Annotated in this window: 55 protein-coding genes (1 of these 55 cut by a window edge); 18 read left to right on the forward strand and 37 right to left on the reverse strand. The window is 64.5% G+C overall.

The features are described from left to right. Positions 1-698: 698 nt before the first annotated feature. The 7 genes from Pla108_RS17280 to Pla108_RS17310 form a co-directional block, all read right to left on the reverse strand. Positions 699-1,253: a hypothetical protein gene (locus Pla108_RS17280; protein ID WP_146446214.1), complete on the reverse strand. Its 555-nt coding sequence runs from the start codon at positions 1,251-1,253 to the stop codon at positions 699-701. A gap of 46 nt (positions 1,254-1,299) precedes the next feature. Then, complete coding sequence (locus Pla108_RS17285) at positions 1,300-2,841, reverse strand: relaxase/mobilization nuclease domain-containing protein (protein WP_146446215.1); 1,542 nt, start codon at positions 2,839-2,841, stop codon at positions 1,300-1,302. Continuing rightward, positions 2,831-3,361, reverse strand: coding sequence for a plasmid mobilization protein (locus Pla108_RS17290; protein WP_146446216.1), 531 nt, complete (start codon positions 3,359-3,361; stop codon positions 2,831-2,833). Before Pla108_RS17290 ends, Pla108_RS17285 begins: the two co-directional genes overlap by 11 nt. Before the next feature lie 703 nt (positions 3,362-4,064). Then, positions 4,065-4,751 carry a hypothetical protein gene (locus Pla108_RS17295; RefSeq protein WP_146446217.1) on the reverse strand — a complete coding sequence of 229 codons (687 nt, stop codon included), beginning with the start codon at positions 4,749-4,751 and terminating at the stop codon, positions 4,065-4,067. After that, entirely contained in the window at positions 4,748-5,029 is a 282-nt protein-coding gene (locus tag Pla108_RS17300; RefSeq protein ID WP_197526660.1) for a hypothetical protein, read from the reverse strand. The genes Pla108_RS17295 and Pla108_RS17300 overlap by 4 nt, the downstream gene beginning before the upstream one ends. Further along, complete coding sequence (locus tag Pla108_RS17305; protein WP_146446218.1) at positions 5,026-5,301, reverse strand: hypothetical protein; 276 nt, start codon at positions 5,299-5,301, stop codon at positions 5,026-5,028. The genes Pla108_RS17300 and Pla108_RS17305 overlap by 4 nt, the downstream gene beginning before the upstream one ends. A gap of 404 nt (positions 5,302-5,705) precedes the next feature. After that, on the reverse strand, positions 5,706-6,629 hold the full coding sequence (locus Pla108_RS17310) for a hypothetical protein (protein WP_197526661.1): 924 nt from the start codon (positions 6,627-6,629) through the stop codon (positions 5,706-5,708). A 358-nt stretch (positions 6,630-6,987) separates the two neighbouring features. Between Pla108_RS17310 and Pla108_RS17315 the strand changes: the two genes are divergently transcribed. The 8 genes from Pla108_RS17315 to Pla108_RS17350 all read left to right on the forward strand — a co-directional run bounded on the left by Pla108_RS17315 (position 6,988) and on the right by Pla108_RS17350 (position 14,491). Further along, the gene (locus Pla108_RS17315) at positions 6,988-9,060 is read left to right on the forward strand and encodes a type IV secretory system conjugative DNA transfer family protein (protein ID WP_146446220.1); all 2,073 of its coding nucleotides are present in this window, start codon (positions 6,988-6,990) and stop codon (positions 9,058-9,060) included. A gap of 336 nt (positions 9,061-9,396) precedes the next feature. Continuing rightward, positions 9,397-9,945 (forward strand): hypothetical protein, encoded by a 549-nt coding sequence (locus tag Pla108_RS17320; RefSeq protein ID WP_146446221.1) that lies wholly within the window; start codon positions 9,397-9,399, stop codon positions 9,943-9,945. Further along, positions 9,942-11,168: a HesA/MoeB/ThiF family protein gene (locus tag Pla108_RS17325; RefSeq protein ID WP_146446222.1), complete on the forward strand. Its 1,227-nt coding sequence runs from the start codon at positions 9,942-9,944 to the stop codon at positions 11,166-11,168. The genes Pla108_RS17320 and Pla108_RS17325 overlap by 4 nt, the downstream gene beginning before the upstream one ends. 42 nt (positions 11,169-11,210) lie before the next feature. Next, positions 11,211-12,461, forward strand: a complete 1,251-nt coding sequence (locus Pla108_RS17330) for a hypothetical protein (protein ID WP_146446223.1) — start codon at positions 11,211-11,213, stop codon at positions 12,459-12,461. A gap of 35 nt (positions 12,462-12,496) precedes the next feature. Next, positions 12,497-13,324 carry a Mov34/MPN/PAD-1 family protein gene (locus Pla108_RS17335; RefSeq protein ID WP_146446224.1) on the forward strand — a complete coding sequence of 276 codons (828 nt, stop codon included), beginning with the start codon at positions 12,497-12,499 and terminating at the stop codon, positions 13,322-13,324. Beyond that, positions 13,321-13,941: a hypothetical protein gene (locus tag Pla108_RS17340; protein ID WP_146446225.1), complete on the forward strand. Its 621-nt coding sequence runs from the start codon at positions 13,321-13,323 to the stop codon at positions 13,939-13,941. Before Pla108_RS17335 ends, Pla108_RS17340 begins: the two co-directional genes overlap by 4 nt. After that, positions 13,941-14,210 carry a DUF1580 domain-containing protein gene (locus Pla108_RS17345; protein ID WP_146446226.1) on the forward strand — a complete coding sequence of 90 codons (270 nt, stop codon included), beginning with the start codon at positions 13,941-13,943 and terminating at the stop codon, positions 14,208-14,210. Before Pla108_RS17340 ends, Pla108_RS17345 begins: the two co-directional genes overlap by 1 nt. 14 nt (positions 14,211-14,224) lie before the next feature. Next, positions 14,225-14,491, forward strand: a complete 267-nt coding sequence (locus Pla108_RS17350) for a hypothetical protein (RefSeq protein ID WP_146446227.1) — start codon at positions 14,225-14,227, stop codon at positions 14,489-14,491. Between the two features lie 66 nt (positions 14,492-14,557). Here the strand turns inward: Pla108_RS17350 and Pla108_RS17355 are convergent, their stop codons facing one another. Beyond that, positions 14,558-15,811 (reverse strand): tyrosine-type recombinase/integrase, encoded by a 1,254-nt coding sequence (locus Pla108_RS17355; protein ID WP_146446228.1) that lies wholly within the window; start codon positions 15,809-15,811, stop codon positions 14,558-14,560. A gap of 668 nt (positions 15,812-16,479) precedes the next feature. Next, positions 16,480-17,652 carry a DUF4062 domain-containing protein gene (locus Pla108_RS17360; protein WP_146446229.1) on the reverse strand — a complete coding sequence of 391 codons (1,173 nt, stop codon included), beginning with the start codon at positions 17,650-17,652 and terminating at the stop codon, positions 16,480-16,482. 402 nt (positions 17,653-18,054) lie between these two features. On the opposite strand from Pla108_RS17360, the gene Pla108_RS17365 reads away from it, so the two are divergent. From Pla108_RS17365 to Pla108_RS17380, 4 genes are all read left to right on the forward strand, one after another. Continuing rightward, entirely contained in the window at positions 18,055-19,158 is a 1,104-nt protein-coding gene (locus Pla108_RS17365) for a Fic family protein (protein WP_146446230.1), read from the forward strand. A 33-nt stretch (positions 19,159-19,191) separates the two neighbouring features. Continuing rightward, positions 19,192-19,506 (forward strand): helix-turn-helix domain-containing transcriptional regulator, encoded by a 315-nt coding sequence (locus Pla108_RS17370; RefSeq protein ID WP_146446231.1) that lies wholly within the window; start codon positions 19,192-19,194, stop codon positions 19,504-19,506. A 357-nt stretch (positions 19,507-19,863) separates the two neighbouring features. After that, complete coding sequence (gene xerA / locus Pla108_RS17375; RefSeq protein ID WP_146446232.1) at positions 19,864-20,718, forward strand: site-specific tyrosine recombinase/integron integrase; 855 nt, start codon at positions 19,864-19,866, stop codon at positions 20,716-20,718. Further along, on the forward strand, positions 20,715-21,941 hold the full coding sequence (locus Pla108_RS17380) for an IS91 family transposase (RefSeq protein WP_146446233.1): 1,227 nt from the start codon (positions 20,715-20,717) through the stop codon (positions 21,939-21,941). The genes xerA and Pla108_RS17380 overlap by 4 nt, the downstream gene beginning before the upstream one ends. A 436-nt stretch (positions 21,942-22,377) precedes the next feature. Here the strand turns inward: Pla108_RS17380 and Pla108_RS17385 are convergent, their stop codons facing one another. From Pla108_RS17385 to repC, 5 genes are all read right to left on the reverse strand, one after another. Beyond that, the gene (locus Pla108_RS17385; protein ID WP_146446234.1) at positions 22,378-22,902 is read right to left on the reverse strand and encodes a toll/interleukin-1 receptor domain-containing protein; all 525 of its coding nucleotides are present in this window, start codon (positions 22,900-22,902) and stop codon (positions 22,378-22,380) included. Positions 22,903-22,931: 29 nt separating this feature from the next. Then, positions 22,932-23,432, reverse strand: a complete 501-nt coding sequence (locus Pla108_RS17390; RefSeq protein ID WP_146446235.1) for a TIR domain-containing protein — start codon at positions 23,430-23,432, stop codon at positions 22,932-22,934. 8 nt (positions 23,433-23,440) lie between these two features. Further along, entirely contained in the window at positions 23,441-24,850 is a 1,410-nt protein-coding gene (locus Pla108_RS17395) for an SIR2 family protein (protein ID WP_146446236.1), read from the reverse strand. A gap of 196 nt (positions 24,851-25,046) precedes the next feature. Further along, positions 25,047-25,964: an ArdC family protein gene (locus tag Pla108_RS17400; protein ID WP_146446237.1), complete on the reverse strand. Its 918-nt coding sequence runs from the start codon at positions 25,962-25,964 to the stop codon at positions 25,047-25,049. Between the two features lie 177 nt (positions 25,965-26,141). After that, complete coding sequence (gene repC, locus Pla108_RS17405) at positions 26,142-27,467, reverse strand: plasmid replication protein RepC (RefSeq protein WP_146446238.1); 1,326 nt, start codon at positions 27,465-27,467, stop codon at positions 26,142-26,144. A gap of 689 nt (positions 27,468-28,156) precedes the next feature. On the opposite strand from repC, the gene Pla108_RS17410 reads away from it, so the two are divergent. Next, entirely contained in the window at positions 28,157-28,720 is a 564-nt protein-coding gene (locus tag Pla108_RS17410) for a hypothetical protein (RefSeq protein WP_146446239.1), read from the forward strand. Between the two features lie 27 nt (positions 28,721-28,747). Here Pla108_RS17410 and Pla108_RS17415 read toward each other — a convergent pair whose 3' ends face one another. Next, positions 28,748-29,425 carry a DUF1353 domain-containing protein gene (locus Pla108_RS17415; protein WP_197526662.1) on the reverse strand — a complete coding sequence of 226 codons (678 nt, stop codon included), beginning with the start codon at positions 29,423-29,425 and terminating at the stop codon, positions 28,748-28,750. 149 nt (positions 29,426-29,574) lie between these two features. Here Pla108_RS17415 and Pla108_RS17420 point away from each other — a divergent pair, with 149 nt between their 5' ends. Beyond that, entirely contained in the window at positions 29,575-30,039 is a 465-nt protein-coding gene (locus Pla108_RS17420) for a DUF2726 domain-containing protein (protein WP_146446241.1), read from the forward strand. 293 nt (positions 30,040-30,332) lie between these two features. Beyond that, on the forward strand, positions 30,333-30,647 hold the full coding sequence (locus Pla108_RS17425) for a hypothetical protein (protein ID WP_146446242.1): 315 nt from the start codon (positions 30,333-30,335) through the stop codon (positions 30,645-30,647). On the opposite strand, the gene Pla108_RS17430 is transcribed toward Pla108_RS17425, so the two are convergent. After that, positions 30,597-31,292 carry an HTH domain-containing protein gene (locus Pla108_RS17430; RefSeq protein ID WP_146446243.1) on the reverse strand — a complete coding sequence of 232 codons (696 nt, stop codon included), beginning with the start codon at positions 31,290-31,292 and terminating at the stop codon, positions 30,597-30,599. The genes Pla108_RS17425 and Pla108_RS17430 overlap by 51 nt on opposite strands. 236 nt (positions 31,293-31,528) lie before the next feature. Between Pla108_RS17430 and Pla108_RS17435 the strand changes: the two genes are divergently transcribed. Both Pla108_RS17435 and Pla108_RS17440 read left to right on the forward strand, forming a co-directional pair. Continuing rightward, positions 31,529-32,164 carry an ECF-type sigma factor gene (locus tag Pla108_RS17435; protein WP_146446244.1) on the forward strand — a complete coding sequence of 212 codons (636 nt, stop codon included), beginning with the start codon at positions 31,529-31,531 and terminating at the stop codon, positions 32,162-32,164. After that, on the forward strand, positions 32,151-34,211 hold the full coding sequence (locus Pla108_RS17440; protein WP_146446245.1) for a serine/threonine-protein kinase: 2,061 nt from the start codon (positions 32,151-32,153) through the stop codon (positions 34,209-34,211). The genes Pla108_RS17435 and Pla108_RS17440 overlap by 14 nt, the downstream gene beginning before the upstream one ends. A gap of 13 nt (positions 34,212-34,224) precedes the next feature. On the opposite strand, the gene Pla108_RS17445 is transcribed toward Pla108_RS17440, so the two are convergent. From Pla108_RS17445 to Pla108_RS17485, 9 genes are all read right to left on the reverse strand, one after another. After that, the gene (locus Pla108_RS17445; protein WP_197526663.1) at positions 34,225-34,959 is read right to left on the reverse strand and encodes a hypothetical protein; all 735 of its coding nucleotides are present in this window, start codon (positions 34,957-34,959) and stop codon (positions 34,225-34,227) included. 161 nt (positions 34,960-35,120) lie between these two features. Then, positions 35,121-36,110, reverse strand: coding sequence for a DUF1559 family PulG-like putative transporter (locus Pla108_RS17450; protein WP_146446247.1), 990 nt, complete (start codon positions 36,108-36,110; stop codon positions 35,121-35,123). Beyond that, a complete protein-coding gene (locus Pla108_RS17455) occupies positions 36,100-36,987 on the reverse strand; it encodes a PEP-CTERM sorting domain-containing protein (protein ID WP_146446248.1) in 888 nt (295 codons plus the stop codon). Before Pla108_RS17455 ends, Pla108_RS17450 begins: the two co-directional genes overlap by 11 nt. 228 nt (positions 36,988-37,215) lie before the next feature. Next, entirely contained in the window at positions 37,216-38,652 is a 1,437-nt protein-coding gene (locus Pla108_RS17460) for a relaxase/mobilization nuclease domain-containing protein (RefSeq protein ID WP_146446249.1), read from the reverse strand. Continuing rightward, on the reverse strand, positions 38,642-39,316 hold the full coding sequence (locus tag Pla108_RS17465; RefSeq protein WP_146446250.1) for a plasmid mobilization protein: 675 nt from the start codon (positions 39,314-39,316) through the stop codon (positions 38,642-38,644). The genes Pla108_RS17460 and Pla108_RS17465 overlap by 11 nt, the downstream gene beginning before the upstream one ends. 488 nt (positions 39,317-39,804) lie before the next feature. Beyond that, positions 39,805-40,236 (reverse strand): DUF6876 family protein, encoded by a 432-nt coding sequence (locus Pla108_RS17470; protein WP_146446251.1) that lies wholly within the window; start codon positions 40,234-40,236, stop codon positions 39,805-39,807. A gap of 178 nt (positions 40,237-40,414) precedes the next feature. Further along, positions 40,415-41,101, reverse strand: a complete 687-nt coding sequence (locus Pla108_RS17475; protein WP_146446252.1) for a hypothetical protein — start codon at positions 41,099-41,101, stop codon at positions 40,415-40,417. Then, positions 41,098-41,370 (reverse strand): hypothetical protein, encoded by a 273-nt coding sequence (locus tag Pla108_RS17480; RefSeq protein WP_197526664.1) that lies wholly within the window; start codon positions 41,368-41,370, stop codon positions 41,098-41,100. The genes Pla108_RS17475 and Pla108_RS17480 overlap by 4 nt, the downstream gene beginning before the upstream one ends. Next, positions 41,367-41,651: a hypothetical protein gene (locus tag Pla108_RS17485; RefSeq protein WP_146446253.1), complete on the reverse strand. Its 285-nt coding sequence runs from the start codon at positions 41,649-41,651 to the stop codon at positions 41,367-41,369. The genes Pla108_RS17480 and Pla108_RS17485 overlap by 4 nt, the downstream gene beginning before the upstream one ends. A 539-nt stretch (positions 41,652-42,190) precedes the next feature. Between Pla108_RS17485 and Pla108_RS17490 the strand changes: the two genes are divergently transcribed. Next, on the forward strand, positions 42,191-42,841 hold the full coding sequence (locus Pla108_RS17490; protein WP_146446254.1) for a hypothetical protein: 651 nt from the start codon (positions 42,191-42,193) through the stop codon (positions 42,839-42,841). 152 nt (positions 42,842-42,993) lie between these two features. Here the strand turns inward: Pla108_RS17490 and Pla108_RS17495 are convergent, their stop codons facing one another. The 12 genes from Pla108_RS17495 to Pla108_RS17550 form a co-directional block, all read right to left on the reverse strand. Next, positions 42,994-43,320 (reverse strand): hypothetical protein, encoded by a 327-nt coding sequence (locus tag Pla108_RS17495; protein ID WP_197526665.1) that lies wholly within the window; start codon positions 43,318-43,320, stop codon positions 42,994-42,996. A gap of 30 nt (positions 43,321-43,350) precedes the next feature. Next, on the reverse strand, positions 43,351-44,508 hold the full coding sequence (locus Pla108_RS17500; protein ID WP_146446256.1) for a S1/P1 nuclease: 1,158 nt from the start codon (positions 44,506-44,508) through the stop codon (positions 43,351-43,353). 391 nt (positions 44,509-44,899) lie between these two features. Further along, on the reverse strand, positions 44,900-45,379 hold the full coding sequence (locus Pla108_RS17505; protein WP_146446257.1) for a bacterioferritin: 480 nt from the start codon (positions 45,377-45,379) through the stop codon (positions 44,900-44,902). Next, entirely contained in the window at positions 45,379-46,647 is a 1,269-nt protein-coding gene (locus Pla108_RS17510; protein ID WP_146446258.1) for a hypothetical protein, read from the reverse strand. Before Pla108_RS17510 ends, Pla108_RS17505 begins: the two co-directional genes overlap by 1 nt. 239 nt (positions 46,648-46,886) lie before the next feature. Continuing rightward, entirely contained in the window at positions 46,887-48,326 is a 1,440-nt protein-coding gene (locus Pla108_RS17515) for an MBL fold metallo-hydrolase (RefSeq protein WP_146446259.1), read from the reverse strand. A 55-nt stretch (positions 48,327-48,381) separates the two neighbouring features. After that, positions 48,382-49,053 carry a peroxiredoxin gene (locus tag Pla108_RS17520; protein WP_146446260.1) on the reverse strand — a complete coding sequence of 224 codons (672 nt, stop codon included), beginning with the start codon at positions 49,051-49,053 and terminating at the stop codon, positions 48,382-48,384. A gap of 149 nt (positions 49,054-49,202) precedes the next feature. Beyond that, positions 49,203-50,000, reverse strand: coding sequence for a sulfite exporter TauE/SafE family protein (locus tag Pla108_RS17525; RefSeq protein WP_146446261.1), 798 nt, complete (start codon positions 49,998-50,000; stop codon positions 49,203-49,205). Next, positions 49,988-50,530 (reverse strand): rhodanese-like domain-containing protein, encoded by a 543-nt coding sequence (locus Pla108_RS17530; protein ID WP_197526673.1) that lies wholly within the window; start codon positions 50,528-50,530, stop codon positions 49,988-49,990. Before Pla108_RS17530 ends, Pla108_RS17525 begins: the two co-directional genes overlap by 13 nt. Positions 50,531-50,606: 76 nt before the next feature. Further along, positions 50,607-50,954, reverse strand: a complete 348-nt coding sequence (locus Pla108_RS17535) for an ArsR/SmtB family transcription factor (protein WP_197526667.1) — start codon at positions 50,952-50,954, stop codon at positions 50,607-50,609. A 547-nt stretch (positions 50,955-51,501) separates the two neighbouring features. Further along, the gene (locus Pla108_RS17540; RefSeq protein WP_231934545.1) at positions 51,502-52,581 is read right to left on the reverse strand and encodes a DUF1559 domain-containing protein; all 1,080 of its coding nucleotides are present in this window, start codon (positions 52,579-52,581) and stop codon (positions 51,502-51,504) included. Next, complete coding sequence (locus Pla108_RS17545) at positions 52,578-55,532, reverse strand: Ig-like domain-containing protein (protein WP_146446264.1); 2,955 nt, start codon at positions 55,530-55,532, stop codon at positions 52,578-52,580. Before Pla108_RS17545 ends, Pla108_RS17540 begins: the two co-directional genes overlap by 4 nt. Before the next feature lie 96 nt (positions 55,533-55,628). Continuing rightward, a protein-coding gene (locus Pla108_RS17550; RefSeq protein WP_197526668.1) for a serine/threonine-protein kinase crosses the window boundary here: on the reverse strand, positions 55,629-56,131 show its 3' portion. Its footprint extends 2,398 nt past the window's final position; only the last 503 of its 2,901 coding nucleotides appear in the window; its start codon lies beyond the right edge, outside the window; it ends in the stop codon at positions 55,629-55,631.

Below are 56,131 nucleotides of genomic sequence, written 5' to 3' on the forward strand. Positions count from 1 at the left end.
AGACGCCGATCCAAGAACTAGCAAGCCCTCCGGGCCCACGCGGGGAGGCCCAATCCAAACTCCCCCAACCAACCAGCGCTGCACTTTCTCGGCGCCGGGCGCTGCACTTTTCGACTGCCGATCACAGCTGGCGAGTGCTTCCTTGCCCTTGTTCGTACGCTAGCATTACCCGCTCACGAAGGTCCGTCGAAAATGCATCCATGCCGAATCTCCTTTCGGAAGATTCGTATAATCAAGCAACGCGGTATTGGCTACGTCAATTTAAAAGCCGCTCTAGTAGCCGCGTCGGTCTGTTTCACCGCCAGCAGATAGCCAGATCGATTCGAGACTTCGGTTGCCTCATCCTCGGCGCCGAAGGCAATCGGCGAACCCGCCGAGGTCGTGCGCCGCCGGGCAGACCTCGGTCGCTGCCAGCTGCAGTCGATCTGACGGCGCAGGCGGGCCAAAGGCGGCCCCGGATCGTCTCGCTTCTGCGGCCTCTTCTTGCCGCTCGAAACTGCGTCGAACCGACACGCCGGCGCCTCAACCCGGCTTCGTCGGCTTCGGAGGATCGGCTCTCACCCCGAGCCGAGCCGATCCGCAGCAAGCCGCCACGAAGCCGGCCTGAACGCCTCCCGCAACCACCCCCGGCTTTGTTGGCGAGGGGGTGAGGCCTCTCCCCGCGGCGCCGCCGCGGCTCGTCCCCACTCTGCCCCGTCTCAGCGAGCGCCCCCCTCCCGACCGCTCCCCAGCCGCCGCTCGATCTGTAACCGCTCGCGCCGGTACCGAGCGAGCTTCGTCTTGGCGAGCTTCTCCTTCCGCTCCCACTCACGCAGCAACTCGTCGACCCGGGCCAACCGCGCCCGATCAGCGTCCGAGCCCCGCTTGGCCTTCCGTTTAGTGGCCGCCGGAACAGCCTTCCGCAGCGGCAACTCCGCCGCCCACGCGAAACGCACCTCGGCCGCCGAACCGCATCCGTAACGGCTGGAATCGCAGCGCATCTGGCGTTCGCCACGCATCCCCCGGTTGTGAGCGAACTCGTGAGCGAGCAGCGCCGCGAGCTGCCAGCGGGGCCGCGCGTCGGCGTCGGGCGGCAGATAGATACAGCTGTGACGCCCGTTGATGAACGCGTAGCCCCGGAGATGCCTGCGGCTGCGCCGGAACTCAACAACGGCGACCCGTCGTTTTGCCGGCTCAAGCTCGTGACAGGCGACCGCCCGAACGATCGCCCGCAGATCGGCCGTGTCGAAACCGGTGTGGTTGATGACCCGCATGTTGGCTCCTTGTTATCGAAATACCGCCGCCCGGGCGTCGGCCCCATCAGCCGCCCCGGCCGCCGCGATCCCCCCGCCCGCCACGCGGCTTCCGCGGTTTCCGCTCCCGCCGCGTCCGTTTCTTTATCGCCGCTTTCCCCTCGTCCATCTGACGCGCGACGTCGACGGCTTTCCGCCCGTCGCCATGCGTCCCGCTCCCCCCGGCGATGTCCAGCGGCTTCGCCCGCTCCTGCGGCGACAGCTTCAGCGGCGGCGCCTCCGCCTTCCGCTTCTCGCGGCGGCTGAGCCGCAGTTTCGCCGCCGCCCGCTCGGCCCACGTCCGCTGCCGCGACTCGCGCATCGCCTCGTTCCGCTCACGCGTCAGCTCACTCTGCCGCTCGCGCTCGTCCGCCACCTCGCGCGACCGCCACGCCGCCAGCCGCCGCGACAACCGCAAGAACGCCATCCGACCCAAGTGGTCCCGCTCCCGGCGCCGCCGACCCGCCTCCGCCTGGCGCCGTTTCTCGATCCCACGCTGCGCCTCGGCCAGCATCGCCTTCTCCCGCTCCTGCTTGCGTCGCAGCCCCCGCCGCCGCATCCCCTCGTCACGCGCTGCGTCGAACGCCTCGGCCATCGCCGTCCGCTGGCCCCGCCCCCGCTCGCGTCGCACCAAGGACTTCCAGTCAACCGCCCGGAACGTGTTGGCGACCCGCCCCCGCAGCGTCCGTTCGTTGCGCTCGAAGAGCCGCCGAGACGCCTCCTGCTCGTTGAGCAGCTCGCGCCACCGCTGCCGGTGCTCGCGCCGGACCTCCGAACGGATCGCCGCCAAGCGGTCGGCGTGCTCCCTTTGCAGACGGTCACGGCGATCGACATGCGTCTTCAGCAGTACACGTCGCCGTTCCTGGTCCAGCTTCAGGCTCGCCTCCTTGCGGCGCTCGAGCTCGCGCAGGTCCCGCAAGTGCTGCCGCACGAACGATCGCAAAGCCGGGTTGCGCCGCGCCGCCTCGACCAGCTCGTACAGGTGCCGCGGCCGCTTCCTCACCGGCGCCGGCGTCTCTCCGCGCCCCCGCGCCTCCCAGTTCTCCTCGCGCTTCTTCACCAAGGCCTCGCCGTGCAACCGCCGTTCCCGTTCCAAAGCCCACCGCGACAGCTTCTCGCGCTCCTTCCAGTTCGTCTTCAGCCGCCCGTCGTCCTCGATCAGGCAGAGGATGACGTGCAAGTGCGGGTGGTGAGTGTCGTTGTGGGCGACGATGATCGCCTCGCGCTCCGCCGCGCCGATCGCCCGCAGCGCTTCCTCGGCCGCACGGATCATCCGCTCGCGGTCGAGCCGCTCCGCCTCGGCCTCCTCGCGCTTCCAGCTGAGAACCAGGTGCCCAACCGGGCGGCCGTCCTTACGCCCCCCGCGTCCCACCCCCGCCTCTTCCTTGAGCCGGTCGCGCTGATAGTCCTTCGCGACCATCAGCCGCCAAGCGACTTGCGGGTCGTCGGTCGCCACGTTGCGCGTGACGGCGAAGTCGACCCGCTCGCTCGTCGGGAGCCGCCCCTCGTCGTGCAAGCAGTAGCGGGCGAGCCCCGCAAAACTCCGGCCGCGGGTGATCTCAACGAACATAGGTCAGCGCCAATTGAGTTAGGATGGCACGCAGCTGGGCGGCGATCCCCTCCCAGTCGTGCGTGCGACGGCTGCCGGCGTGGGCGTCCCGCACCGCCTGGTTGAGGTTGTTCCCGATCGCGTTGAGCTCGTACACCAGCCGCATCGCGGCAGCGTCGGTGAGCCCCGGCTCGCCACGCTCGAAAGCCGCTCTCCGCAAGTACGCCCCCAACAACAGCCCCTCGCGCCGCGCCGCCGTGTCCAGCAGCACTTTCTCCGCCAGCGGCAGCCGGAACCGCACGTCGGCCTGCTCTTCCGCCTCGCCCGCCGGATCGACGCGCGACGGACCAAGACGCGGGTCGTGCCCAAGCGCCAGCCGACGCATCAGCTCCGCCTCACGAACGCCGCAAGCGTGAGCAAACTGCGCCACCTCGGCGCGTTCCAGCGGCGACAGGTAGACGCGCACCAGCTCGGTGCGCGCGTCGCCCGGCGCCTTCGGTGGGCGGCCCAGGCGCTGTCGGCGCTGCGGTTCGTTCGGCACGTCGGCCTCCTCTACTCAGTAGCGCGGCCGTCGTCAGCCGCGAGACCCCCACGCCGACGACACGCCGGACAAGGGGGTGGGTTCCAAGGGAGGGGCCTCCCCTCCCGGTCGATGGGGGCCCCGGGGGAGAGCGAAGTCTCCCCTGGGTCGTCGCGTTAGCACGGGCGCCGTGAACGCCCCGCCCGGTCCCAACGGGACCCGCGGGGAGTGAACCGCCCGTGCGTCGCGGCGAAACGTCGGGCTCGGCCCGACCCAGATGGAGGGGAGAGAGGCCTACGGCCGCCCTCCCCGGTTTTTCCCGACGGGAAAAAACATCTGGCTACTCCCATGTCACCAACCTCTACACCCCATCCAAGAGACGAGTCAACGAAAAACTTCTGCCTCATGCTCCGGTGCAACAACGGTTCACCCCAAGCGCTATCTCACCAACCCGCCACTGGCGCCGCCACTCGCTTCTGTCGCCGACGACCGAAGCCGCTTCGGTCGCCACGGCGAGACCAATACTTGCCGACGCGCCGAGCGGGTGTCCCTCACACCCGCCCACGGCAGCGACGGCGCCGCTACGACGCCGCCCCCGCCGCGCAGTTCGACACACCGTTCCGTAGAATGCGCCACAAGCGCTGCGCGACGGAGCCCAACCCAAGTGCGCAGAAAAAAAGCCCCGCCGACGAGCGGCGAGGCGTGAGGGAACAGCAGGCTTGAGTTATAGCCTGCCGCTTTCGAATACGAGGCACTGGTCGTGCAGCCCGGGGATGAAGCTGCTGCGATACGTCCGCGACGACGACGTGTTGCCGTACTGCAAGCGGATAATCTCCGTCGCCGCCATCCGCAGCCCTTCCTGGGCGGCGGCCGCCACCGTCAGGTGCGGCAACGGCTGGAAGACCCCCCGGTCGCTATAGCCGCCGATCAGCACCGCGATCTTGCCGCGCGGCGTAAGCACCGACCGACAGTTCCGCAGCACCAGGCGCAGCCTCACGAAGAAGGCATCGAGCGTCGCGGCGTTCGACAAGCAGCGCGGGTCGTCGTTGTAGACGATCTGTCGCCAGTAGGGCGGATGCAGCCACGCGAAGTCGACCTCGCCAACCGCCTCGTAGAGGTTGGCGTCGGCCGCGTCCTGGCCGAACCGCACGTCCATCGACACACACGGGATGGCGAGCTCCTTGCACACGTCTCGGCAAGTGCCGCTGCCAGTCATCGGGTCGAGCACCCGCCGCGGCTGGTAGTAGCGCAGCAGGTCGCGGATCAGGTACCCGCCGCAGTTGCCGCGGTACTTCGACGACCCGTAGGGTCCACGCCGACGGGCGGCGTGGATGCTGGTGAGTTCGGGCGCCGGGCTAGCGTTAAGCGGAGCGGCCGGCAGCTCGATGAGTTTGGGGAACGGCGCCTTCATAGCGCTGCTCCCGGCTCCGGGTAAAGCGCTTCGGCAGCCGCCTGGAGCGTTTCCCAGCAAACGCCGTACACGGCGTCTTGGCAATCGCGGACGTGCTCCAGCACCTCCCACGCTTGGTCATCGCTGAGGTCCGATCGGACATATAGCACGTCTTCGACGCTCCACACGATCGCGATCTGACGGCGTCGGGCGAGCACGGCGTGCACGTCGATCGCCGCCGAGCGGTCGGCCGGGGCGTAATGCTCCCGGCCTTCCGCGATGGGACCGCGGGGGCTCATTGCGAGTCCCCTTGGTCGGCGTCGGCTGCTGGCTCGCCGGCGTACGCCTCACCGACCGCGTCGTAGGCCTTCTGGGCCAGACGCGCGATCCGCAGCAGCTCGTTGCGGCTGAGGTAGTTGGTGTCGTGCCACTTCCCCTCGGCGTCGGTGTACGAGCGGGTCAGCGTGATCGAGAACCGGGTGCGGCCCTCGTCGTTGCTGTTCGCCCAGATCGTTGCTTTGAGCGCTCCGTCGCGGAGCGTGGCGTGGGGTTGGTTGGTTGATTTGGTCATCGGACTTCTCCTTCTGCTTGAGTTAACGATGCCCAAGCCAGGGCGACCGCCAAAGAGCGGCCGCTCAAGGGCCTGCCCGCAGGGACGGGCCGAAGGGGGGAAGGGGCCCCGCTGCAGGACCGCCCTTGAACGGACGGTCGCGGGCGCCAAGCTGCATCGGAGACTTGAGTCAAGCAGACGGAAGTCCGCTGACGGGCCAACCGTCGCACCAATCGTAGCGCCGCCGTGGCGGATCCTCGGCACGACGAAGTTCGGCGAACCTAGCACAGGGCCGTCGATGAATCGTTCGGCCATTCACTCCCGCTGCCGGCGCCAATTGGGAACGGCTTGGCCGACGACCGCAGAGACGCGACTGGATGACAGTTTACGCGACGCTTAACTGTCCTGAAGCCGTTCGACCTCGGTCAGGCGTTACCGTGACGCACGAGCAGGTCGAAATAAGCGTCGATCCGCTCGATCATCGTGGCGCCGTGTCCGAAGTCGAGGTCGCAGAGCTCCCGAAGTTCGGCGCCGGCGGCGGCGCGATCGATGAACGTCTCGTGATCGCCGAGCATTGTCCGCGCTTCATCGACAAGGGACCGGGCGACGACCTTCCATTTCTTCTGGGAGTGCTCGATACGCAGCTCAAGGTAGTCGTGTGCAATGCGCGCCACGGCGCCGAGCTTCAGAGCCAGTTCGTCACGCATGACCCCGTGGCGTCCCGCCTTCTCGACATGGACCTCGGGCTCCAGCATGTAGAAGGTGTGCATGAGCGCAACAAACGTGTCGCGGTCGATCCCAGGCAGAGACATCTCAGCAAGAAAGGCGCGGAGCCGCGCCAATTGGGCCCGCATATTCTCAAGGATGACCGGCTGCTCATTCTCTCGTCGGGCAGGGTCGAAGTTCCAGGCCACGCACACGCGCTCCGTGCCGATCCGGAAGTGGATGAGCTGCTCGTACTCTTGCTGCGGCTTCTGCTGCAGCAGGTAATACTTCCCGGACGCATCCAAGTAGGCATACCCTCGACAGACCAGGTGCGTCAGCAACACCGGCAGGTCGAAACGCGAGAGCGCCATATAGATCGGCTCCGTTGACTCACTGAGCGCCGCGTGCAGTTCCTGGCTCTTCAGGAATGGCAAGCAGTCTGTGTTGAGCGTCAGCACGAAATGGCGGAACGCCGCCGAGACCGGATCGAGTAAGTCGAGAGACGGGGTTTTCATACGGACCACAAAGTTGCTGTGGCGATTGAAGCCATGGACAAGCTTCTGAAGCGTCGAATCGTCGGCGCAGCAACGCTGCGTCTCGAACTTGGCGAGTTGACGAGGGTTCATCCCGCAAAGCGCGGCCATCTTCTCGATCGAAAGCCGGAGGCCAACCCGGGCTGCACGCAGCTGCACTCCATCGATGGGGTGTCCTCGATGGCGCACGCGATCCCAGGGGAGGTCTTCTACGAGGTCCATCGCGGGTGGTTTTCACTCCGAGAGAGGTCAACGCATACAACGGTATGGACAGCCACATTATTAGTCAAACTTATAGTAAGTTCTTCTCGCATTCTTCATAAACGCGTCGCGGAACCGGACAGATACGGCCGGTCTGCCGCGTGTGGAATCCTGATCCGCAAAGGCCTTTCAGTGGACGACGAGGCGGGGGCAGGCTGAAAAAATCGCTGCATCAGTCCCCCCCAATCCTCGGCTCTGGTAACGGGCGATGCGGCGCTACTTCGGCTGGAACAAAGCGATCGGCCTCGGCCTCGGCGGCGCCCTCGCGCTGCTCAAGGACGCCTACGTCCCGGCGCCGACCGGCGGCGTCCCGTACGAAGCGACGCTGCTGGCCGAGCGGATCACGACCCTCGCGGTCGTCTGCTACGGCTACAGCATCCTGCCGGCCCTCTCCCAGTTCTACCGCGGTCTTCGGCCGGTGCAGCGGTCGCTCAACCGCGTGAAGATACTCGTCGTCGGGGTGCTAGCGTTCGCGTGTGTCCCCGACGCTGTCAAGGTCGCGGCGATCGAGGAGGGCTCCCTCGCCGCCGGCTTCTACTTGGTGTGGACGCTCACAACGCTCGTCACGCCGTGGCTGCCGGTTGCGGCGCTCGAATTCCGCGAGTGGCTCCGCTCGCACAGCTGGTACCGCCGCTGGTTCCTCGCCGGCGAGGGGGCGTCGGGGGGGATGGCGTCGGCCCGAGAGCTCCGCGGCCGGCGGTTCGACCCGCGTTGGTATGACGGCAAATTCGGCTTCAACGACGGCCTCCTGATCGGCCGCACCCTCTTCGAATCAACCTACGAGCCGTTCTTCGTGCGGATGCGGGATGAACTCGGCACGCTGCTGCTCGGCGCCGCGCGGGGCGGCAAGAGCGTGCGGTTCCTGTGGCCGTGGCTCGCAACCAACGACCAGATCAAGGTCGTCGTTGATCCCAAAGGCCAAGCGTATCGCCTGCTGGCAGGCCGGCTGAGCGACCCCGCCGCCCCCCAAGGGGTCGACGCGAACGGCGTCACGCGGGCCAAGGAACGGCTCCGCAATGGGATCGTCCATGCCTTCGATCCCTACGGCTTGGGCCAGCCCCTCCAAGCCGACGCCATCAACCCCGTCATGCTGGTCGACCCGGACAGTGACTACTGCCGGGTGATGCTCTCGGCGATCAGCCAGTCGGTGGTGATCCCGTCCGGCTCGGAGACGCACTGGGTGGTCGAGCTGACTCGCTTGGTGATCGAAGGGCTGGTGCTGCACGTGCGAACGTCCCGCCCGCCCGCGCAACAGAACCTCGGCGACCTCGCCGACCTGTTCTCCGGTCTGGAACGCGTCGAAGGCGACGTCCGCGGCGCCGACAACTTCGCGCGGATCGAGAGCCTCCTCGACGAGATGTCCCGCAACCAAGCGAGCGGCGGCCTGTGCGTCAGCGCCGCCCAGGCGTTCGCCGAACTCGACGGCCGCGAGGCGGGGATTCTGATTAGCGAGGTCGCCCGCAGCCTCAAGAGCTTCACCGACCCGGTGATCCGCCGAGCCACCAGCGGTCCCGGCATCGACCTCCGCGCGCTCGTCGAGTCGAGGACCCCGGTCACCCTATTTTTGTCGATGCCGTTCGGCTCGCTAGTAGAGCACAGCCGCGTTCTGCGGGTGATCCTCTCGTGCCTGTTGCGGCTGGTCGAGCAGCGCATCGACAAGTCCCGCGCCGTCCACTTCTTCCTCGACGAGTTCGCCGCCTACGCCAAGAACCTCACCGCGATCCGCGACGCGATCGTGACGCTTGCCGGCGCCGGCGCCCGCCTGCACATCGCCCTGCAGTACATCCGTCAGCTCGAACAGTGCCTCGGGCGCGAGGCGGCCGACGGCTTCGAGGCCTCCAGCAACATCGTCGCTGCGGGCGTTCGGGACGAGCACACGTTGCAATTTCTCTCGCAACGCTTCGGTCGGCACAAAGCCGCCCGTCGACGGGGCTGGTTCTGGGGGTTCGGCGATAGCGAAACGGCCGAAGTCCCCGTGCTGGACCCCGACACGCTTGGCCGCTTGCTCGATCGCAGCAGCCGCATCGGCGCCTGCATCCCCGGCGTCGGCTCGCCGTTCCTCGTCGAGACGCTCGCTCACCGGCCGCTGCGGCTGCACGGCACGCGGATGGATGTCTGGCCGCTGCCGAGCGACGCCTTCGATGAGCACCTGCTCGCCGCCGAGCGCGGCGAAGCGCCGATGACGCCGCCCTCTGCCGTGGTGACGCCGACGCTCCGCCTGTCGCCACCGAACGCGCCGCAACGCAATCCACCGACCCTCCGCCTCACCCATCGTCCCTGATCCCTTCCACCTCAACCATCCTTCGTTCGATGCTCCCCCTCCGGCTCATTTTCAACCGCGCTGCACGACCGATGCTGCGGCTCTCGCCCCCCCCGGCCCCCCGGCTCGTCCCGCAGGCGTTTCGGGGACGCGAAATGCTGCCGGCGCCGACGCCCGGCGGTCGATCGGGCGTCGGACCGACGCCGTCGCTCCGCCTCACGCCCCGTTCCGCTCGGTCGCGCCGTCGAGCGGTCGCCCGCCAAATCCCCGATCAACCGTCGCTGACCCGAATCTTCAACCGCGCCGCCAAGGGTCGCCCTTCGCGTTCCTAGCGGCTCGCCCACACCGATTCAGAAAATGATCCGTGAGTACTTCCGAGTTCGGCTGCCGTACCTCATCGGCTGGGGTTCCGTCCTCCTCGGTGGGGTGTCGGCCTGCGGGATCGGAAACAAGAGTGACAACGAAGTGCTCATCATCGGCGGCGCCCTCGCCGCCGTCGTCGGTGGCGTCCTTTTGATCTGTTACTTCTTCATCGCACTGGTGATTGCGGGCGTCGCGGCCCTCGCTATCAGCCTGCTCGCTGGCAGCTTCTTCAAGGCGCTACTCAGCTTCCTGTGGGCCTGCGTCGGACCGGCGGTCGTCCTCGGCCTATTCGCCGCCGTCGTGGCTTCCGCGATCAAGTATGGGCCGAGGCTTCATGAACTCATCCAGCGGATCAGGGCGGTCGGCGACTCGCAGGAAGCCGTCACGCGGAGCGGTATGAGCGCGTCGGCGCCGACGCCCGCGGCGCGGATCACACAGCGGATCCGGTGCGACCGCATCTGCCCCGGATGCGGCCGGCTCAGCCCCGCCACGGGCGTGGTTTGCGATGACCCCGACTGCGAAGAACCTCAGGCCAACCGATGAACGACACCGAATTCTTCAGCCGAGAGCGCAAGGCCGGCTACGACCCGGCGGTGAACGCGTCCATGAATGTCCTGCTCCTGGGCACGGGGGCGCTTGGCCAGGCGGCTGCGCTCGTGCTGGCCCTGAGCCAGGTGGGTCGGCTCATGCTCGTCGACTTCGACGAGTTCGAGCTCTCCAACGCCACCCGCTCGCCCCTCTTTGGGACGAGCAAGCAACGCGCCAAGCACAAGAACCTCAAGGTGGCTTGCGTCGCCGAGCAGCTCGCCGAGCGGACCCACTGGAGCGACGCCCCGCGGATCGAGTACGCCGCCGCGCGGGTGCAGGAACTAGGCGACGCCCCCTTCGCCGAGGCGACGATCGTCGTTTGCTGTGTCGATGACGATCCGACACGCGCCTGGATCGCCACCCGATGCCACCGACACGGCAAGCCGATGGTCGAGTGTGGCGTGGCGGGCGCCGCGGGCTCGTTCGCCTTGTACGGCGACCCCGAAGGCCCCTGCTGGCAGTGCGGCGTGCCGGTCCCGACCGGGCGGCGCGTGAACGCGGGATGCCAAGCGAATGCGATCGAACTCGCCAAGCAAGGCTTCGCGGCGATGACGCCGACGCTGTCGTCGGTCGTCGGCGCCTACATGGCCGAGGCGGCGATCCAATTCGCCCACGGCAAACGCGACCTTGACGGGCGCCGGGTTTACATCAACGACATCCGCCGCCCGAGCATCGAGATTATCGACGAATCTTACAGCCCAAACTGCCCCTGCGACCACGCGATTGGGACGCCGGTGGTTCAACTGACCACGCCAGTCAACGGCTCCGCGCGAGAACTGCTGGCGGAGCTGGAGCAGCACTTCCGGTCGCCGTCGATCCTTCTACCGGCGCCCTACGTCGTTTCCGAGCTATGCCCCGGCCCACTCGATGATCCCAACGGATCGTGCCAGCGCGCTGTCCGGGTCGGGAAGCCCGACTGGGTCATCGGGCGTCACCCCCGCTGCCAGGCTTGCGGCGGGTCAAGCGAGCTATCGGCCGACACGTCGATGCGCGTCGCCCAGTCGATCCAGCCCTTCGACGACGACCTGCTCGACATCCCCCTCGCCACCCTGGGGTTGGCCCCGAGCAGCTGGGTGGCCGTTGAAGTCGCCGACGGCGCGGTCGCCTACGCGGCCCTGCCGATCGGCGAGCGTCCGTTCGTTTCAGTTCCTAAGCCGCGTCGTGGACGCGGCGCCTAACCCGGGGCGCGACGCCCCATCACCACTGACGGAGTATGCGTCATGTCTCTGATCAACTTCGCCCTTGTCCACCCCACCAGCGGCGAAACGGCGAACGCCGAGTTCGACGGCGCGGGAACTCCGCAGCAGCTGCTCGACCAACTGGTGCAGCAGAACTGGCTGAAGCCGCCGACGGACGGAACGTACGCCCTGAACTGCCCGAAGGACCCCAACAATCCTGATGGCGAGAAGCGCCAGCTGACCGACAAGGAGTCGTTCGCCGACCAGCACGTGCCCGCCGGGGCGACCTTGACCATCTCAATTCGCGCGAAGGCGGCGGCCGACACGCGCGTCAGCGATTCCCATCACGCCACGTGGGAGAAGATCGAGGTGATGAAGTGTTCGATCGCCCACCCGATCCTCGACGAGGTCGCCGAGATAGTCATCCCTGCGGATATGACGCCAAAAGAGGTGATCGAGCAGGTATTCGATCTGTCATGGATTAAGCGTCACGAAGGGCTCCACCACTTTTTCCAGCTCGCCATTGACGACACGACCTCACAGAACAATCGTCGAACTTTGGAGTCAGACACTCCAATCCGCGATCAAGGCGTGCCTGTCGGGACGACGCTCTATGTCATCGGCGCCTTTCTGACGGGCGCGGCGCCGCGCCGCACAGGGCCGTCTCTCGAACGGCTCCGGACCGACTACCGCTCGCTCAAAGACATCGAAGGACGCGGCTGTGTCCGCGAGGTGAAGGTCTTCGCGGATGCGGCGTTGAAAGTGCCGGTCCTCACCGAAGCGGACGCGGGGCGGATGCGTCGTTACCTGGTCACGCTGAACATGCCGCTGCCGGCAAGTGCGACAAACCCCAAGCAGCTGAAGGCCCAGTGGAAGGTCGTTTTCGACCTCGAGCCCGACTGGCCTCGCTACCCCCACGCCCAACACTACCCGCACGTGACATTCGTCGGGCCTAAACCGTGGCATCACCGCGTCAGTTCGTCGGGCCGCCTCTGCACGCAGCCCGTAGGCAGCAAGAGCCTCGTCGCGGGCCAGCACGTTGGGATGATCGCCGCGGTGCTCAACGGCGACGAAGCCTTCTCGTTGGCGACGGACAAGGGCTACGACGTCGCCGCTTACAAGTACTACACGGAAGTCCTCCGCGGCCCGGTCAATCCCGGCCTGGAGATCCCCAACGTCCGGCGGCACGTCTTCGACCCGAGCCACCTTGCCGCGGCGCCTTTCGTCGTCCGCTTGAGCGGACCGACCCGCCCCGTTGCCATCGGTGAGGCCCCTCGTCTCAAGCTGAGCTGAATCCCGTCTTTGCGCCACCAACGGATCGATACGCCATGCCCACCCTCTCCCTCACCGCTTCGCCGCCCTACCAGCCCGCTTGGCGGAACCGCCCGTCGCAGCCGCCCTCAACGATGGTGGCCTACTGCGATGTTGACGACCGTCCGACCGTCTTTGTGGCCGGCGCCGTCCTCGACGCCATCGCCGCCGCGACGAGCGAATGGGCGCCCGACGAGGCGATCGGCTTCCTCGCCGGCCGTGTGTTTGAAGACCAGTGGGGGTACTGGACCTTGGTCCTCGGCTCGACCGACTGCAAACACGCCAAGCGCTCGCGGGTCACGGTGGAGACGATCGATCGCGACCTGCTGGAACTCGACGCCTGGTACTCCCGGGACGCACTGGGCCTGGACCGTATCGGCTGGTGGCACAGCCACTACGAACTCGGCGTGAGCCATTACAGCGGCGTCGACTTGAAGAACCAGGCGCTCTGGTGCGAGAAGCCATGGCAGGTCGGCCTGCTGGTCGTGGTCGAGGACGGTGAGACCGCCATCCGTTGCTACCAAGGCCCCGATAGCGTCGCGATCGGATCGCTCCATCCCCATACCGAGGCAACCTGCGAGGTTGTTTCACTTGCCGACGCCGTTGAGTTGACGGCGCCAAGCCAACGGCCCTCCCTCCGCCGTCGTCTGGTCGGCGCCATCCGTCGCGCCGAGCGGATCGCCCTGCAAGCGGCGTGCATCACGATGGTCGCTGCCGGCGGCGCCGCTCGCCGATTCGTGCTGGCCGTCGGCGCGGGGGTCTATTCGTTCGGCGTCACCTTGGTTACGGGACACGCGCCAGTATGGCGCCCGAAGACGGCGGATCGGCTGGAGGCGCCCGCATGACGCCCATCGAGCAGCTCGCCGAAGACGCAACCCGCCTGCTCGCCGAAGTCGACGAGCAACTGGACGAGAAAACCCACGAGGTCGCCTCGCTGCGTCGCGAGTACACCGCGGCCCGGCGGGCGGCCGACTCGCTCGCCAACGGCTCCGACGCCCTCAACGCCATCGCCGCAGCGATCGCCGGTCAGCTCGGGACGCTCGCCGGCCGGGTCGAGACAGCCGCCGACGAGGCGGCGACGCTCCGGCGCGAACGCAAACGGCTCGCCCGCGTCGTGGAGTTGTTGGCCGGCGCCGTCGACGAGGGAGGGGCGCCGACCGCGTCTCGGGTAAGGCCGGTCGTGCAGCGGATCGTCCGCGACAACAGCGGTCTTACCTACCAAGAAGTCTACGACCTGACGCGCGACGCGCTGGCGGGCGACGGCTACTCGGCGATCGGCCTCGGGCTGCGCGTCCGTGAAGCGCTGAACGACCCGACGATTCAAGGCGACGACGAGGGTCTTTATCATTCGCAGCCCACGCCCACCGCGACGCTGCGTCCCGAACCATCCAGCCGCCGGCAGCCGGAGGTCGCCGGTCTTGCCATCCGCAGCAGGGAAGAAGCACCCCACGGAACCCCGTGATGATCAACCTCCAGACAGAGAAGCTCGTACCGCTCGGCGACGTCCCCCGCTACCTCGACGCCCGCGGCGGGAAGAGGGTTCATCTCTCGACGATCTACCGCTGGGCCACCAAAGGCAGCCGCGGCCGTGTGCTCGAAACGCAGCTGCTGGGAGGCGCCCGCTACACATCGGTCGCGGCGCTCGAACGCTTCTTCCAGGGAGCCGGTTCGCCGTCGGGCGACAACGGCGCCGACGCCTTGCGCCGGGCGCTCTACGGCGAAACCGCCTAACGGGACAAACCATCATGGTGATTGACCTCCGAGAGATCGCCGACCTCGCCCGCCGAGCGTGTGGAAACGGCGAAGTCGCGGTCGTTTTCGACGACCGACACGAGGACGAGGATTGGGTTTGGTACATCGCGGCCGGCCGCTCCCTGCACGCGGCCCACGTCGGACTAGGCATCCTCGAACTAGGGGGCCAATTCGTCGGCCACGGCGCGACATTCGACGAGGCCCTCGCCCGGGTCAAGGAGGACATCGCCACGCGGAGCCGTTGCCGGCGACGCTTCTGAGGCGCCGGAGGGCGGCCCCGGCTCTGTACCGGGACCCACCCTCGACGCCCTCCGTCGCGACGCGGCTCAGCCCAGCTCGGCGGCGACGCTCAGCGCCAGCTGTAGGTCGCGTTCGGCGTAGACCTGCGTGACGTCGGCCTGGGCGTGCCCGCAGATCACTTGGGCCGCTTCGAGGCCAAACCGCCGGCGGATTTCGGTTGCCGCCGTGTGCCGCAACTGGTTCGGGGTCCAGACCGGCACGCCCGCCTTCTTGCAGGCGCGGCGGATCGCCATCCGATAGCTGCCGACGACGTACCGCTTGGCCGGTAGTCGCTTCGTGCCGTTGGGCTTGTTCTCGGCGTACTTCGCGAGCACATAGCCATTCTTTACGCGCAGCGCCTGCTGGCGTTGCCGGGCGCGCTGCACCGTCTCGGCCGCCGAGAAGCAGTGCTCTTCCTGCCCGCGATCGAGGTACGCCGCGAGGACCTTCTGCGCCTGCGGCCCAACCGGCACGAGCCTTTCGCGGCCGTGGTGCTCGGTCTTGTGGCTGTCGGGCCGGTAGAGCCAGACCTTGCCGGTCCGATCGAGATCACACGGCCGCAGGGCGCAGACCTCCCCAGGCCGAGCGCCGGTGAGCCGCTGAAAACGGACCATGTCGGCGACGATCTCTGGCAGCGCGGGGATCGTCTTGCCGACGGTGGCGTCATCGACGGGCTGGACCGGCTCGGATTCCCGCGCTCGGGTGCGCCCCTTGGCGAGCCCACCCAGCACCGCGAGTTGCTGGTAGGCGGCCGGCGAGCAGAGCTCCTTCTTGACGGCCCACTTGTACATCCGCACGACACGGCCGATCTGCTTGTTGAGGCTCTTGCGTTCCCAGTCCCGCTCGTCGATGACCCACTCGCGGAACTCATCCAGATCAACCGGCCCGAACGACTCGACCGATCGCTTGCCGTGCCGGCGGCCGAGCAGACCGGTGACCTCGTCGATCAGCTCCGCCTCGCGGGTCACCTCGCCGTTCTTGACGTAGTAACCGTGGGCGAAGCGCCGGTAGGCGAAGATCAGCTCGTCGAGCGTGACGACCCTGCCGGCCCGGCGCTTCTCACGCAGGTTCGGCGCGTTGATCGTCTGGGCGAGTCGTTCTTCGGCCTCGAGCGCCGCCTGCGTCGGCGCCTCCTCGGCCTGCTGGGCGAGCCACTTTTCGACGAACTCGCGGTAACGCTCGCGGCTCTGGGGACTGCCGTGCTTGCCGAGGTAGACCTCGCGGCCTTTGACGTAGACGACGGCTTGACCGGAAGACTTGTGCCGCCCGTACTTGGGGGGCTGTTTCTGCTGCTGGGACATGGGCGAAACGGGTGCTGGGCCGTCTCACCCGTAGGTCCACCCGTACTACGGGTAAAAACTACGGGTGGGCGCTACCAACAAGCCGCTCCGCCGACCCTCGGCGGGTAACCTAAGCGTAGGTTTCAGCAGGACTTAGAAAAAGTGGCGGGGGCCGGATTCGAACCGACGACCTCGAGGTTATGAGGCAAAACCCGCGAGCCTATGTAACTGCCTTCTCTACCAGGAGTTATGCAACGACGTTTCCCTCTTTAGACGCTTGCAAGTATTAGCAACTAATAGCGACGATTAGCAACCGTTAGCATTTGACGTCTCGTCAAAGCGGGAAGGGCCAATATACAGCCGCTCCCCTCACTCTGCCAAGCACCATCATTGACGGTTGCTATCCTACCGAGAGCCTCGTCAGCAGCAAACAGTAAGCGGCAGGAACTGGCAGTCGGGACGCTCCGAGCCACCTAGCAATCACCAAGGAAGATCAAGCAGTTAGTTGGTGTAGTTAAGGCAAAAGCCGAAGATCTCGCCAACACCACGCGACGACAATCGTCTCATAATTCAACGGGTTGCCGTCATCTGCTGCGCTTTAAGACCAAGCCGATTGGATCGACGTGGCAGTAGTTGGCATTGCACGGCACATAAATTCAATTCGTTGCGTAGCGGAACTGCGCGATCGATTAACGCCTTGAGTCAGAAGGCGAAGGGAAGTATCCACCCTTTGCCAAGAACACTCTCGCCAATCGCTCAACCAGATCGGTAGCGAGAAGGTCGCCAGCTACCAATGCCGGTCGTGAGGTAGAGAGCGGCTCAATTGGAATCCAGAGCGGGTCATCAACAGCGAGGCTTGGAAAGGATATGGAGTTGCCGCGGTGCTGATCGGGCTCCCCGAAAAGCTTGTGCTTAAATTCGGATAGGCAAAGCCAAACATAGAAGTCACTGAGCAGGCCGCCACGCGGGAGTCGCTGAAAGACCGCATCCGCGAAACGAAGGGCGCCGTGAACGCCCTCTTGGACGGCCCTGCGGTCAATAATTGTTGATTTGGCGAGGTCTCCAGCCGCAAAACCGCCGCGGGGCTGAGCCAACGTCACCACCGACAAGATTGTTCCGTCTTGGTAGAGCGAAACGGACGCAGATCGGTCGGTAGCCCCATCCCCCGATTGCGACAATACGACGTGGTCAACGCCCTCCTGAGAAAGGCAGCCGTATCGGTCGTCGAATAATCGAGGTCGCTCTCCGAAGAGAAGTAGTTTCTTCAGATCGTCGCGGAACGCCTCGTCGCCCAGCAGCCCGACGGGAACCCATTCATCGACGCGCTTGGGTACGATCCCTACAGAGAAGGTGGGCGCCCCCCGCCGTGGCGGCGCGACGGCGAAGCGTTGTTGAAGTCTCGCGCCCGCATCAGCAGCGGAGACAGCCGGGCCCGTCGTGGACTGAAGGTCGTTCAGTGCTTGCACGACAGCGTCTTGCAGGTCCTGCGGCGTCGAGTAGAAGCCAACGAAATACCCCTGTTGGTAGTCACCCACACGAGCGAAGAAGTCGGCCTGATCCGCGTCGAGCTGGTCACGCGTGGCAAAGAACACAATTCTCAGGCCTCGTTGTCGCGCCTCTAAGTACTCGGCCTCCGTGACAGAGACCCCCTCAGGCGTTTTATAGCCGTAACGCGACCCCAGGACGCCTAGATAAACATCGCTGCCGCGGACTTGCTCAACGCAGGCTATTTCGGAGCTGTGAGGCTGCGCCCCAAAGCCCTCCGCCATGACGGGGTCGTGACGTAGCAGTTCAATTGCACGACGGACTGCCGCGCGTTCGGGCTCGAAGCCCCGCATCACTGAGCTAACGAAAACTTTCACCGACGCCTCCTTGCGAGAGTTGAGTTGTGCAAACGCCTCTAGCGAGGGCGGTTGGGAACTGGGCGGGATGCACGTAGCCGTTCTAAGTGACGGCTATGACACTCGGGACAAGTCACGGGCGAACTAGTAAGACGTTTCGCCTCGGCCTCGCCAGGCTCCAGCACCTCAAGCTCGAAGCGTCTTCCGCAACGCGTGCACAGGTAAAGCACGACAATCATCTTCACGTCTCCGTACGTTGGAGGCCAAAATGGCAGCCTTTGGTAAGATATACGGGCGTGCAGCAACTGGCGTGCCAGCACTGCCATTTCAGGTGCCAAAGACCGCCGCCCGCACGCTCTGCCCACGGACTTGCGCTATGCGGCGATTAGATGCTATAATCGCCGCAGAAAGTGCGGTGAATAGATGCCCTATATCCACGAATTGGCCGATTGGCCGAAATTGACTTGGAACGCCGAAGCGCTAGCCGCGCCCCTGGCGGCGGTCCGCCACGACCAAGGGCGATTGCTGGGGAAGATGGGAACGCTCGGCTTCGAGCTGCAAAGCGAAGCCAGTCTGACTGTATTGACCGCCGATGTCGTAAAGTCCTCGGCCATCGAGGGCGAAAGCCTCGATCCAGAGGAAGTCCGTTCGTCGATCGCAAGCCGATTAGGGCTTAGGGTGGCTGGGCTGCCGCGTCCTAGCCGCCACGTCGATGGCGTGGTCGAGATGATGCTCGACGCCACCCAGAAGTTTGCTGAGCCACTCACGGCGGAGCGTCTTTTCGGCTGGCACGCGGCGCTCTTTCCAACGGGACGCAGTGGCCTGAGCCGGATCGCTGTCGGACGATGGCGCCCCGAAGAAGCCGGACCCATGCAGGTCGTCTCAGGCCCGATCGGGAAGGAGAAGGTGCATTTCGAAGCGCCCGCCGCTTCTCGCCTGGACAAGGAGATGGCCGCCTTCCTTCACTGGCTGAACAGCACCGAAACGATCGATCCCGTTCTGAAGGCGGGGCTCGCGCACTTCTGGTTTGTGACGATCCACCCCTTCGAAGACGGAAACGGCCGTGTAGCCCGTGCGATTGCCGACATGTGCCTAGCCCGCGCTGATGGCGTTAAGGAACGCTTTTACAGCATGTCGGCCCAGATCGAAGCGGAACGGAAGGACTACTACGCGACGCTAGAGCAAACGCAACGCGGCGGGCTTGATGTCTCCGAATGGCTATCTTGGTTTCTCAGCTGCTTAGGCCGCGCTATCGCTGCGAGCGATGGCCGCTTGGCGAGCGTCCTTAGCAAAGCAAGGATGTGGGAATCCCTCGGCGCGGTCGGCGTGAACGAGCGACAACAAGAAGTGCTCAACCGGATGTCGGGCGATTGGGAAGGGTTCGTGAGCACCTCAAAGTACGCCCGTATGGCCAAGTGCTCGGCCGACACGGCTCTGCGTGACATTCAGGAGCTGGAGAGACGCGGGGTGCTTGTGAGAAATCCAGGCAAAGGGCGTAGCACGAGCTATCGTCTCGCTGACTTCTAAGCCGCACCGAAGAGGAGGATGTACTCACCTGCTATGCCGACACGACCCATCGAACGAACGATCTCAAAGCGGGCCACCCACGACAGCGAGTTTCGCGCAGCGCTCGTCGCCGAAGCGCTCAAATGCCTTTGCGAAAATGATGTCGCGACCGCCAAGAGCATCCTGCGGACTTACGTCATGACCGCGATTGGCTTTGAAGAGCTTGGTCGCCGGATGGGCGAGCGGCCCGAGAGTCTCATACGAATGATGAGCGACAAGGGCAACCCAAGCCTGAGCAAATTGGCCGCTTTGCTATCGGCCATTAAGACGCACGACGGCGTGAACATCGAAGTACGCGGCACTTTGTAGCGTGTGAGGAAGGGCGTTGTCGTCGCGAAATGCTCCGGTGTGATAATAAACATTGGACTAAACCGCTCTGCGGTGGGACGGCGTGGATGCCGTTGTCCTCGAGCGGATCATCGTCACGCACCGCAGGGTGGTTTCCATATCGTCGAGCGTTGAGTCACGCCGAGATGTCAATCGAATCAGTCGGTTGCCGTCCCCTATTTTCCCTATTGCGCGTTATCACACTGGCGTCGTGAGGCGACGGGCCGTCCCCTCAATCGGCTTTTTCACGTCTTTGTGAGGCGATTCGCATCGGCATTCTCCACTGCCCAGGATGGCGGGGTTTCCCACCCCGTCCCCTTTTTGGCAGGAGGATTTGCGATGACCGAATTGCGCCAGCGGATGATCGAGGACCTGCGTCTGCGGAACGTCGCGGAGAACACGGTCACGTGTTACGTCCGGGCCGTGCGGCAGTACGCCGAGTTCTTTGGCAGGTCGCCCGATCGGCTCGACGCCAAGCATCTGCGGCAGTACCTGCTGCACCTGCTGGAAGTCCAGAAGGTGGCCCAGGGAACGTACAACCAGAAGGTCGCGGCGCTGCGGTTCTTCTACCGTGAGACGCTCAAGAAGCCCGCGTACGTCGAGGGCGTCTGCTTCACCAGGAAGGAGCGGAAGCTGCCGGTCGTGCTGAGCCACGACGAGATCCGTCGGTTCCTCGAAGCGCTCGACAGCCTGAAGTCGCGGGCCATCTTGATGACCTGCTACGGCGCCGGCCTGCGAACCTCCGAAGCGTTGTCGCTGGGCGTCGGCGACATCGATAGTGAGCGGATGATGATCCGCGTGCGACAGGGCAAGGGCCGCAAGGACCGCTACGTCGCGCTGCCCAAGACGCTCTTGATCGTGCTCCGCGAGTACTGGAAGGCGGCCAAGCCGACGGACTGCTTGTTCCCCGGCCGTGACGGCGTTAAGCCGCTGACGCGGCAGTCGGTCGTCAACGCGTGCCACCGCGCGATGAAGGCGGCCGGCATCAGCAAGAACGTCTCGCCCCACACGATGCGTCACAGCTTCGCCACGCACCTGCTGGAAGAGGGCGCCGACGTGCGGACGATCCAGGTGCTGCTGGGTCACCGCAGCGTGACCACCACGGCGCTCTACACGCACGTCTCGCAAGCGACGATCCGCAAGACGAAGAGCCCGCTCGATCGCCTCAACGAGGAGCCGGCCGCCACGGTATGACCCAGCGGCCTCGGCTCGAAGCAGCCGAGGTGCTCCGGGGAGGTGGATCGAGGTTCCTCGATCGGTACGGCAAGACGCTCTCGCACGCCCAGCACCGCGCGTTGCGCGCTATCGTGGCCTGTCGCACCAAGGTGCTCGGCGGCCACGTCGATCGGTGCGACGGGTGCGGCCACACGCGGCCGAGCTACAACTCGTGCCGCAACCGGCACTGCCCGAAGTGCCAAGCGTCGGCGCGCGCCGCTTGGCTGGAAGCGAGGGCGACCGAGCTGCTGCCCGTGCCCTACTTCCACCTTGTCTTCACGCTCCCCGACGAGCTCGGCCCGATCGCCCTACAGAACCCGAAAGCCGTCTACGGAATCCTGTTCCGCGCGGCCTGGGAGACGGTGCGCGAACTGGCCAAGGACCCCAAGCGCCTGGGCGCCAGCGCCGGCATGCTCAGCGTGCTGCACACGTGGGGGTCGAACCTCTCGCACCACCCGCATCTGCACTGCGTCGTGCCGGGCGGCGGCCCATCAATCGGCGGCGAGCGGTGGGTCGCGGTCGAACGTTCGCGTAAGCGGAAGGCGTTCTTCCTGCCCGTGCGAGTGATGAGCCGCGTGTTCCGCGGCAAGTTTCTCCAGCAGCTCAAGGCCGCCTACCGTAAAGGACAGCTCGCCTTCCACGGCAAGTTGGCGCCGCTGAGTGACGTTGGCGTCTTCGAGTCGCTCCTCAATGCCGCGGTGAAGACCGATTGGGTCGTTTACGCCAAGCGTCCCTTCGGCGGTCCGCGGCAGGTTCTGAAGTACCTGGCCCGCTACACGCACCGGGTCGCCATCGCTAATAGCCGGCTGGTGAGCTATGAGGACGGCGTCGTCGGCTTCAACTGGAAGGACTACCGCCACGGCGGCCAGACGAAGGTGATGCGGCTGAGCGATGTCGAGTTCATCCGCCGGTTCTTGCAGCACGTCCTCCCGAACGGCTTCGTCCGCATCCGCCACCACGGCTTCCTCGCCAACCGCGATCGCGGTGAGAACCTGCGGCGTTGCCGCGAGTTGCTCGGCTTGAAGGAGTCGCCGCCGATCCCCGAGGCGGCTGGTGAGATTTCGACTGATCTGCCTTTGAACGTCTGCTCGGTCTGCGGCGCCGGCCTGCGGTCGAGGGAGTTGAGGCCGCTCCGCGGCCTCTCCACCCGGCAGGTTCTGGCGCTCGACGCCGCCGGACTGGGCTTCTTCGATTCATCCTAGAGGGCAACCCTGATGAATGCCTCCGAGACCGCCGCGTCAGCCTTGCTGAACCACTGCCGGTGCGCGCCGAGTGGAGTCGCACGCGCTCAAGACCTCCTTCTTCGACGCTTGTCAGCGAATGACGGTCTCTCTATCCCTAGCGACGAGGGAGTAGACCGCAGTCAGTCTGAGGCGCTGATGTCTCCGGCTAGGCAATGGCGAAGATAGAATCCCCATAGCCGGCCGCCACCGACGGTTTACTCCAACGCGTTGTATCGGAAGTGCCGAGACGCGTGTTGGCGGGGCTCCGTCGCGCGAGCACTGCCGATACAACAGTAAGCGCTATGTAAAACAGATCGTTCTAACCCTCTGAAACGTCGCAGATCGTGTCAAGTGTCAAAGCCATCTCACCACCAAGTGGTTTTAGTCAAACCTCATCCATCGCCCTGAGCGACAGCTAGCGCCTCAACCAATCTTCCAACAAGATGCCGGAACTTGCTCCTGGCTCAAATACTGCCGGCTTTCCGCTACTCGCCTGTTCGATGCGGTCGTAGATCCCGACGTACTCTGAACCTATCCAAGAAGTCTGACTATCTGTCACTGGCAGAATTGCAATGTTCTTCATCGAGTTTTCGGCATCCGCCACACCCAACTCCCACGGTACCCATTTCGACTGCAATGCATTATTTGTCGCAAGCAAGACCAGCTTCTTGCACTCCTTGATCTTTCCCTTAATGCGACGCGCCGTTTCAGGGCTCGTTACGGAAGGCATAGACTCATCCTTCCAATCAACGTAGATTGTCACACCTTGCGATCCAAGCAACTGCACTGCCTGATTAACTATGGCAGCATCCTGGTGGCTATGCGAAAGAAATACGGTAACTGCCGCGGAAGCTGTCCTAGTGTGGTAGCGGTTATTCCTTACTGCTGCCTCCAAATAAATTGGGACGCTCTGAAGTTGTTGGCGGGTATAGTAAGCCATATCGGTTCTCGGCGGTTCGCTAATCGTCGTTATCCATAATTTTCTCTAATACTTACTGCCTCTTCTATCCACGTGGCTAGGTTCGCTTCTATAAATGCGTAGCACTGCCTACTGTCCGTGAACGGCGGATTGTAACAACGCACGATTGACGACAACGATGACCCGTCGCGGTCCATACTGAAATGAGCAAAAGGGTTGGCGCCTTGTTTAGATTGCAATCCGGCAAAATCTCTTAGGCGATGTATATGCACTCCAACTACTCCTTTACCGGCATTCCATGCAGTCTTAATCTCGTAGTCAATCCATTTTCGTCGAGCGGTATCTGCGCCGACTAGCACCACCGCGCAGGATTTGCCTTCAAGCTGACTATCTATCCATCGTTTGATTGCTGCTTCGCCACCATTGGTAACGGACTCCCACTCATTGTCAGTGGCAACGGCGTTACCCTCTATTACGCCCATGTTTCGCACCTGTGCTGCTCGAACGTTGTCTGGGTGATAATGGAAACTGTAAAATACCTTGCGCGCCATCAATTACCTCATGTGTCAAACAACTTGATCATCTCAATTATACTCCTTGTAAGTGCATCGGGGGTCGCGGTAGAATCTCCAATCGCTTCGAAGAACGCAGATACATCGGTGCCACCAAAGTACTTCTGAGGGCTAACTTTGGCGTCATCCCAGATCTGCTTGGCTACATGCCCGGTCGCACCGACGGGTATGATCACCTTGCCTTGGTTCTGCGCAATCTCAACCTCCTGTAAAACTCCTCTCGCGGGGACTATCCCACCCTCTTCCCGCTTGTTTCCCGAGAGTACGATGCAAATACCAGCATCATCAATCATTCGCTCACGATATTGACGCCAGAAAGTTGCGAGGTCTGTTCCAGCTGGCACGTGCTGTGGAAACGGCCAAAGTTGTAGCCGCTCATCATCGTTACGACGTAGAGATTGCATTGCACCCACGATTACAGAGTCCCCAACGCCGAGACCGTAACCGGAAATGATGTTGAATCCGTGCTTAATGAGTTCGCGTCCTAAACCATGGCATAGATCCCGGAAGCCCGCTTCGCCGAGGGGTAAATAGTCGGCAGCGCTTCCGGATATAAAAACATCGCGTAGATGGCTTCGGCGATTTAGCTCTGAAAGCAGTGCCGGTATATCTTCGTACTTATCCACTATAACTGGCTGGATATTGTACCGTCGTAGGTCAGTCAACCAGTGTGCAAAACGTTTGCAATCGTAGTCGCCATCGGGGGATTCTCCGGGAGTTGGCGCCTTAAGAATACAATAATGCTTGCGGCTATTAGCTTCGAGTAGCTGCTTTACACGCCCAAGGAGGTACAGGACGTTTGGATCGGCAAAGCTAAAGCCAAGAAATAGGAAGGTACGTTTGGCTAAATCGGCCTTTAGTGTTACCGTGAAGACTTCACGTTGTGTATTGTATGTCTCGTAGTCTTCCTTCGTGAGAACGGCGTCACTTGGAAACGTCCGGTCACCGTGCATTTTATAAACAGTAGTATCGGTCCGACGACGTGTTGTGGCAAAGTCTTCTTTTCGCCGTTTGACATCGGTGCGTTTACCAGCATCTTCGAATGCTTTTTCTATTAGATCATCGTAGTTGGTAGTCCACACGGTGTTTAATGGGAGCGTCGCGATCAGTCGATGCGTGGCAGTCAGTTCAACGTCCTCCAAGAACTCATCAATTAGCAGCTGATTGATGCGGTCGCGGCCTGAGCGATGGTTGACGTGGTACTGGGCTAGTGCCACAAGATCGGATTCCCGATCGACATCTAGCTCAAGATCTTGGGCGATTTCGCGGAGCAACTGCTTCCAGTCCACGTATCCAGCGGCGCGAGAGACGCCCGCTCCTGCAAAAACTGCGGCATCACCTTCACGTAAAGCGCGAGTGTACTCCTTGATAAATGTGCGGTGGTCGGTTGCCGTCATTTGATTGCCAATTTTTAAGCTTTGGTTTTCGGGTGCGCGTTGCTGACTTTACTGCACGGTTTCGATCGATAAGGAACGCTCGTAGAGCATGGCCTCCTCCTTTGGGTGAGTCCATCTCTATCACGTTGCGAGAGCAGTTTCAACAAAGGACCGCCCGGAGTGACAGCCGTCTGTCACACCGGCACGGTCTATTCGATTAGATTGCCGGTTCGCGTGGCGCCGCCGCCTCGTACTTCACGCCGAGGACGTAGTCGGCCGCCCGCTGCCCTTGCCCGGCCGCCGCGATCACAAGCTTTTTGTCCGCTTTCAAGGAACGGCGCCAGCCGTCGAGGTAAGCGGCCGACTGCTCGATCGTCGGCGGGCTGATCCCAGCCGCTGCACAAAGAAAAGCCGAGCCCATCTCGGCCACCAGCTCTTCTTTGCCATAGTCGGGCGAACCGAACACATGCGGCTTCTCGCCCAGGTCACGGTTGAGCCGCTTGGGGTGACCGGTGGAGTGGGCCAGCTCGTGATAGAGCGTCGCGTAGAAGGCGCTAGACGACTCAAAGCGTTCCATCGGCGCGATCTCGATCCGGTCTTCACGCGGCAGATAGCAGGCGCGGTGGCCACGGACATCGACCCGCGGCGGGTCGGGGTAGGTGAGGTAGGCCTGGGCGGGCCGGCTGTCGGGCTGCGGCTGGGCGATGGGCTTAGCGACCTCGTCCTGCGGCAAGCCCTCGATCTGGTCAGCGTTGAAGACGACATAATGCCGAAGCACCGGGATCGTCACGTCCTCACCGCTTTCGCGATCCTTGGTGGCGTGCTGTTTCCAGAAGAGCACCAGCGAGCCTTTCTCGCCCTTGCGGACCTTGCCGCCCTGCTGCTTGGCCTGGTTGAAGGTCAGCCAGTAGTTCGAGCCGTAGTCGTGCGCCCAGGCGTTGATCGCCAAGAGGAAGAGGTTGATACCGCGGTACGGCTTCTTGCTGCCAAAACTCGTCGGCATGCCGGGGCCGTCGGCCGTGGTGATCGGCTGCCGCCACGGCGGCACGCCTTGATCGAGGAGCTTGAGGATTTTGTCGGTGACCTCTTGGTAGAGGTCGCGGCGGGGTTTTTGGTCTTTGGTTTCTTTGGCCATCCGTCCCTACCTTTCGGGACGGGCGGCCTCGTGGTGAGTTTTCGATAACGTGGTCATCGTCGTCGCCCTTTCTTCGTTTGCGGTTGAGTGGTTCGCCACGCGTGCCACGCCCCGGCGCCGGCGTCAACGAAAAACGCCCTACCCGCATACCACCGTGTGGCCAGCCCCCACACCGCCTCATTCGCTCCGCCGATCACGGCCCAAGAGGCCGAACAGCGTGCGATGCAGTCGCAGCTCGCCGCGCTCGGCGCGGCTGATAAGCCCACGGAAGTAAGCCGCCGGCGATCGCACCGGGTCATCCTCCCGCAGCGCCGCCCGGTCGGTTACGAGCATCGCCACGGCCGCCCCACTCCGCCCCAAAACGCCGCACGCCTCACCCCAGCTCTGCTGCGAAACGCCTAGTTCTTGACGTAACCCATAAGCGGCCTCGACGAGGTCGCCCCATCCCGGGTCTTTGGGAAGCTGCGCCGATAATCGCTCACTCGCCGCCGACAGCACCATGCCGAGCGTCACATGCTCTAAACCCGAAGACGCATGCTCCGTGGAGCGTTGCCCCGTGGACGGACCCGCCTGCTTACCCGCCGAGGGTCGCCCTACGCTTTCCTGAAAGCCTTTGTCGCTTCGACTACAGGGTTCTATGAAAGAATGAGTGGGGTAATTGTAGTGGGCGACCTGGGGTTCGCCTCTGGATGAACCTTTTGCTATTTCTTTGGTCATAGAAGACTGATTAGCGCCCTCTTCTACTTCAGGGCTGGTTACTCCCATCGCCTCGATGATCGCGTCGTAGAGCTTTTGATGCTCGGCAACGAGCAGGGTTAACGCAGCGAGGTCCATCGACGTGCGGATTGGGACCGCAACCGCGTCGTAGCGCAAAGCGAAGGCCTCGATGGCATCGATCGCCGCCCCCTCCTCCTGCTGCGCCCATTCGGCCAGTAGCGCCCTCACCTGCCGGCGGAGCCACGAGGCCTGCCGCTTGGCCGCCATCCAGGCGTCGTCGTGACGGCGTTTCTCGGCGAGCACCGCTTCTAGCCGTGGCCGCAAGTACGCCAAGGGGGTCAGATCGACGCCGAAGCTGTAAACGATTCGTCCCGTTTCGCTGTCGCGTTGCCCATAACGCTTATGGTTTCCGGAATCATTCCAAGTAATTGCGCCAGCAGCAAAGAGCGCCGCTTCGAGCTTCTGCACCTGCCGTTCGGTGACGCCCAGGTCGAGCGCGGTGCGGGCTAGGGATTGATAGACAACAGGCCGACTTCCCTCCTCCCAGTCGAGGTCGCGGGTAAAGGCGAGGTAGTATTCGAGCAAGGTGAGCATCCGCGGCGTGAAGCCCGCATGCTTGCCGGCTCGCTTTGCTAGAAGCAAAAGCCCATACCGATCAGCCCCCTCCTCCAGCCCACAAAAATCATCGGCTTGTCTTTGAGCGTGACGCAGGGCGTCGGACGCGGCGCGTCCCCCTGCCCCCACATTTTTCAAGTAATAAGGGTTCGTTGTTTGGATCGATGGCATGGCATAGTTCTGCGCCCTCCCCCACAGCGCTGGCGTCTTTCGGTAACTCGGGGCGTTCGTCAGCGAGCGGACGCGCAAAGGCACGCCGGCGAAATCATCGCTTGCGCAACAGCTCGAAGCAGTTTACGGTGGGATTGTCACATCACGTTCCGTTGATTGCTTCACGGAGCCCCTTCAAAGACCGCCGCTCGTAACGGCGGTTTTTTGTTGTCGAAAGATGGCTTGGCGGACTGGTTCGGCGGGCGCCCTCCTTTCTTGGTTGCGTAGTTGAATGCGGCGCGGACGCGCCCTGTAGGAACAGACAGCCGCGATTCGGCTATCGAGTGGAACCACGCTAACACGATTCGTGTGCAGTTGTCCCCAGGATTGTGCACACCCCCCGCACACCCGTGGTCGCACACACCCGACCACGACTGCACAGCCTGCACAGCGATAGCGCACAGAAGCGCGGTGACTCACTCAATACACCCCGTGTCACAAACGGCGGAATCCGAAGGCGTGGCGGTGGAGTGGGGGAGTCGCACACCCCTGGGCAGTTGTCCGCACACGGGGGCGCCCAGTGGGCATACGGGGGTATTCAGGCCTGAACGAACACCCGCCCAGACTGGGCAGGGGCGTTCAAAACCGCTTGCGCCGCGGCGCGATTCAGTGCAGACTTGGTCGCACAACCCTGAACAGCGTGCCCAGAATTGACCGACCACATCCCGAACACCCCCAAGCAAGCCACCAAGTACTCGATCACCGCCGCCCACCGGATCACCGGCAAGAGCCGCACGACGATTCAGAAGCACCTCAAGCAAGGCCGTCTTTCGGCGACCGAGGGCCCCGACGGGGCGAAGCTGATCGACGCCTCAGAGCTGATCCGCGTTTATGCGGATGAGTGTGATTTTAGCCGCGTGGAGGGCGTCGAAACCCCTGAACAGAACCGCCCAGACGTGATCAGTTCGGTGCGCACCGACTTGCACTCCCTGAAAGAGAAGCTCGACATCCTTCAAGAAGAACGCCGCCGTGAGCGCGAGCAGCTTCAGTCTCAAATCGAACACCTGCAAGAAGCCCTCAAACTTGCCCAAGAAGGCCATAACCGCGCGACGCTACTGCTCGAAAACCGTTCGGGAGGAGGGGACTGGCGCGAGGCGTTTGTCAAACTCAAGCGCCAGGTCGAGCAGCGCGAGACCCAATCGGTCGCCAAGGCCAAAGAAGAGGCCCGCCAAGAAATCTTCTCCAAGCCGTGGTGGCGCGCGCTACGCGGCTAACCTCATCACCACCGATTCCATCGACGACTAAGGCGACTCTGCGTTCACCTTGGCCAAGCGCTCGATCTCTTCGGGAGTGGGGGGGTCAGACCTAAAGAGCGCCTCCATCTTTTCAAGTTCCCCGGGCGTCGGAGGGTTCACCACCAGCTCTTTAGCAACCTGGATGACCTTCGGCTCCGGCGGCGTATCGTCGCCGCTGCTGTTGGCTTCGAACACCGTCATGGTCTCGAAGACCCAGCGGGGGCCGAACATCGCCACGGCGTAGTAGAGCCGGCCGGCTTCGTTCTCTTCGACGCCGCCGGCGAGACAGGCGTCGTAGAACATCCGGTGCACGGCGTGGTAAGGCTGGTCCATCTTCTCGCAAGCCACGTCGTGGACGATCGAGGCGTTGCGGTACTTCCCCTCGAAAGGCCCGCCAACGATCGTCCACAAGGCCCGGGGGATGGAAGCGCCATTGATAACGCTACCCTGCGGCGCGAGCCACGCCCGCTCCATCGGATCGATGTAGACGAAGTCTTCCGTAAGACGCATGTCGCGCCCGTCGATCCATTCGGTCTTCGGCGTGCCCACGAAGCGGCCATGCGCGCCGTCGGCCGCAGCGACCTGCCGGAAGGTGTAGTAGCTGCCGGTCACAAACGCTGCGACGTGGGTCGCCACGGCGACCAGTCCAATGCCTAGCCCGATCATCAAACGGCGCACCGACATCAGTCGCTCCTGGTTCCTAGAGAGGGCGGAGTAGGCGGGTCGTATTATGCCAACCACGGCGTGCATCCCGATAGCCTTGCGGGCGGCGCTGCGGTGACATACGTCTGTCACCACTTGCTAGCGCAAGAGGGATTGCGCTAGAAGGAAGGATGACGGACAAGAAAGAACGACCCCGTTTCGCCACCAACCAAAAACCCACCGGCAAGCACGCCGCGCTCAAGTACCAAAGCCGCGGCGTGTTGCTCTCTCCCGGCGAGCTGCGGTTCTACCGCGCGCTCCGTGAAGCAACCGAAGACCGTTACCTCGTCATGGCCAAGGTCCGCCTCGCCGATCTCATCGAAGCGGAGGAGGGGTTTCACTCCGCAGCGGGCCGCAAGATCAGCCAGCGGCATGCCGCTTTTGTGCTAGTCACCAAGCGCGGCTTACGCCTCGCGGCCGTCGTCGAACTCGACGACAAGACCCACCTCGAAACCCAGCAACAAGCCCGCGACGCCTACCTCGCCGACGCCCTGCATGCGGCCGGCCTGCCGCTCGTTCGCTTCCCGATCTATCAGCGCTACGACGTGGCCAAACTCCGCACGATTGTCCAGAGCGTCATCCGCCGCGCCCGCTAGACAGCACCGCTAAAGCCCTTGGCCTCCGCCAAGCACGCCGTCCCCGGCTTCGTCGGTTTCGGAGGGTCGGCTCTCACCCACTGGCTGGAGCCGATCCGCCGCAAACCGCCACGAAGCCGGCTGCACCGCCGCCTTCGCCTGCACTTTCACCACCCTCCGGCTTTGCCGGCGAGGGGGCGAGGCCTCTCAACAAAATTTTTTCCTCGTGATCGCGATCGAGGCTCGGGTGGCCAAGCCACCCCCCCGCGCGCACAATACGCCCACCCGTCACGCCGCTCAACGAGGAGGAGCGTATGCCGCCAACGTCTCGCCAGACCGAACTCATTCCTCGCTTCCACCGGCTAGTGCGCCGGTTGCAATCGATCGAGAACGAGCTCTTGGCTCGTGGCGAGTCCCTTGTCGGCTTAGCGCTGCAATCGCCACACGCGACGCTCAGCCCGCGGACCGCGTCCCTACTGCGGCGCATGGAAGTGATCGACGCCGAGCTGGTCGTCATCGAGGCGTTATTGCCAGACGAGTTTGCCGAGACCCCGGAGGACGGAGAGCGCGACCGGCGCTCAAACGACCTCGATGTCGGCGCGGGTCCATTCGACCTTGGCGCGGGCTAAACGCATGGTGATCGGCCGCTCGCTCACCAGCAGCGAGCGGATCGCCCCCAGGCCGATGCGGCAGGTGAGGTGGCTATCGACCAAAAGCCCCTCCAAACGCCACCCCTTCGTTAAGTCGTAGCCAATCCGCAGCGGCTGCACGACCTGCCACTGCGGCAATGTTCCGGGGGGGAGCCCGGCGAAGACTTCGAGGCAGCGGTCGCCGGCGACCGCCCGCTCGAACGTCGCTAGCATTTCCGCGTAGGGCCCACTTATTGCCGCCGCCGGCGCTGTGACGCGACGGCGGAAGTCCTCTAACTCCTCGCGCTGCGTGGCCGAGAGCCGACCCGCTAGCGCCTCGGCGGCGGCCTCCGCCAAGCGGCGTTCGGCCGGGCCCACCGGCAAGGCCGTCGCCATTGCGTGCCGGAGTAAAACGAAGAGGGATGCAGCGTCGGGAAGTTGCTGCGTTTCGGCGTCGTGGCTGGTGTGACCACGGCTGGCGGCGTCGAACCGCACCTCGACGCCCGAGTTGCGGAGGGTCCGCAGGTCGCGGTAGATCGTCCGCCGGCTGACGCCTAGTTCTTGCTCTAAGTCGCTCACACGAGCAGAAGTACGGCCGGCGAGGGCGCGTTGCAGCACTAGCAGACGGCTCAAGCGAGTAGACATGTCGGCGTTTTTCGTGAGGGGGTCGATCCGGGCAGTTGCGGGGGCGAGGCTCCGCAGGCCGTGCGGCGCCCCATAAGCAGTCGTGAACGGCCCGTTACGCCCGCCACCTCGGGCAAAAAAGACCCCCAAAAGGCCGGTTCCCGCGCCGGGCCCCCCAATCCACTCTTGCGGCGGCGCCCCGATGGGTAGAAACTCCTACTTCCGTCCCTGGCGTGACACCTAGCTGACAGCCCTCGATGACCCCCACCGGTTCGGTTAGCGTCTGGATCGCCGGATTACAGTCGGGTGACGCCGCCGCATTCGAGTCGATCTGGCGCCGCTACGCGCAGCAGTTGGCCGCCGATGTCCAGCGGAGGCTTTCGGCGCGATCGGCGGCTTACGACGGCGAGGACGTGGCCCAGAGCGTCTTTACCGCGATCTGGACGGCCGCCGAGTCGGGCAGGTTGCAAGAGGTCCGCAGCCGCGACGAGTTGTGGTGGTTCTTGACGGCGATCGCCCAGCGGAAGTCGATCGACCGTTTGCGGCGCGACAACGCCCAGAAGCGGGGAGGTGGGCGCGTCGAAGGCGAATCGTCGCTCAATGGTCGGGGCGTCCTGTTCTCAATCGACCGGCTGATTGGCGAGGCCCCGGCTCCCGATTTCATCGCGGAGATGCAGGAGCAGTACGCGGTCTTGATGGCGAGCCTCGGAGAGGACCTCCTCGTGCAAATCGCCCACGCGCGCCTCGCCGGCTATGATGTCGCGGAGATCGCCCAGCGGGTCGGCGTGAGCCATCGGACCGTCGAGCGGAAGCTCAAGATTATCCGCGGCCGCTGGGCGAGCCGCCTCGACGACGCCGACGAAGGGACCGCTGCCGCCGATGAACGACGCTGACCCGGTCGAGACGCTTTGCGACGAGGCCGAGAGACGCCTCAAGGCGGGCGAAACGTTGGGCTTGGAAGAGCTGGTCGCCCGCTGCCCATCGCCACGTCGCGAACGATTGGCCGTCGAGCTGCTCCTCTTGGAAATCGACTATCACCGCCGGGCGGGCGGACTGCCAAGCCGGGGAGATTACTTGTCACGTTACACGCCGCTCGGCGCGCAGGTCGAGGCGGCGTTTTGCGTGATCGATCCAGTAGGGCCCGAGGCCGCCGCGGCTAGCCGGGCGCTTGGTTCGCTCGCCGAGGGTCAGTCGTTCACTCACTACCAGCTCCAGCGCCGCTTGGGAGCCGGCGCTACTAGCGAGGTCTGGAAGGCGACCGACCGGATGACGGGCCGCGAGGTGGCCCTCAAAATCCCCCGCTGGCCCGAGCAGTCCATCGACCAGCGGCTTCGGTTCTTGCGTGAAGCGCGGGCGTTGTCTCGGCTGCGGCACCCGGGGGTGGTGACGCTCTACGAACTGGGCCGCGACAACGCGCTCCCCTACCTAGCGATCGAGCTCGTCGAAGGGGGGACGCTGCGTGAAGTCATCCAGCAAGGAGCTGTGCAGCCCCGCACCTCCGCCGCGATCGGCCGCGCCGTTGCGTCGGCCCTCCACCACGCCCACCAACAAGGCGTGCTGCACCGCGACGTGAAGCCCGGCAATATTCTCTTGCGCGGCAAGAGCGATCCGGTGCTAACCGACTTCGGCCTCGCCAAGGACCACCGCGACAGCGGCGACCTCACCGAGCAAGGCGACGTGCTGGGGACGCTCGCTTACATGGCCCCCGAACAAGCGACGGGGCGTTCCTGGGAGGCTGACGAGCGCGCCGACGTGTACGGCGTCGGCGCCGTTTTGTTTGAAGCGGTAACCGGCGTGCCGCCGACGCGATCGACCGCCGGTTCGCCCCCCAGCGTCCGCGAAGGGCAGGACCCGCGCCGGGTCTTGCCGAGCCTGCCGCGAGACCTAGCGGCGATCGTCCATAAGGCGACGCAGCCGCGACCCAGCGACCGTTACCCGAGCGCGGCCGATCTCGCCAACGACCTCGAACGGTTCCTCGGCGGGCGCCCCGTCGTCGCCCGTTACCCGACACGCCTGCGTCGTGCCCTACGACGCGTCGCCGGATCGTGGACGGCGGCGGCTTTCCTCCTCGGCGGGCTTACCCTGGCGCTTGGCTTGCTAGTCGCCTCGCCGCTTCCAGACAGCCGTCGCGATGTGAAGCTCTCCGTCAATCCGCCGAACGCACGCGTCGCGTTTGTGCCCCTGACGGAGTGGGGGACGGGAGCCGAGCCGCGCGGCGTCACCTTCGCCAGTGGAACCGGCGAACTGTCTGCCCGCCTTTTGCCCGGATCGTATTACGTCATCGCCGTTGCTCCCGACGGCCGTTTCCACGAAGTGCAGCGCTACGTCCCCGAAGCCAACGCCGAAGTAGCGCGCCCCGGCGCGTATCGCCAGACCGAACGCCTTCCGGCGGGTGGCGTTCGCTTGAAGGCGATCGACATCCCGCCCGCGACCGTTACTCAAGCCATGACGCGGTTCGCGGGGGCCGACAGTTACACTCCCGGCGGTGAGCGTTTGGCGCTGAAGAACGCCGGCTACCTCATCGCTCCGTTCGACATCGATCGTCGCGAACACCAAGAGGCCGTCGGCGACGGCGTCGCTTGGATAGGCGCCTACTACGAAGCCGTCGATGCGGCCGAGCGTGCCGGCAAACGCCTGCCGACGGAACTCGAATACGAGTTCGCTGCGCTGGCGCCGAGCGACGCTACGTTCGATCGGCTGACGGCGGAGGCGGATGTAAGCGGCCTAGTAACGGGCTTAGCCGAGTGGGCGACGCCGGTAGACAATCTCGATCCGGCGCGGCCGCCGGAGCATGCGGTGGCTTGGGGAGGTGATGACATGGCGGGACCGCCCGGTTCTTTGAGCCGTACCTATCTCCCCGAGGTTGTCTCGGCGCCCGCGGTCGGCTTTCGCGGCGCGCGCAGCGCGGCGCCGCTGTTCCGTTACCAGCAGATGCGTTGAACAGCGTCCCCCCTTATTCCACGGGCTGATCGGGGCTCACCAGCAGCGCCACTACCTCGGTCGGCTCGCGATCGCCAGCAAACCGGTGAGCAAACCGGCGGCAGTAGGGCTGGCCCTCGACGGCCGGCTGGGTCGCGTCAGCCGCGAGGACGACGTTGTCGGCCGGATCGGCGTCCAAAAATTCCATCCCGCTCGCCACGGCAAGGGTCAGCGGCTCGCTCTCGCCCCCTTCGGCGGAGAAGTGAACCGTGATGTCGGCCCTGAAAGCCCGGACGTAAGCGTCGCGCCCATCGATAACGCCGCGAAGGGTGAAGTCTTGAACGACGGCCGTGGCGGGCCGCTCGCCGCTCGGGAAGAGAGCGAAGTAAGCGGGATTGCTGTTGCTGAGGGTATGCAGCGCGAAGTCGGCGGCGTAGGGCGCGGTTATCGACCAAATCGGCGTTGGGGGATCGGCTTCCTCCGGCTCGCCCGTGGCCGGCGCCGGCCGGGAATAGGCGTTGGGCTGGCACTCCCCGAGGCTGCAAGACTGCGCCGGTAGTCCCGGCGCGCCCGTCACATAGGAGTAGGAAGGGGGGCTGCAATCGCCTTGCCCCTCGGGCGACTCACACGTCGCGCGACGCTCGACCTTGTAGAGGAAATAGCTGCCGTAGTTGGCGACGGGGTTGAGGCGACAGACACAATTCGTCCCCTGCGCGGCGCCCGGCGTGGGGCACAGCAAGAGCGTCCCCGTCGAGAGCAGCAGCGTCACCCGAGCGATCCTATCGGGCCGAAGAACAAGTCGCTTGGAAGGCATGGCGATGGGGGGGTAGGTTCGAGCAGAGGTTGGCCGTTCAGTTCAGCGTCGCTTCATCACTTCAATCGTCAGTCGATGGTGTATCCCGCCACCCCCGCTCAACAATGACTTAATGGTTAAGGAAAAGCCGGCGCGCCGGCGTCGTCTCGCGTGGCGAGGCGCCTTAGCTCATCAACGGCAAGCGTGTCGGCGATCGCCCGCACCGAGCCGTCCACCAGCGCCGCCTGGACGACGCCAGGGTGAGGCGAGACGAGCGGGTTGTTGGGGCCGCGGTTGTCGAGCACGCCCGGGAGCTCGTATTCACGGCGGTTGAGGGCATGACGAACGGTGGTGATGTTGTAGGCCGGGCTGATCCCGCCGTACGCCGGAGGCACGCCGGGCGAGGCCGTGCCGGCGACCCACCCCTGGTAGAGGCCGCCGTCGATCCGGTAGGGGTAGCCGGCGGCCGAATAGACGTAGTCCGACTGCTCCGCGACCAGCAGCGTGTGCGACGCCCCGTCGGTCAGCTCTCGTAGCGCCACCGCTCGCCCCGGCGGCAACATGCCCCCGGAACCGATCCAACCGTCTGGCTGGGGCAGGCAGCACCTCGACACCCGCTGATCGCCGCGATCGTCATCGCCCGCCGCCCCGGCGACGCCGACGTAGCTAGGGACGGCCAGCAGAGTTTGGGAGACGCCGTAAGCGTCGATCGCCGGGAGGGGGGAGGAGGGACAACGCAAGACCGGCAAACTCTTGCCGGCGACTACTCGCCGATTGGCGACATGCAGCCCGACTTCGCCGCTGTGCAGGGAGCGGCGGTCGTAGGCGTCGAATAGCGCGTCTTCTTCAAGGTGAGGGAGCGTCGCGACGATCCAAGACACCCCCATCGTCCGGTAAGGCGCCGACGCGGCGCCCACTGGGAACTCGCGCAGCGCCGCTTCATGGCTAGCCAGCGCGACCGCGAGCTGGCGGAGATGGTTCTTGCACGAGGCGGCCCGCGCCGATTCACGCGACGACTGGACCGCCGGGAGGAGTAGCGCCATCAACACGCCGAGGATCGCGGCTGCTACCAGCAGCTCGACCAGCGTAAAACCCGACCCGCGCTGCGGTGTCGTCTTAGAGGGCATGGCGGCGTTTCCGCAGGATCGTCGTCAGCAAGGCGACCATCATCACGCCGGCCACGCCGCTCGGCTCAGGGACTCCCGAGGCGGACAGCGCCATCGCGTCACGCCAGATCGTGTAGTCGGCTGCGTCGACGACGCCATCGCCGTTGCCATCGGCGCTCGAAGGGAAGGTGGCGCCGTAGTCGTTTCGCCAGACGGCGTAGTCTTGCTCGCACAAATAGCCGTCGAGGAAGTAATCCCCCGCTGGAACCGTGAGCCGCTCCAAACTGAAGGGATCGACAAAGCCGGGCGCCCAGCCCACCCCGTCGCTGATCAATAGGTTGCCGATGAAGAAATCAATCGACACGGGATCGTTCGGTAACGCCGTTGAGAACAAGGCGAGGGAAGACCCCACGAAGGAGACATCCGCGAACCCCGCCGCGTGCGGCTCGCCATTCACCAGCAGCCGCCGCTCGTACGACCACGGGCCCAGCTCGTTGCGACCGAATCTTAACACGTCCTCGGGGAAGGTAGGATCGAAGCCCGGGCCGTCGTCAAAGACGGCTGCTGCAAAGCTGTCGTACCTAAACACCAAGGGTCCTACCTCTAGGCGAAAGCCGCTGACCAGATCGACGGGATAGCCCGCGCAATCCAGGCAGTCCCCCAAGGGCACGCTGTTCGTCACGCCGGTCCGGTAGACGACATGGCCGGTAACCGTGTCTGCCGGCCCAATCGAATACCCGAAGACCTCCGCCGTATCGAACAAGCTGCCCGTGAAGCGGAAGGCCACGAGGCTGGTAGCCGCGGCCCCGCCGCTGCAACAAGCCAAAGCCGCTATCGCCAGCACTACCCTCGCCATGAGTTCACTCGCCGGGTTGCATCGCCTGGAGGAGAGCGGCATCGTAACCCCTCGGGCGTGAGCGAGCAAATCCGACCGGCCCTCCGCCAAGCAGGTCGTCCCCGGCTTCGTCGGTTTCGGAGGGTCGGCTCTCACCCGCTGGCTGGAGCCGATCCGCCGCAAACCGCCACGAAGCCGGCTGCACCAGCACCTCAACCATCCCTCCCACCACCCCCGGCTTTGCCGGCGAGGGGGCGAGGCCTCTCCAAACAGAACCAAGCAGCGACCGCGCTAGCGATCGACCCCATCGTCCCGCTCACGCCGCTTCTCCAACCGCTCGCGCTCGATCTCCCGCCACCCATCGATCCAGCCAGCGGCCCGCTTCGCCCCGCGCTGCGGAACCAGCTCCGCAGGTTTCGTCTGCAACGCCGGCGCGGGCGCCGGAACCTCGCGTGCCTTCTCGGCGCGCAAGCCCCGCAGTTCGTCCCGCAACAGCCGCGCCTTCTCCACCCAAAGCCCGCGCAAGCGCGCCTTCTCTAGCGACTGCGTCAGCACGAGGTCGTTCCGCTCGGCGTCCAAACGCCGCCGTTCGTTCAGCTCCGCCGCGCGCCGCGCCGCCCGCACCCGTTCCTTAAGCCGCCGCTCTTCCTCACGCTGCCGCCCCAGCAGCTCCCGCCGCTCGGAGCCCAGCTTCTTCTCCAAGGCCTCACGCCGCGCCCCCGCGTCGGCCAAAAACTGAAACGCCTCCCCAAACGCCGACAGCCGCCGCTTCCCCTCCGTGTCCGGGCCCCGCATCAAAGCGGCTAGATCGACCGACCGCAATGCGTTCGAAATCCGCCCGACCAGACGCGTCTCCCGCGCCCCAAACGCCTCCCGCGCCACCTGCTGCTCGTGCCGCAGTTCGCGCCACTTCGGGCGGTAAGCCTCGCGCGTCGCCGTCACCCGCTTCGCCAAGGCCTGCCACGCCGCTTGAGCGATCTTCCGCCGCGAAGCGGCCGCGGTCTCTTGGTGCTTGGCCCAAGCCGCTTTGTGCCGCGCTTCCAAGCGCCGCTGTGCGTCCTTCAGCAGCGCCGCTTTCCTGCGGTGCTCGGCGCGGATCGCCTCGCGCTTGGTGTTGTCGTTCGCCGCTTGCGCCGCCTCGTGCACGGCCCGCGGCTCGTCCTTCGAGCCACGCACGTACTCGCCCCGGTCGCGGGCCTCGTTGTTGAGCACCCGCTCTTGGCAGTAAATCTTCCCCCGCTGGCGTTCGTACTCCTCGGCCCACCGCGACGCCTTGAGCTTCTCAAAGCTCGACGACAGCATCCGTCCGTCGCGTGGATGCACACGGTTGACCATCACGTGCACGTGCGGCTGCGGCCGGTCGTTGTGCGCGACCACGAGCGACTGGTGCTCCTGGGCCCCCATCACCCGCAGTACGGTGTGCGCCGCGCGGAGCATCTCGCGCTTATCGAGCTTCGCCGCCTCCTCGGGGTGCCAGCTGAGCGTGAAGTGCAGCACATGGTCGAGGCTTTTGCGGCCCGTGTTGGGGACGCCCGCCTGCGCCTTGAGCCGCGCCTGATCCATCGAAGTCGCGGCCATCACCCGCCACGCCATGTCGGGGTCATGCGTAGCGAGGTTCCGCGTCGAGGTCCAAGCGACCCGCCCCGCGTGGCTGGCGTCGCGCCCCTTCAAGAGATACGAAGCGGTGGACCGAAAATTCTGCCGCTTAGGGTGGATCTTAGGCACCATCGCCAAGCGCCTCCGCGAGCTTGGCCTCAACCTGATCGAGCACCCGCCGCAGCTCACCGGGCAACACGCCCCACGTGTCGGGCAGGCTCCGATCGGTATGCAGGTAGCGCGCGACCTGGTTGGCGAGGTTCCCCAGGTTCGAGAGCTGCACCCCCAAGCGGTTCAGCTCGCTCACCAGCGCCGCGTCGCAGCGCAGCTCGCCCCGCGCCGCCTTCACCGCGTACCCCAGCACACGCCGCCGCGTGTATTCTGCTTCGCTGAGCCCCGCCAGTGCGGCTTGCGCCTGCACGTAGCGCTTCTCGGCCAGCGTGAGGTCGGCCCTGACCCCTGTCTGGCGTCGTTCGTGCGGTTGTTTCTTCGGCCTCGCCATCGCGTCTCCTGTGCGTTCGCTGGCGTCCCCCGCGGGACGCCTTCCGCCGCTCGCCGCCCCAGCAGGGGGCGTAGCGAGCGACGGAAAATCGCTCCACGACAAGCAGTAAGCCTCGCGTGTCGTGAAGCACTCGGCGCCAAACCTCGGGGGCGCCGTCGTGGGGGCTACGGGGGGCGGCGACACGCCCCCAGCTCTCGCCAAGCGGCCCCCTTGGTGGGGCCAGCGTTGGCGAGAGGTCGTTGCCAGCGGCCGGTGGTGCACCGGTTCTGGCAGCGACCCGTGGTCGAGCGGCATGACGCTCGCCAGATGCTCCGGAGAAACCCCAGAGGGTTTCGGAGGAGGGGTTTTTCGGCACGAAAAACACATCTGGCGTCCCGTTGTCTCCGAACTAATTCCACCCCCACCGACCCCCGTCAAGCAGAACCGTTCCCGCCCCACCCTCGATCCATACCACCGTAGGTAATCACCAAGCGCATCCCGAAGTCACTCCGCGCCAGCCCCCGCCACCCGGCGCCATAACGCCGCCTTCTCCGCCGACGAGATTTTGACCTTCAATTTCCAAGCTCACCGGACAGCTCCCTTACTTCTTCCGCGTCCGCCTCACGCTCGATGACCTCACTTCACGAAGACGGTTCGTCAAGCCGATGCCGGCGGCCAGAGCGCAAGCGGAGGCCAGCCAAGTAGAGTGGGGGGCTCGCGTCGCGAGCGCCCCTCCATTGCCAGCCCCAACCCCGAGCAGAAAAAAGGCCGTCGCCAGAACGGCGACGGCCACGAGCACCGGTCTAGTGCTCATTAGGGAGATAGAGCGTCCAGTGGCGTCCATCGTAGCCCGCCCAGACCTCGATCGAGTCGAGCGGGAAGTCCGTCAGCGGGATCGCTTGCGTCACGAAGGGCGTCTCGCCTTCGTCGGCGATGGCTGTGAGCACCGCGGTGCTCTGCTGCGGATCGACATTGAGACGCCAGAAGTGCAGCGACCCGACACGCGGGTCGTTCTTGACAGCGCGGCGTAGCGCCGGATCGGTCAGCCAGCTGGCGATCGCGTCCACGAGCCAGTAAGCGCCGGCCGCCTCGGCCAAGTGGCGCACGCCGGGCGTGTAGACCACGCCGCGGCACAGCGGGTGGCGGTAACGCTCGCTGTCGCCGGTGTAGTAGCGGAGGTCCGCTTCGATCGCGGCCGCTTTGGCGGCGCGTTGGGGGTCGTTGCGTGGTGGCATGGTGAGTTTCTCCTTTCGGGGGTTGGGTTGAACCTGCCTCACCCCCGGCTGGGCAGTTCAATGCACCCCCCGAAAGGAAGCGTTGCCTCCGTACGGGCATCCCCGCGCGTCCATGGGGCCCCCGTGTAAAAAGACCGCCGCGGCTTGCGCCGCGACGGCCTGTCGCTAGAGGATCGCGCTACAGCGACCCGGCCTCGAACACGAGGCACTGGTCGTGCAGGCCCGGGATGAAGCTGCTGCGGTACGTCCGCGACGACGACGTGTTGCCGTACTGCAAGCGGATGATCTCCGTCGCCGCCATCCGCAGGCCCACCTTGGCTGCTTCAGCAACCAAGAGATGCGGCAACGGCTGGAAGACGCCCCGGTCGCTGTAGCCGCCGATCAAGACGGCGATCTTGCCGCGCCTGGTGAGCGTGCCTTTGCAGTTGCGTAGCACGAGGCGCATTCGTTGCAGGAACGCGTCCAGGGTCGGGGCTTGCGACAAGCACCTAGCGTCGTCGTTGTAGACGATCTGCCGCCAGTAGGGCGGGTGGAGCCATGCGAAGTCGATCTTGCCAACCGCCTCGTAGAGGTGCGCGTCGGCCGCGTCCTGGCCGAAGCGCACATCCATCGACACGCACGGGATCGCTAGCTCCGTGCACACGTCGCGGCAGGTGCCGCTACCGGTCATTGGGTCGAGCACCCGTGCCGGCTGGTAGTATCGCAACAGGTCCCGGATCAGGTAGCCGCCGCAGTTGCCGCGGTACTTGGACGAGCCGTAGGGACCACGCTGACGAGCGGCGTGGATGCTCGTCAGTTCGGGCGCAGGGCTGGCGTTGATCGGCGCTGCCGGCAGTTCAATCAGCTGAGGGAAGGGCGCTCTCATGACGAGTCTCCTTCTTCGGGGTACAGCACAGCGGCCGCGACGGCGAGCGTCTCCCAGGTGATCCCTTGCGTAGCGTCTTTCTGGTCGTCGATCAGCTGGAGCACGCTCCAGGCTTGTTCGTCGTCCAGATCAGGGCGGACATCGCGTACGTCCTCGACGCTCCAGATGTGGGCGATCTGCCGACGATTGGCGAGCAATAACGCTAGCTCGTCGGCCGGTGCGTCGGCCGGGTTTCCCCGGCCGACGCTGCCCGTGACGGAGGGGCTCACTGGCCCGCCCCGTCTTCGCTGTTGTCGCCCGCGGCCGCGATGGCGATCGCGTCGTAGGCCTTGCCGGCGAGGTGGGCGACCCTCAGCAGCTCGTTGCGGCCGAAGTAGTGGGTGTCGTGCCACTTGCCGTCGGCGTCGGTGTAGCTGCGGCTGATCTCGACCGAGTAGCGGACGCCCCCTTTGTCGGTCGGGTTGGTCCAGATCGTGGCCTTGATCGCGCCGTCACGGACGGTGGCGAGCGGCTTGTTGCTGGCGGTCTTGTTGGCGGTGGTGGTGCTCATCGTTTTTCTCCTTGGTTGGGTTGGAAGCACGGGGCGAGATTTTTTCTGCCCCCTCGCCCAGCCGTTGGGGGGCAAAAAATCGACCCCCGTCTTCCGGGGACCCGATCCATCAAGCGGAGAAAAAAAGCACAACGACTGCCGTATGACCCTTTCAGCACCCCGATCGTCAACACGGACATTCGGCGCTGAAGCAAGGAAGCGATCACCCGAGCGACAAGGTCGTCGCGTCACGAGGCGTCATCAGCCGCTCACCGTCGCGTACGGCAGGCGCGACGCCGACTTTCTGGTGCTTCGAGCGAGCGGTCGGCCACGCCGGCAAGGAGGACGCGATCGTAGGGCGAGGGCGCAGCGAAGCGGGGCGCTACAGGGGCCAAAGGATCGGAGCTGTGGCGATAGGGAGACCACTCGATCGGGCGACGCATCGGAAGTTTCCGTCGAGGCCCGACGCCGTTCGTTGAATTACCCTCTAGAAAATCGACCTGTTTGCTAGTCAGATCTCTATCTGACCGAACGTTTGCTCGAAGATGGAGTCGATACCGTTGTCATCTGCAACAGCTGATCTCAGCTCAGTACTGCCGTTGGGGGGAATACAGACGTACTTTGGCGGCACGGTTGAACGTACAGAGCTGCCAATTAGTCAGCTCGATATCATCATGTCGGAGTGCCAGTCAGCGATGTTTTTACTCGCTACAAACTGCGCGATACGTGCCAAACAGTTGGTTAAGCAAAACCTGGACTTGAGCCCCCTCGTTCCTTACCTGGAGAAGCGCGACCCCAGGGTAATTCATAAGTTCGAAGAGCTGATCGACGATGAAGCGATACGAGACATCTACGCTTGCCGCTGTACTTTTGATAATGAACTCGTGGCATCTATTCTACTAGCACACGTATTTCCCAATGATCTCTACATCGGGCATGTAGAGTTTGCCGACCCTTCTCAGCCCATCCCTATACATCAACGTAAGTCTGTGATGCAGACTCACAGAGGACTTGGCCTGCTGTCCCCATTTATGGAACGTGTTGACCTGTGTGCACAACACCGGTTCTGCGATCGAATAACGCTTGTCGCCAATGAGACCAGTCAACAACATTTGTTCGAGCGATACGGTTTCTCCGTCGATGACTACCCGGCTGCTAAGCAGCAAGAGTCGGAGGGCAAGCTAATACCCATGCACAAGACCGTCAGGTAATCGGAACGCGGGAACTCCGACGAGGGACACGCAATGCGAGAAGCGGCCGCGTGCCAGCTTTGACATCAAGTCGCGATACTACGTTGAGCAGAATAGAACGCTCAGCACGAAGCATTTAAGCGCGATGGATCGGCACGGGGATCAAAACGGTTCTAAAGTTCTGGTGGCGTCGGCGTCTTGTACCGCGGCCACATCACGGCCTCGTACTCGGCGCGGTTGGCGACATGGACGGCGACACAGTCTTCGAAGAACCGGCGACGCTCGGCTCTAGGCAAGTCACGAAGCGTCTTGTAGCCGTCCCGCAACTTGGAGACGACGTGCCGGATCACGCTGCGGTTATTCTCCGCGACGTGGCAATCGCGGTCGATGATCTGCCGCACGATCGGGTGGGCGGTATGCTTTCGTTCTTGGATCGCGTCGTACTCGTCGTCGGTCATCTCGCGGCGAGAATGCCACGACGGCTGTGCAAAGCCAAGCACGCCTTAAGCGGTGACTACGGTTGTATTCACCTAGCCGCCGCACATGCCGCAGGGACGCCCGTCCTCGGCGTCGCAATACTCGCCGGCCTTCGTCTTCTCGAAGTTCCCGCACGTCGAGTTGTGGCGGACGCCGGTCTTGGTATTGAGCCAGTAGCGATCTTCCGTCGCCGCTGCGGCGGACGCGCCGGGAGCAAGAGACGCCGGCGTAACGCTGACGGGCTTTGCAACCGCGGCTCTCGCCACCGGCTTCGAGAGGCCTTCGCTCCACACCTTCGACAGCCTCCAGCCCGCTTGGCAGGCGCGGAGCGTCGCCATCCGCCCCCCTGTCTGGAGGTACTCGGGCGATACCTGGATCGTCGGCATCGACTCGGCGCGTCCCTCGGCGACAGCCCGCACGGGCCCTAGCACCTCGGTCGTGTAGACAACCTTGGTAGAGGCCAGCCGGCTCTCTTCGAGCCAATCCAGCGGGTCCATCTTCTCGGCCGCTTTTTCACTGCGCGCCATCAGCGCGGCGTCGTTGACGATCTCGGCGAAACGCCGGTTCTCACTGGTCTCACTGTAGCCGCCGCCTAGTAGGCCGTCCCACAGCGCGTGGAGATTGCGGCGCTGTGCCGTGCTTACTTCATTGCCGCCCCGGTCGCCCGTGGGGAACGCCTTGACGGCATAAAGGCTGCCGGCGTGACAAGGCTGGTGAGAGTCGCCGACAAGATGACCCAGCCAGCAGAGTGCGATCGCCCGGTCAGCGGCCGGTTGAGAGGCGTCATTCAGAACTCGTTGGCAAAGAGCGATTGCCTGCGACGCGTGCAGGTCGTCGGTCTGGAGGCTGGCGCCGCGAGGGAGGTGGGTGACGTGCCGCGGTAGTCGGACCCTCTCTCGGTCACCGACGACGAGCGTCACGGCGTCTTCCCAGCGCCAGTTCGGCCGGTTGTAGGCCGGTTGGCTCCGCGCGACATCCGGCCAGTAGCCGGCGCGGCCGGCCCGCCAGCGATCGGCCGTAGCGACGTTGCCGGGAACGGCGAAGTCTTCGGCGAAACGAGGGTGCTGCGCCAGCATCACTTGGAACGCAGCCTTCTGGTCGGCGTCCAGCAAGTGGTAGGCCAGAAGCCCTATCAGATGGTGGCCCCCTTCGCTCCAAGCGCTAGCGACGGAGGGACAGAACAGGACGACGACGATCAGAGCGCGGACCATCACGGCAGTATGCCCAGACGACAGGTTTGTCGCCAGGAAGGCTTAGAGTTCCGCGGTTCTGCGAGCGTCGAGGCGTTTCGGGCCGACGCAGGTTTGCCGGCGGGTCCAGGGTACGATTGACGGTCGGTCCACTACTCGCTTCTGGCGAACAAGCGCCATCGGATCGACCGAGGCCGGCGCCGTCCGAGGTGTGCTCGGTCGTGAACGACCTCAGCGAGTTTACCGGACCTCCAACTGGGCGAAGTTGAGGCAACCTCGGCGAGTTAGCGGAGCCGGCAATCTGCTGAGGATGAGGCAACCGCAGCGAGTTGGGACTGCCACGAAGAATCAGCGGTGCGAATCCCAGGGGCTATTGGGCGTGAGTTATAGTGTTTGGTTGTACGGTTAGTCTCTACGCGGCTCCCGGCGCGGGCATGTGCTTGGCGATGTAGGAGGGTTCGCCCATGCGTGCGAGCAAGTCGATCTGCAATTCGAGCCAGCTCATGTGGTCCTCTTCTTCGACGGCGATCCGTTCGAACAGCTGACGCGTGCCGATGTCGCCGTCGGCCGCCGCCTCAAAGGACGCCTTCGTATAGAATTCGATGGCGTCCTTCTCGTCGACGAGGTCCGACTCGAACATCTCTTTGAGCGATTTGGCCTGTAGCGGGGTCTTCGCCAGCTTGAGCTTGGGCTCGCCCCCGCAGAACAGGATGCGCACCATGAAAGCCTCGGAGTGAGTGAGTTCTTCCTGCAACTCGACACGCATCTGCGTCGCTAAGAGGCTCAGTCCCCAATCATCGAGCACGCCGGCGTGCAACTGGTACTGATGGGTCGCGGTCAACTCCATCTCGAGGGCCGTTTGAAGATTCTCGAGCGTGCGTTCTTTCGACATCATTCTTCCTCAGTTGAGACAGGTGGGTAATTCTGTTGTGTGGCGAGCGCTCTTGAAGCGTTCTTCGCTAGCCCGCTAAAATCACCGAAGCTCATGTAGAGCTTGGCGAACGGCGGCTTAATCGCGATGGCGGCGCCGAGGACCTCTGCCGCATCTCCTTCCCGCAGCGCCCGGTTGAGCCGGGAAATCGCTTCCCGGTTGGCTTGGACCAGCGATCCGACGCTCTGCTTCTGGGCATCGGAGAGGGGCGCGTACGCGGTGTCGAAGTTGGTCTGCTCGACGCGCGCCCAGATGGCCGCCGCGGAAGTCGCTTGCTGACGGAGCCGATCGAGCGCGGCGGCGTCGAGAAGGTTCGGGTCCGCGTCGTTGGCTGGTTTGACGATCGACTCCATCACGGCGTGGTAGTCGCTGAGCACGTCGAGCCGGTAATCGACGCCCAGCGACCTTCTACGCGAGGCGAGTTGGTCCCGCAGCGGTTCGAGCGTCTCGTGAGCTGCGAGGAAATCGCCCGACTGAGCCAGCCGGGCAGCCTCCGCGACGATATCCGCCGTCCCCTTGAAGAGCAATTCCTGATCGTCGGACTTGGTGTCACGCGTTTGTCGCCGCATCGCGACCAGCCGCTCGCTCAGCCGCCTCAGAGCTTCCAAGCTTGGCGATTGACGGCCTTGGTTCGTCAGGGCCAAGGCGGGGATGTAGGAACAGTCAAATTCGGCGGAAAGCTGTCGCAACCGATGCAGCGATGGTTCCGTTGCTGTTGGGTGTTGCGCGGCGGGTTCAGCTGGCGTTGCATCAGGAGTCGGATGGGCCAATCGCGCCTCGGCAAAGCCTCTCTCGACAAAACCCGAGACGACTTTGGCGTGCGCCTGGATCAAAGCGATGGCCTCGGGCTCGGTCGAGGTTTCCACCACCTCCACTCCGCCGGGAACCTCCGTGATTGCCAGGGCGACTTGGTCCGCCTTCTCAAATAGCGCCGCGAAGAGAGGGTCCCAACGTCGGACCGGCCGGCCTTCCTTCATCCGCCCGTACATGGCGGTCACGTGGGCTCGGATCTGGGCCGCGACCTCAGCGTCCTGTGAGGTGGTGCGTGTTCTCACGCCATTGGGCAACTCGGTGACGCTGCGCTTGATCGATCCGTTGTTGCGGAGCAGGAAATGAAATCCGGCTCGATCGACGGCCATCGAGGCGCCGCGTCCTACGCCGTGTCCTACCAAACCACCACGACCGGGCCCTTGAGCGAGCGCCGCCATCGGGACGACGAGCGTCGCCAACAGCAACAGCCTGAGTGGGATAGAACGTCGGCTATTAGAGACTCGTATGCCAGGTCCGTCCTTGGGGTGTGCCGCGCCAGTCGTGCGGAGGCAGTTCGAAGTACTCGTGCGGCATAGACATGATGAAACGCTCCGACGATCGTCCTCCGCGGCGGGGTCGTGTCGAGAGCTAATCAGGGCTGCGGGGTCGTCGGTCATATTGGCTGCCATTGCCTTGAGTGGCTGTAGTAAAAGTGGGGTCAGTCCGTCGCGCAGGGACCCGATTCGCAAGCCGTGTCGCTCGCTTCCACCGGCAGCCCGGCGTGGTTCCAGGCGCCGAAGCCGCCCGCCAAGTTGATGACGTCGTAGCCCGCGTCGATCAGAATGCTCGCCGCGATCGCCGAACGCTTACCGCTCTGGCATTGCGTTACAACCGGCTTGGATCGATCGAGGCCCTGGAGGTTGTCTGACAGCTTGCCGAGGAACCGGTGCTCGGCCTGTGCGATGTGGCCGTCGTTCCACTCGCCTTGAGCGCGAACGTCGATCACCTGGACCTGACCCGCGACGATGCGCTCGGCCAGGTTCTCGGGTCCCTCGTTCGGGTAGGCGTGGTCGAGCCGCCCCGCTTTTCGGAGCTCGTCGACGGAGAAGACCCCCTTCACCTCGTCGACGCCGATCTTGTTGAGAACGCGCACCGCTTCTCTGATCTGTTCTTCTTCGGCGATTAGGTAGACCGGCTCGTCGTAGTCGAGAAGCCACCCGGCCCAGGCAGCAAGCATGCCCGCCGGGATGTTGAGTGTCCCCCTCGCGAAAGCTGCGGAGTAGCTCGACGGCGCGGCCAGATCGACGACCGCGCCGTCTTCGATCGCGCTCTGGAGTTGGCTCGCCGGCGTCTGCGGCGGCGGCGAGTAGGGCCCAAGAACCTGGGGGCCTTCCTTGTTCACCCGTTTCATCACCGCGAAGTACTTCGGCGCTTCGGGCTGATCCGCGAGGATGTACCGGACAAACTCTTCTTCGTCGTGGTGTTGCAACGCCGGGTTGAAGAGCTTCTCGTATCCGACTGTCGACGAGGGGATCGCGCCGAGGCCCTTGCCGCACGCGCTCCCCGCCCCGTGGGCGGGCCAGACCTGGAGGTGATCGGCGAGCGTGCGAAAGCGTTCTACCGAGTGGAACAGCTGACGAGCGCCGGCCTCCGCCGTCCCCACCATGCCGGCCGCTTCCTCCAGCAGGTCGGGGCGGCCGATCGATCCCACGAATACAAAGTCGCCGGTGAACACGCCCATCGGTTTATCGGCCCCGCCGCCACGGTCGGTCAGCACGAAAGAGACGCTCTCGGGCGTGTGCCCGGGGGTGTGCATCACTTCGAGTTCGACCTGACCGATGCCGAAGCGGTCGCCGTCCTTGCATAGGCAGTGCTCGTATTGCGAGGCGTACGGGTACTTCCAGTCCTCCGGGCCCTCGTCGGAGACGTAGAGCTTAGCGCCGATGCGGTCGGCCAGCTCGCGGGCGCCCGACACGTAGTCCGCGTGGATGTGCGTCTCGGCGACCGCCACGATGTCGAGCCCCTCACGCCCCGCCGCATCGAGATACGGCTCGATGTCGCGGCCCGGGTCGACGATCACGGCCTGCTTGGCCCTCTGGCAGCCAACGAGGTACGAGGCGTGGGCGAGTGATCGGTCGTAGAAATATCGGAGCAACATTGTCTTCATTCCTTATTGCGTGGGATGTTCTGACACACGCGCGGGTCTCGCTGGGTTAGGCAAGCGCCCCTGCGGTTTCGGTTTCGACGGCCTCTGACGCCTCGTCGAGCGGCTTTGTGCAGAAGTACCAGTCCGTGCAGTTGCAGCTGTCGTCGGCGAGCCGCTCGCGACCGGCTGCTACCGTCGCCGGCGGCGGCACAATAACGTCCTCGCCCGGCCGCCAAGCCTCGGGGGTAGCCACTTTGTGGCGGTCGCTGGTCTGCAGCGCCTCGAGCAAGCGGAGGAACTCTTCGACGCGGCGTCCGTTGCTCATCGGGTAGTAGGCCATCGCCCGCAGCCTGCCCTCCGGGTCGATGACGAAGGTTGCGCGCACAGCGGACGTGTCGCTGGCGCCGGGCTGGATCATCCCGTAGGCGTGGGCGACCCGCATCGACAGGTCGTCGATGATCGGGAAGGGGATCTCTACCCCGAAGTTCTTTCTGATGCTGTCAATCCACGCGAGGTGGGAGAAGACACTGTCGATCGACAGCCCGATCAGATCGCAATTGAGTTCTTGGAAGCGATCGTACGCCCTGGCGAAACCGATAAACTCGGTTGTGCAGACCGGGGTGAAGTCGGACGGGTGGGAGAACAGGATGAGCCAACGCCCGCGGTAATCGGACAGCTTCTTCGGGCCGTGGGTGGTCCGCGCCTCGAACTCGGGCGCCGGTTCGTTCAACCTTGGCATCCCGCCGGTGCTTGTCGCATTGTCCACGATCGTGGTCCTCTCATTTTCCTGGGTACTGGGTCGCTGCCGGCTTTCGTATGGGGGCTGGCCGGATTCGGCCAAGCAGCCCGCCGCTTGATTGGTTGGGGTTCTCATGGGTCTTCATTGCCTCAGGCGATTGATTTCAGGACGACAAATCCAGCCACCGCGACCATGGCGAGGGCGAAAGTTCTTTGCAGCGTGGGACCGGAAAGCTTCGCCGAGAGCCGCGTGCCGAGCTGCATTCCCAGCACGCCGCCCATGGCGAACAGGGCGGTCAACCGCCACGACAGCGTCCCGCCGTCAAGCGTGTAGGAAGTGACTCCCGACACGCTGATCAGGAAGATCACCATCAACGACGTCGCCACCGCGGTGTGAATCCGCATGCCGCCGAACAGCACCAATGCGGGCACGATCACAAAGCCCCCCCCCACGCCAAACATCCCCGAGAGCACGCCGGTGAAGGCGCCGAGGGTCGCGAGCAACGCCACGCAACGCGGACCGAGTGTCGGTCGCCCGCACGCGTCCCGTTGGCATACGAATCGCTTGGCGTCGCCGTCGGGTTGTTCGGGGGCGATGGACTTGAGCCACATCCTCACCGCGATGACCAGCATCAGCCCGCTGAACAGCAGCAGGAGCGTCGCTTCGGGTAGCATCTTCGAGAGCCTCGCGCCGATCGGCGCGCCGAACATCCCCGCCAGGGCGAACAGCAGCCCGGTGCGAACGTCGGTCTCTCCACCTCGCCACCGTGCGGCGGCGCCCACGAGCGCTATCGCCCCGACCGCCGCCAATGAAACGCCAACCGCCTCCCGCGGCGGGAGCGACATGCCGTAGACCAACAGGGGCACTGCGAAGATGCCCCCACCGCCTCCGGTGAGGCCCAGCGCGAAACCGATCGCGACGCCGCCGGCGATGGCTAAGACGAGCACGATCCGCCCCCGCATTGATTCCACGGCATCCGGGCGAGCATCATCCCCATTCCGCAAGTGTCGGTGACGCCGGCGAAGGTGAGTCCGGCGCCAACGAAAGCCGACAACCCGATGAAGTAAGGGTGGACGAAGTATCCGAGGCCGACGCCGGCAAGCACCAGCAGCCCGGCCGCTATTCGGACCTGGCGTTCGAGCGAGATCGCCTTCTTGCCGCGGTTCACCGGCAGGCCAGCTTCCTGCCAAGCGAGGGTCCCCCCCTCGACGTGAATAACGTTCTCGTGACCCGCCTCGACAAACTTCTCGCAGGCCTTCATCGCCCTCGCTCCGGATCGACAGAGCACGTACAGCGGCTCACCGGCCGACCCGCTGCGTTGCTTCATTAGGGTGTCGGGGTCGAGCGAGTCGAGTGGGGTGTTCCGTGCGAGCGGGGCGTGGAGCTCGCGGAACTCGACCGGAGTGCGGACGTCGATCACTTCGACGCCCCCTTCCTCGGCAAGCTCGGCGAGTCGTTTGGCGGTGATGGTGGTGATTTGGCTCATATCAGCCTTTCGGTGAAACTGTCATTACCTAGCGATGTTACGATATGTTGGGAGAAAAAAACACGCGTCACTTTGACGCGCCCGCTTGGAAACGACCTTCGATGCAATCGAGGATATTCTCCAGGTGCGGCTCGGCGACACGGTAGTAAACGCGTCGGCCTTCTTTCTCACTGGTGAAGAATCCGCACCGCTGCATCAGTCTCAGGTGCTCCGAGGCGACATTTTCAAGGACGCCGCAGTCTTCGGCCAGTTCGCCAACGGTGTATCGGTCGTGCAGGAGCAACTGCACCATCCGGATACGCACTGGGTGGGCGAGGATCCGCAAGCACTCGGCGGCTTGGCCGAGCGTTTCCATGTCGGCCTGCTTGAGCGGTCGACCGGCGGCTTTTTGCGGTTTGCTGGACTTCGTCGCCATTAAGTTCTCCACCCTCAATATATCGTCACCTTGCGAGGTGTCAATCAATTATTCTCCCAGAATCTCGCCACCACGAAGTCATGGTTGCTAACAAAAGGGCTTTTCCCATTAGCTGGAATCGACCGACTTTCTGTGGCGGCATAGACGTTGGATGGGATGGCGACGCCTAACTTGGCGTTCATAGCCGCCAGTGCGACGCCTACTGGGTGGCGCGCCAATGCATGCTCCGCGATTCACTGAGGTCGAAAGTACCATCGATAATTCGGAACGTCATCAAGTCGCTTCGGTTGGACCACCCGTTCGGAGTTGGGCCCTCCGGTAAGTCTCTGAGGTCTTCCGCCGGCTGCGAGACCGCTGCGAGTTAGCTTGAGCCCTTCGGCGCCGCGGGTGAGGCACCCTCGGCGACTTAGCCAAAGGCGAAAGTCCGCGAAGTCGATGCCACCTCGGCGAACTCTGAGCGCAGTCAAGTGCGGTCATTGAGGATTATCGTAGAACTCTGATGACACGCTTGCGTGTCGAGTCGATGCCCGGCTATGTCGCGATTTCGCTAGCGGATCGCGGCCGCGGCCGATAGGTGACCATCGTTTACGCTGATTGCGTACGACATGGCAAAGTCATCAATGCTGTCGGCTAGGTACTCGATGTGGCCGTCGAGGCACGCGACGTTGACTCCCCCTGGGTGGTTGCTGCGGGGGGCCGCCGACAGGTAGCCGCGTGGGCCAAGTGTTCGGTTCCAGCGGACGCACGGCATGCGATCTCTTGTCGAGGTGACACGTTGGGTGTCTCCACACAGCTGAAGTACATCGGCGTTTGGGCTTTGCGCGTTGGGCCGCTGGGTTTCGCCGACGCTGTCGGGGTTCGCAACGAAGACGGCGTGGTCTTCCAAAACGAACGGCGCACCCTCGCCCGTACCATTGTGGCCGAGACGCCAGCCGGCGGGGTGCATATCGAACGCTAGCAGGCTTGCGCCACTCCATGGAACACTCCAGATACCTCGCTCGTCGGACTCGTCGTCGCGTGTCCGGACCTCGCTGAAGGCGATGGTTTTGCTGGTTCCGTCTTCGACTGATGCAAGCGTTTGGCCCTGTGCGATCAGGGCGCCTCGATACAGCAACTGCAGATCGATATGGAAAGGGCTGCAGTAGGCGGCGTAGTTGCCCTTCGCGAAGCGACGCCCCCGCGTTAGCGCAAGATGCTTGAAGGCGCGGCCCGACGCGTCATCGCTCGGACAGGCGTACTCGACGAGGAAGTGCTCCGGTCCGTCGGCCGGCTGATACGCGATATGAATTGTCGTATCGAATCGGTCGGCGACAGGGCCTACGTCCATATACGGCAGCAGCAACACGCCCCACCCAATCTGGAATCCGCCAAAAGGGTTAAAAACCTCGACGTCGAACTCTGCGTCGTGGTGGGTGCGCGTGATGCCTGCGGGCGGCAGGTGTCCCGCTGCCGCCTCGTAGTTGAGCGTCGCCAGCGCGATCTGTCGCAAGCGGTTGCCGCACTGGGCGCGGCGAGCCGACTCACGAGCCGCCTGGATGGCCGGCAATAAGAGGGCGACGAGCACCCCAACGATCGCCACCACCACTAAGAGCTCGACGAGCGTAAAACCCGCTCTTCGAACGGTCAAAGGCTCGCTCGCCACAACGGCCTCACAGGGGTTCGGAGGTGGCGTCCGCCCGGGGAGGCCGCCTCAACCGCGATCGGCTGCCCTTTCGACCGATCGACAGGAGGCTCTGCCATCTCGACAGACGACTGGGGTCGCGATTGGCTGCCGAAGAGTAGCAACAAGGCGTTGTCGGTCACCTCGGTGTGGGGTAAGGGATCGGCTGACCGCTGCGCGGCGATCGATCGGGTCATCGTTTGGCCGAACGGCTCGCGGAACGACTGCGGGACTTCCGTTGGGGCGGCGACCTCATCAGCCGGCGGCTGAGCGGCGAGGGCTCCCGATGACCCTATCTGTGCGGCCGAGTCAAAGGCGTCTCGCCAGATGGTGTAGTCGGCCGCATCGACGACCGAGTTCTTGTTGCCATCGGCAGAGAGGTCGTCGGTCGAACCATACGCGGCACGCCAAACGTCGGCGTCGGCCGCATCGACAACGCCGTTCCCTGAGTAGTCGCCCGACACGCCTGAACCGACAACCAGATACGCGGCGGCAGGCATCGATTCCTGTACAAAGTCGTAAGCGGTGTAGGTAAATCGATCGGTACCGTGGTAGCCCAGGTCGGGCGTGTAGTGCACCGTGCCATTGGGATCGAGGGTCAGCTGGCCGTGATCCGGCCCGCTGAGCAAGACGGCGACGACGGCTTCTCCCTCGGGGTCAAAATCGTTCGCCAGAACGTTCAACGGCGCGGTGGCTCGCGCGAAGCCACGAACCTGGGCGGCTCCGCCGATTGCGTCAATATCGAATCGGTCGTTCTGCGTGAGCGTCGGGCCGTTGAGCCCGATCTGCTCCCAGACCCACGACCACCAATCGCCTAGCACTAGATCAACTAGTTCTCCTAGATCGAGCGAGGGCGGGTCAGGAAGCGAATCGACGAAGTCGTCCCACAAGAAAGGGTCTGCCGACACAAACCCGCCGGGATAGCAGAAGAAGCCGGCTAGCTCTGGATCGGAGCACGCAAATGGGTTGCCGGTTGGATCGTCCGGATCCCCAACGAATGGGTCGGATAGCACCTGGGCCCGTAGCGTGTAGGCGACCGAGGGAAGCGGCACGCCCCCGAGTGAAACGGCAAAGAACTCGACGGTGTGCTCGCCCGGATCGAGAAGCACGGCGGGGGCGGTGCGCGTCTCGCCAGGTGGCGCCGCGACCCGAGTAATCACTTGGCCGAGTCCGTCCCGAACGATGGCGACCACAGCCGCCGGGCCCGAGACCAGAGCGTCCCCCGCCTCGAGAGCGAAGTGGAACAACTGCGGACGGCCAACGTAGAGCGTGTGTGAGGCGACGCCAACACTTCCGCCCACGGCGCCCGAGGCGGTCGTTTCGAGGACAACCGCGTCCGCGCCAAACGTGACCCTCAAGTCGTAGTTGCCCTCCGTAAACGCTCCCGATCCGTCGGCCGCTTCGACGCGAACGAAGTAATCCTTCCCGGGGTCGATCTCGGTGGCTTGAACGATCAGTTGGCCCGATCCGTTGACGATCGTCTCGGTTGCGACCGGCTGGTCGTCCTCGTCGAACACCGAGACGGCGGGGGTGAGCCGACCGGCGTCGAGCGAACGGACCGCGACCGTCATCACACCGCGTGGGCCCGCGGAGCTGGGCGGCGATTGGATTTTGTAATAATCGACCTCGCCGCCACCGACGATGCTGCCCAACACGTCGTACCGAGCTCCCTCGACAAATCCACTTGTGGTCGTCAGCTCGCTGCCCAACTCGGCGGTCTCGTTGGTCCCGCCGTCGTCGTTGAGGTAATCGTCTTCTTCGGGATCGAACCGCTTCGCGAGGTCTTCGGATGACAGTGTTTGGAAGGCCCCGCCCGTGAGGTCGTTAATCGTCTGGGCGTTGATGCGATTCAACCCGTCGAACGTCACAGCGAGTGAGTAGCCGCCGACTCCGAAGACGCCTAAGTCGGCGCCGCTCACGCGGAGCGTATAAGTCTCGTCGGACGAAGTCGCCGGAAGCTGCACGGTTAGCACCGAGCCACCAATGGCGTTCGACAAAGCCTGCGAAACGACCTCGCCGGCTCCGTTGACGATCGTCAGCGCCGGCTGGAGCAGGCTGACCCCGCTCGTCCGGAGTTGGACGGTCGTTGTCCCGGTGTAGTCCCCCGGCGAGTCGATGGTGAAGTAGTCGATGTCGGCTACCGTGCCGACGTCCCCGAAGACGATCGTCGGCGCCGATCCCTCCCCGTAGCCGGCCGCCGACGCCAGATCGAGCCGAGTCGCGTTTGCCGGAGTATCGTTGTTGGAGACGGGCCCGCCGGGTTGGTGGTCGTGCTGTTCGTTCGGATCGGGGGCTCGCGCGCCGTGGATTGCTTGCAGGGCGGCGATGTCCCCCGGCGTGGGGTCACGCACCGCCGGTGCGGCGCCGGTGTGCAGCGGCGAATTGGGGTCGTCGTTGTCTTTCAGGCCAAAGACGTTCCCCGCTTCGTGCGTGAGAACCGCGAGCACGTCGTCGATCGTCTGGTAGTCGAAGGCGCTGTTGACCACGACCTCCGCGAGCCAGGTGCCCGAAGCCACGTTGTCGATGGGAACGGAAACCGCCCCCACCTCGGGCGAGAGAGTCGTCGCCCCTAGGCGGATGTCGCCGAATCGGGCGTCGCCTTGGCTCGCCCCGGGGGCGCCGAAGGGCTGTCCGCCGTCGGACACCACCGCGATGTCGGAGTTGGTGTGGATCGCCCACTTCTGAAAAGCGGTCAGGGCAGCCTCCCGCCATTCGTTCCGCGGAGCGATCGCGTCGAGTGTCGCGTTCAAGCTGCTTGGCTCGTCACCGATCAGCACTCCATCGTCGGCGAAACTGAGCGTGAAGTGCGGGTCGAACCCGGCGAGGAGTCCTTGCGAATCGAGTGCGAGGCGCGGCTCGAGCCGTTCGGCGTGGCCTCGGCGTCGCGTCGGGCTGGTACGGTGCCGCTTGTAGTGCATCCAAAGTAACCTGTATGGATCGGATCGCGCCGAAGGTCTGTCGATGAACTCAAAAGATCGGGGCGCCTGAGCTGGCCGGCGCCGGTCTCAACGCCGTTAGTCTCCCGCGGCCGCCTGGGCCGCCTCGGTTTGAATCTCACGTCGCGTTCGGGCCATGCCACGGTGGGCTTGGACGAGCTTCGAGTAGGCCGGCAGCTTGCGCACCGCCGCTAGATCGGGGTCGTATGCGGCTCGGGCGAGCAGCTTGTGGTCGGCATCGACCGCTCGACTGAGCAAGGCGAGGGCTTGCGCACCGTCTTTATTCTCGGCCTTCGAGGTCAGTGACAGGGCGCACGCCACCTGGAAGAGGACGAGCGGTTCTTTGTTTGTAGCGACCACCCTCCGAACATCGTCGCGGCTCTGCTGTTGGCGCCCCATCCGAGCGTGGAGCACAGCACGGCCCGCCAGGGCGGCGCCGTCGGATGGGTTGGCATCGATCAACGTGTTGAGCGCGGCCATCGCCTCATCGGGCCGCAGCAAGCGGTCCGCGGCGACGTGGACCACATTTCTTAGGGCCGATGCCGAATCGGGCGACAGCACGAGCGCTTGCCGGAAGTCGG

Source organism: Botrimarina colliarenosi, assembly GCF_007859955.1.
GTDB lineage: Bacteria > Planctomycetota > Planctomycetia > Pirellulales > Lacipirellulaceae > Botrimarina > Botrimarina colliarenosi.

Bases quoted from the DNA above. Each gene is read 5' to 3' on its own strand.
- Pla108_RS17280 (WP_146446214.1), bottom strand. From the start codon at position 1,253: ATGCGGGTCATCAACCACACCGGTTTCGACACGGCCGATCTGCGGGCG.
- Pla108_RS17285 (WP_146446215.1), bottom strand. From the start codon at position 2,841: ATGTTCGTTGAGATCACCCGCGGCCGGAGTTTTGCGGGGCTCGCCCGC.
- Pla108_RS17295 (WP_146446217.1), bottom strand. From the start codon at position 4,751: ATGAAGGCGCCGTTCCCCAAACTCATCGAGCTGCCGGCCGCTCCGCTT.
- Pla108_RS17300 (WP_197526660.1), bottom strand. From the start codon at position 5,029: ATGAGCCCCCGCGGTCCCATCGCGGAAGGCCGGGAGCATTACGCCCCG.
- Pla108_RS17305 (WP_146446218.1), bottom strand. From the start codon at position 5,301: ATGACCAAATCAACCAACCAACCCCACGCCACGCTCCGCGACGGAGCG.
- Pla108_RS17310 (WP_197526661.1), bottom strand. From the start codon at position 6,629: ATGGCCGCGCTTTGCGGGATGAACCCTCGTCAACTCGCCAAGTTCGAG.
- Pla108_RS17315 (WP_146446220.1), top strand. From the start codon at position 6,988: ATGCGGCGCTACTTCGGCTGGAACAAAGCGATCGGCCTCGGCCTCGGC.
- Pla108_RS17320 (WP_146446221.1), top strand. From the start codon at position 9,397: ATGATCCGTGAGTACTTCCGAGTTCGGCTGCCGTACCTCATCGGCTGG.
- Pla108_RS17325 (WP_146446222.1), top strand. From the start codon at position 9,942: ATGAACGACACCGAATTCTTCAGCCGAGAGCGCAAGGCCGGCTACGAC.
- Pla108_RS17330 (WP_146446223.1), top strand. From the start codon at position 11,211: ATGTCTCTGATCAACTTCGCCCTTGTCCACCCCACCAGCGGCGAAACG.
- Pla108_RS17335 (WP_146446224.1), top strand. From the start codon at position 12,497: ATGCCCACCCTCTCCCTCACCGCTTCGCCGCCCTACCAGCCCGCTTGG.
- Pla108_RS17340 (WP_146446225.1), top strand. From the start codon at position 13,321: ATGACGCCCATCGAGCAGCTCGCCGAAGACGCAACCCGCCTGCTCGCC.
- Pla108_RS17345 (WP_146446226.1), top strand. From the start codon at position 13,941: ATGATCAACCTCCAGACAGAGAAGCTCGTACCGCTCGGCGACGTCCCC.
- Pla108_RS17350 (WP_146446227.1), top strand. From the start codon at position 14,225: ATGGTGATTGACCTCCGAGAGATCGCCGACCTCGCCCGCCGAGCGTGT.
- Pla108_RS17355 (WP_146446228.1), bottom strand. From the start codon at position 15,811: ATGTCCCAGCAGCAGAAACAGCCCCCCAAGTACGGGCGGCACAAGTCT.
- Pla108_RS17365 (WP_146446230.1), top strand. From the start codon at position 18,055: ATGCCCTATATCCACGAATTGGCCGATTGGCCGAAATTGACTTGGAAC.
- Pla108_RS17370 (WP_146446231.1), top strand. From the start codon at position 19,192: ATGCCGACACGACCCATCGAACGAACGATCTCAAAGCGGGCCACCCAC.
- xerA (WP_146446232.1), top strand. From the start codon at position 19,864: ATGACCGAATTGCGCCAGCGGATGATCGAGGACCTGCGTCTGCGGAAC.
- Pla108_RS17380 (WP_146446233.1), top strand. From the start codon at position 20,715: ATGACCCAGCGGCCTCGGCTCGAAGCAGCCGAGGTGCTCCGGGGAGGT.
- Pla108_RS17385 (WP_146446234.1), bottom strand. From the start codon at position 22,902: ATGGCTTACTATACCCGCCAACAACTTCAGAGCGTCCCAATTTATTTG.
- Pla108_RS17390 (WP_146446235.1), bottom strand. From the start codon at position 23,432: ATGGCGCGCAAGGTATTTTACAGTTTCCATTATCACCCAGACAACGTT.
- Pla108_RS17395 (WP_146446236.1), bottom strand. From the start codon at position 24,850: ATGACGGCAACCGACCACCGCACATTTATCAAGGAGTACACTCGCGCT.
- Pla108_RS17400 (WP_146446237.1), bottom strand. From the start codon at position 25,964: ATGGCCAAAGAAACCAAAGACCAAAAACCCCGCCGCGACCTCTACCAA.
- repC (WP_146446238.1), bottom strand. From the start codon at position 27,467: ATGCCATCGATCCAAACAACGAACCCTTATTACTTGAAAAATGTGGGG.
- Pla108_RS17415 (WP_197526662.1), bottom strand. From the start codon at position 29,425: ATGTCGGTGCGCCGTTTGATGATCGGGCTAGGCATTGGACTGGTCGCC.
- Pla108_RS17420 (WP_146446241.1), top strand. From the start codon at position 29,575: ATGACGGACAAGAAAGAACGACCCCGTTTCGCCACCAACCAAAAACCC.
- Pla108_RS17425 (WP_146446242.1), top strand. From the start codon at position 30,333: ATGCCGCCAACGTCTCGCCAGACCGAACTCATTCCTCGCTTCCACCGG.
- Pla108_RS17430 (WP_146446243.1), bottom strand. From the start codon at position 31,292: ATGTCTACTCGCTTGAGCCGTCTGCTAGTGCTGCAACGCGCCCTCGCC.
- Pla108_RS17435 (WP_146446244.1), top strand. From the start codon at position 31,529: ATGACCCCCACCGGTTCGGTTAGCGTCTGGATCGCCGGATTACAGTCG.
- Pla108_RS17440 (WP_146446245.1), top strand. From the start codon at position 32,151: ATGAACGACGCTGACCCGGTCGAGACGCTTTGCGACGAGGCCGAGAGA.
- Pla108_RS17450 (WP_146446247.1), bottom strand. From the start codon at position 36,110: ATGCCCTCTAAGACGACACCGCAGCGCGGGTCGGGTTTTACGCTGGTC.
- Pla108_RS17455 (WP_146446248.1), bottom strand. From the start codon at position 36,987: ATGCCGCTCTCCTCCAGGCGATGCAACCCGGCGAGTGAACTCATGGCG.
- Pla108_RS17460 (WP_146446249.1), bottom strand. From the start codon at position 38,652: ATGGTGCCTAAGATCCACCCTAAGCGGCAGAATTTTCGGTCCACCGCT.
- Pla108_RS17465 (WP_146446250.1), bottom strand. From the start codon at position 39,316: ATGCCGCTCGACCACGGGTCGCTGCCAGAACCGGTGCACCACCGGCCG.
- Pla108_RS17470 (WP_146446251.1), bottom strand. From the start codon at position 40,236: ATGCCACCACGCAACGACCCCCAACGCGCCGCCAAAGCGGCCGCGATC.
- Pla108_RS17475 (WP_146446252.1), bottom strand. From the start codon at position 41,101: ATGAGAGCGCCCTTCCCTCAGCTGATTGAACTGCCGGCAGCGCCGATC.
- Pla108_RS17485 (WP_146446253.1), bottom strand. From the start codon at position 41,651: ATGAGCACCACCACCGCCAACAAGACCGCCAGCAACAAGCCGCTCGCC.
- Pla108_RS17500 (WP_146446256.1), bottom strand. From the start codon at position 44,508: ATGGTCCGCGCTCTGATCGTCGTCGTCCTGTTCTGTCCCTCCGTCGCT.
- Pla108_RS17505 (WP_146446257.1), bottom strand. From the start codon at position 45,379: ATGTCGAAAGAACGCACGCTCGAGAATCTTCAAACGGCCCTCGAGATG.
- Pla108_RS17515 (WP_146446259.1), bottom strand. From the start codon at position 48,326: ATGTTGCTCCGATATTTCTACGACCGATCACTCGCCCACGCCTCGTAC.
- Pla108_RS17520 (WP_146446260.1), bottom strand. From the start codon at position 49,053: ATGCCAAGGTTGAACGAACCGGCGCCCGAGTTCGAGGCGCGGACCACC.
- Pla108_RS17535 (WP_197526667.1), bottom strand. From the start codon at position 50,954: ATGGCGACGAAGTCCAGCAAACCGCAAAAAGCCGCCGGTCGACCGCTC.
- Pla108_RS17545 (WP_146446264.1), bottom strand. From the start codon at position 55,532: ATGCACTACAAGCGGCACCGTACCAGCCCGACGCGACGCCGAGGCCAC.